The sequence below is a fragment of the Roseburia sp. AF20-18LB genome, from assembly GCF_003461185.1.
GTDB lineage: Bacteria > Bacillota > Clostridia > Lachnospirales > Lachnospiraceae > Roseburia_C > Roseburia_C amylophila.
The window spans coordinates 458,424-515,267 of the sequence record NZ_QTWP01000001.1 but is presented as its reverse complement, the minus strand read 5'-3'; the positions used below and the strand labels follow the sequence as shown (position 1 = coordinate 515,267).

61 protein-coding genes, 2 tRNA genes and 1 pseudogene (2 of these 64 running past the window's edge) are annotated in these 56,844 nt (G+C 41.5%); 57 read left to right on the top strand and 7 right to left on the bottom strand.

The window, feature by feature from the left end; translation table 11 throughout:
- The 6 genes and pseudogenes from DWX65_RS02550 to DWX65_RS02530 all read left to right on the top strand — a co-directional run.
- Window positions 1-1,137: the 3' portion of an adenylosuccinate synthase gene (locus DWX65_RS02550; protein WP_118172716.1), read on the top strand. It extends 138 nt beyond the left edge of the window; 1,137 of the gene's 1,275 nt are visible here — the last part of the coding sequence; its start codon lies off the left edge, out of view; the stop codon is at window positions 1,135-1,137.
- Between the two features lie 18 nt (window positions 1,138-1,155).
- Window positions 1,156-1,767, top strand: coding sequence for an HAD family hydrolase (locus DWX65_RS02545; RefSeq protein WP_118056842.1), 612 nt, complete (start codon window positions 1,156-1,158; stop codon window positions 1,765-1,767).
- 198 nt (window positions 1,768-1,965) lie between these two features.
- Window positions 1,966-2,370, top strand: coding sequence for a hypothetical protein (locus DWX65_RS02540; protein WP_118056841.1), 405 nt, complete (start codon window positions 1,966-1,968; stop codon window positions 2,368-2,370).
- Window positions 2,371-2,467: 97 nt separating this feature from the next.
- Complete coding sequence (locus tag DWX65_RS14920) at window positions 2,468-2,605, top strand: hypothetical protein (RefSeq protein ID WP_156454686.1); 138 nt, start codon at window positions 2,468-2,470, stop codon at window positions 2,603-2,605.
- 45 nt (window positions 2,606-2,650) lie between these two features.
- Window positions 2,651-4,072, top strand: a pseudogene (gene pyk / locus DWX65_RS02535) (pyruvate kinase); the annotation flags it as partial.
- Between the two features lie 22 nt (window positions 4,073-4,094).
- On the top strand, window positions 4,095-4,871 hold the full coding sequence (locus DWX65_RS02530; RefSeq protein WP_022243191.1) for an NYN domain-containing protein: 777 nt from the start codon (window positions 4,095-4,097) through the stop codon (window positions 4,869-4,871).
- A gap of 162 nt (window positions 4,872-5,033) precedes the next feature.
- Here DWX65_RS02530 and DWX65_RS02525 read toward each other — a convergent pair.
- Window positions 5,034-5,118 (bottom strand) — tRNA-Leu (locus tag DWX65_RS02525).
- A 183-nt stretch (window positions 5,119-5,301) separates the two neighbouring features.
- On the opposite strand from DWX65_RS02525, the gene DWX65_RS02520 reads away from it, so the two are divergent.
- The 6 genes from DWX65_RS02520 (at window position 5,302) to DWX65_RS02495 (ending at window position 9,108) form a co-directional block, all read left to right on the top strand.
- Window positions 5,302-5,385, top strand: a tRNA-Leu gene (locus DWX65_RS02520).
- A gap of 239 nt (window positions 5,386-5,624) precedes the next feature.
- Window positions 5,625-5,969, top strand: a complete 345-nt coding sequence (ylxM, locus tag DWX65_RS02515; protein WP_117946616.1) for a YlxM family DNA-binding protein — start codon at window positions 5,625-5,627, stop codon at window positions 5,967-5,969.
- A 1-nt stretch (window position 5,970) separates the two neighbouring features.
- Window positions 5,971-7,332, top strand: coding sequence for a signal recognition particle protein (gene ffh / locus DWX65_RS02510; RefSeq protein WP_117946614.1), 1,362 nt, complete (start codon window positions 5,971-5,973; stop codon window positions 7,330-7,332).
- Window positions 7,333-7,381: 49 nt separating this feature from the next.
- On the top strand, window positions 7,382-7,627 hold the full coding sequence (rpsP, locus tag DWX65_RS02505; RefSeq protein ID WP_022243187.1) for a 30S ribosomal protein S16: 246 nt from the start codon (window positions 7,382-7,384) through the stop codon (window positions 7,625-7,627).
- A 12-nt stretch (window positions 7,628-7,639) separates the two neighbouring features.
- Window positions 7,640-7,867 carry a KH domain-containing protein gene (locus DWX65_RS02500; RefSeq protein ID WP_022243186.1) on the top strand — a complete coding sequence of 76 codons (228 nt, stop codon included), beginning with the start codon at window positions 7,640-7,642 and terminating at the stop codon, window positions 7,865-7,867.
- A 308-nt stretch (window positions 7,868-8,175) separates the two neighbouring features.
- The gene (locus DWX65_RS02495; protein ID WP_118172715.1) at window positions 8,176-9,108 is read left to right on the top strand and encodes a hypothetical protein; all 933 of its coding nucleotides are present in this window, start codon (window positions 8,176-8,178) and stop codon (window positions 9,106-9,108) included.
- Between the two features lie 103 nt (window positions 9,109-9,211).
- Here the strand turns inward: DWX65_RS02495 and DWX65_RS02490 are convergent, their stop codons facing one another.
- On the bottom strand, window positions 9,212-9,652 hold the full coding sequence (locus DWX65_RS02490; RefSeq protein ID WP_022243184.1) for an aspartate carbamoyltransferase regulatory subunit: 441 nt from the start codon (window positions 9,650-9,652) through the stop codon (window positions 9,212-9,214).
- 5 nt (window positions 9,653-9,657) lie between these two features.
- Entirely contained in the window at window positions 9,658-10,572 is a 915-nt protein-coding gene (pyrB, locus tag DWX65_RS02485; protein WP_022243183.1) for an aspartate carbamoyltransferase, read from the bottom strand.
- Window positions 10,573-10,751: 179 nt separating this feature from the next.
- On the opposite strand from pyrB, the gene DWX65_RS02480 reads away from it, so the two are divergent.
- A complete protein-coding gene (locus DWX65_RS02480) occupies window positions 10,752-11,168 on the top strand; it encodes a PH domain-containing protein (protein WP_022243182.1) in 417 nt (138 codons plus the stop codon).
- 86 nt (window positions 11,169-11,254) lie between these two features.
- On the opposite strand, the gene DWX65_RS02475 is transcribed toward DWX65_RS02480, so the two are convergent.
- Complete coding sequence (locus DWX65_RS02475) at window positions 11,255-11,653, bottom strand: putative ABC transporter permease (RefSeq protein ID WP_118172714.1); 399 nt, start codon at window positions 11,651-11,653, stop codon at window positions 11,255-11,257.
- A 346-nt stretch (window positions 11,654-11,999) separates the two neighbouring features.
- Between DWX65_RS02475 and DWX65_RS02470 the strand changes: the two genes are divergently transcribed.
- From DWX65_RS02470 to DWX65_RS02355, 24 genes are all read left to right on the top strand, one after another.
- Window positions 12,000-13,454, top strand: a complete 1,455-nt coding sequence (locus tag DWX65_RS02470) for a UDP-N-acetylmuramoyl-L-alanyl-D-glutamate--2,6-diaminopimelate ligase (RefSeq protein ID WP_118172713.1) — start codon at window positions 12,000-12,002, stop codon at window positions 13,452-13,454.
- A gap of 9 nt (window positions 13,455-13,463) precedes the next feature.
- Complete coding sequence (gene priA / locus DWX65_RS02465) at window positions 13,464-15,689, top strand: replication restart helicase PriA (protein WP_118172712.1); 2,226 nt, start codon at window positions 13,464-13,466, stop codon at window positions 15,687-15,689.
- A gap of 27 nt (window positions 15,690-15,716) precedes the next feature.
- Window positions 15,717-16,187: a peptide deformylase gene (def, locus tag DWX65_RS02460; protein WP_022243178.1), complete on the top strand. Its 471-nt coding sequence runs from the start codon at window positions 15,717-15,719 to the stop codon at window positions 16,185-16,187.
- Window positions 16,188-16,189: 2 nt separating this feature from the next.
- The gene (fmt, locus tag DWX65_RS02455) at window positions 16,190-17,131 is read left to right on the top strand and encodes a methionyl-tRNA formyltransferase (RefSeq protein ID WP_118172711.1); all 942 of its coding nucleotides are present in this window, start codon (window positions 16,190-16,192) and stop codon (window positions 17,129-17,131) included.
- A gap of 15 nt (window positions 17,132-17,146) precedes the next feature.
- Window positions 17,147-17,851 carry a zinc metallopeptidase gene (locus DWX65_RS02450; RefSeq protein ID WP_118172710.1) on the top strand — a complete coding sequence of 235 codons (705 nt, stop codon included), beginning with the start codon at window positions 17,147-17,149 and terminating at the stop codon, window positions 17,849-17,851.
- Window positions 17,844-19,154 (top strand): 16S rRNA (cytosine(967)-C(5))-methyltransferase RsmB, encoded by a 1,311-nt coding sequence (gene rsmB / locus DWX65_RS02445; RefSeq protein ID WP_118172709.1) that lies wholly within the window; start codon window positions 17,844-17,846, stop codon window positions 19,152-19,154. The genes DWX65_RS02450 and rsmB overlap by 8 nt, the downstream gene beginning before the upstream one ends.
- Window positions 19,151-20,188 carry a 23S rRNA (adenine(2503)-C(2))-methyltransferase RlmN gene (gene rlmN, locus DWX65_RS02440; RefSeq protein ID WP_022243174.1) on the top strand — a complete coding sequence of 346 codons (1,038 nt, stop codon included), beginning with the start codon at window positions 19,151-19,153 and terminating at the stop codon, window positions 20,186-20,188. The genes rsmB and rlmN overlap by 4 nt, the downstream gene beginning before the upstream one ends.
- A gap of 10 nt (window positions 20,189-20,198) precedes the next feature.
- On the top strand, window positions 20,199-20,942 hold the full coding sequence (locus DWX65_RS02435) for a Stp1/IreP family PP2C-type Ser/Thr phosphatase (protein ID WP_118087338.1): 744 nt from the start codon (window positions 20,199-20,201) through the stop codon (window positions 20,940-20,942).
- Complete coding sequence (gene pknB / locus DWX65_RS02430) at window positions 20,936-22,999, top strand: Stk1 family PASTA domain-containing Ser/Thr kinase (RefSeq protein WP_118172708.1); 2,064 nt, start codon at window positions 20,936-20,938, stop codon at window positions 22,997-22,999. The genes DWX65_RS02435 and pknB overlap by 7 nt, the downstream gene beginning before the upstream one ends.
- 8 nt (window positions 23,000-23,007) lie before the next feature.
- Window positions 23,008-23,886, top strand: coding sequence for a ribosome small subunit-dependent GTPase A (gene rsgA / locus DWX65_RS02425; protein ID WP_118172707.1), 879 nt, complete (start codon window positions 23,008-23,010; stop codon window positions 23,884-23,886).
- A 100-nt stretch (window positions 23,887-23,986) separates the two neighbouring features.
- Window positions 23,987-24,646 (top strand): ribulose-phosphate 3-epimerase, encoded by a 660-nt coding sequence (gene rpe, locus DWX65_RS02420; protein ID WP_022243170.1) that lies wholly within the window; start codon window positions 23,987-23,989, stop codon window positions 24,644-24,646.
- A 1-nt stretch (window position 24,647) separates the two neighbouring features.
- Window positions 24,648-25,295, top strand: a complete 648-nt coding sequence (locus DWX65_RS02415) for a thiamine diphosphokinase (protein ID WP_118172907.1) — start codon at window positions 24,648-24,650, stop codon at window positions 25,293-25,295.
- A gap of 201 nt (window positions 25,296-25,496) precedes the next feature.
- The gene (locus DWX65_RS02410) at window positions 25,497-26,516 is read left to right on the top strand and encodes an ABC transporter substrate-binding protein (protein ID WP_118172706.1); all 1,020 of its coding nucleotides are present in this window, start codon (window positions 25,497-25,499) and stop codon (window positions 26,514-26,516) included.
- Window positions 26,517-26,564: 48 nt separating this feature from the next.
- Complete coding sequence (cobA, locus tag DWX65_RS02405; RefSeq protein WP_118172705.1) at window positions 26,565-28,034, top strand: uroporphyrinogen-III C-methyltransferase; 1,470 nt, start codon at window positions 26,565-26,567, stop codon at window positions 28,032-28,034.
- Window positions 28,035-28,164: 130 nt separating this feature from the next.
- Window positions 28,165-29,097 (top strand): cysteine synthase A, encoded by a 933-nt coding sequence (cysK, locus tag DWX65_RS02400; protein WP_117698496.1) that lies wholly within the window; start codon window positions 28,165-28,167, stop codon window positions 29,095-29,097.
- Window positions 29,098-29,210: 113 nt separating this feature from the next.
- Window positions 29,211-30,176, top strand: coding sequence for a sulfate ABC transporter substrate-binding protein (locus tag DWX65_RS02395; protein ID WP_242997804.1), 966 nt, complete (start codon window positions 29,211-29,213; stop codon window positions 30,174-30,176).
- A 14-nt stretch (window positions 30,177-30,190) separates the two neighbouring features.
- Window positions 30,191-31,039, top strand: coding sequence for a sulfate ABC transporter permease subunit CysT (cysT, locus tag DWX65_RS02390; protein ID WP_118172704.1), 849 nt, complete (start codon window positions 30,191-30,193; stop codon window positions 31,037-31,039).
- Between the two features lie 12 nt (window positions 31,040-31,051).
- Window positions 31,052-31,915 (top strand): sulfate ABC transporter permease, encoded by an 864-nt coding sequence (locus tag DWX65_RS02385; protein WP_118087345.1) that lies wholly within the window; start codon window positions 31,052-31,054, stop codon window positions 31,913-31,915.
- 1 nt (window position 31,916) lies between these two features.
- Entirely contained in the window at window positions 31,917-32,978 is a 1,062-nt protein-coding gene (locus tag DWX65_RS02380) for an ABC transporter ATP-binding protein (RefSeq protein WP_118087346.1), read from the top strand.
- Between the two features lie 6 nt (window positions 32,979-32,984).
- Entirely contained in the window at window positions 32,985-34,697 is a 1,713-nt protein-coding gene (locus DWX65_RS02375) for an adenylyl-sulfate reductase subunit alpha (protein WP_118087347.1), read from the top strand.
- A complete protein-coding gene (locus DWX65_RS02370; RefSeq protein ID WP_022243159.1) occupies window positions 34,681-34,995 on the top strand; it encodes a 4Fe-4S dicluster domain-containing protein in 315 nt (104 codons plus the stop codon). Before DWX65_RS02375 ends, DWX65_RS02370 begins: the two co-directional genes overlap by 17 nt.
- A gap of 33 nt (window positions 34,996-35,028) precedes the next feature.
- Entirely contained in the window at window positions 35,029-35,928 is a 900-nt protein-coding gene (gene cysD, locus DWX65_RS02365) for a sulfate adenylyltransferase subunit CysD (protein WP_022243158.1), read from the top strand.
- Window position 35,929: 1 nt separating this feature from the next.
- Window positions 35,930-37,627 carry a sulfate adenylyltransferase subunit 1 gene (locus DWX65_RS02360; RefSeq protein ID WP_118172703.1) on the top strand — a complete coding sequence of 566 codons (1,698 nt, stop codon included), beginning with the start codon at window positions 35,930-35,932 and terminating at the stop codon, window positions 37,625-37,627.
- Window positions 37,628-37,761: 134 nt separating this feature from the next.
- The gene (locus DWX65_RS02355; protein WP_242997784.1) at window positions 37,762-38,007 is read left to right on the top strand and encodes a LacI family DNA-binding transcriptional regulator; all 246 of its coding nucleotides are present in this window, start codon (window positions 37,762-37,764) and stop codon (window positions 38,005-38,007) included.
- Between the two features lie 286 nt (window positions 38,008-38,293).
- On the opposite strand, the gene DWX65_RS02350 is transcribed toward DWX65_RS02355, so the two are convergent.
- The gene (locus DWX65_RS02350; protein ID WP_117901599.1) at window positions 38,294-38,896 is read right to left on the bottom strand and encodes a Type 1 glutamine amidotransferase-like domain-containing protein; all 603 of its coding nucleotides are present in this window, start codon (window positions 38,894-38,896) and stop codon (window positions 38,294-38,296) included.
- A 295-nt stretch (window positions 38,897-39,191) separates the two neighbouring features.
- On the opposite strand from DWX65_RS02350, the gene DWX65_RS15110 reads away from it, so the two are divergent.
- The 3 genes from DWX65_RS15110 (at window position 39,192) to larE (ending at window position 41,370) form a co-directional block, all read left to right on the top strand.
- On the top strand, window positions 39,192-39,437 hold the full coding sequence (locus DWX65_RS15110; RefSeq protein ID WP_199535020.1) for a hypothetical protein: 246 nt from the start codon (window positions 39,192-39,194) through the stop codon (window positions 39,435-39,437).
- Between the two features lie 191 nt (window positions 39,438-39,628).
- Complete coding sequence (locus DWX65_RS02340) at window positions 39,629-40,525, top strand: Rpn family recombination-promoting nuclease/putative transposase (protein WP_118172702.1); 897 nt, start codon at window positions 39,629-39,631, stop codon at window positions 40,523-40,525.
- An 11-nt stretch (window positions 40,526-40,536) separates the two neighbouring features.
- Complete coding sequence (larE, locus tag DWX65_RS02335; RefSeq protein ID WP_118172701.1) at window positions 40,537-41,370, top strand: ATP-dependent sacrificial sulfur transferase LarE; 834 nt, start codon at window positions 40,537-40,539, stop codon at window positions 41,368-41,370.
- A 5-nt stretch (window positions 41,371-41,375) separates the two neighbouring features.
- Here larE and DWX65_RS02330 read toward each other — a convergent pair whose 3' ends face one another.
- Together DWX65_RS02330 and DWX65_RS02325 are read right to left on the bottom strand one after the other, a co-directional pair.
- Entirely contained in the window at window positions 41,376-42,134 is a 759-nt protein-coding gene (locus tag DWX65_RS02330) for an ABC transporter ATP-binding protein (RefSeq protein WP_118172700.1), read from the bottom strand.
- Complete coding sequence (locus DWX65_RS02325; protein WP_199535019.1) at window positions 42,127-43,131, bottom strand: FecCD family ABC transporter permease; 1,005 nt, start codon at window positions 43,129-43,131, stop codon at window positions 42,127-42,129. Before DWX65_RS02325 ends, DWX65_RS02330 begins: the two co-directional genes overlap by 8 nt.
- A 289-nt stretch (window positions 43,132-43,420) precedes the next feature.
- Here DWX65_RS02325 and DWX65_RS02320 point away from each other — a divergent pair, with 289 nt between their 5' ends.
- From DWX65_RS02320 to trmD, 17 genes are all read left to right on the top strand, one after another.
- Entirely contained in the window at window positions 43,421-44,671 is a 1,251-nt protein-coding gene (locus tag DWX65_RS02320) for an O-acetylhomoserine aminocarboxypropyltransferase/cysteine synthase family protein (protein WP_118172699.1), read from the top strand.
- 16 nt (window positions 44,672-44,687) lie between these two features.
- The gene (locus DWX65_RS02315; RefSeq protein WP_118172698.1) at window positions 44,688-45,554 is read left to right on the top strand and encodes a 4Fe-4S binding protein; all 867 of its coding nucleotides are present in this window, start codon (window positions 44,688-44,690) and stop codon (window positions 45,552-45,554) included.
- A 74-nt stretch (window positions 45,555-45,628) separates the two neighbouring features.
- Window positions 45,629-45,880, top strand: a complete 252-nt coding sequence (locus tag DWX65_RS02310; protein WP_022243150.1) for a sulfurtransferase TusA family protein — start codon at window positions 45,629-45,631, stop codon at window positions 45,878-45,880.
- Window positions 45,881-45,901: 21 nt separating this feature from the next.
- Window positions 45,902-46,225, top strand: coding sequence for a thioredoxin (gene trxA / locus DWX65_RS02305; protein ID WP_022243149.1), 324 nt, complete (start codon window positions 45,902-45,904; stop codon window positions 46,223-46,225).
- A gap of 29 nt (window positions 46,226-46,254) precedes the next feature.
- Complete coding sequence (gene thiS / locus DWX65_RS02300) at window positions 46,255-46,476, top strand: sulfur carrier protein ThiS (protein WP_022243148.1); 222 nt, start codon at window positions 46,255-46,257, stop codon at window positions 46,474-46,476.
- Complete coding sequence (locus tag DWX65_RS02295; protein ID WP_117699072.1) at window positions 46,460-47,266, top strand: HesA/MoeB/ThiF family protein; 807 nt, start codon at window positions 46,460-46,462, stop codon at window positions 47,264-47,266. The genes thiS and DWX65_RS02295 overlap by 17 nt, the downstream gene beginning before the upstream one ends.
- A 60-nt stretch (window positions 47,267-47,326) precedes the next feature.
- Window positions 47,327-47,737, top strand: coding sequence for a M67 family metallopeptidase (locus DWX65_RS02290; protein WP_118056821.1), 411 nt, complete (start codon window positions 47,327-47,329; stop codon window positions 47,735-47,737).
- A complete protein-coding gene (locus tag DWX65_RS02285; RefSeq protein WP_118172697.1) occupies window positions 47,731-48,633 on the top strand; it encodes an NAD(P)/FAD-dependent oxidoreductase in 903 nt (300 codons plus the stop codon). Before DWX65_RS02290 ends, DWX65_RS02285 begins: the two co-directional genes overlap by 7 nt.
- Before the next feature lie 16 nt (window positions 48,634-48,649).
- The gene (gene cysK / locus DWX65_RS02280; RefSeq protein ID WP_278336293.1) at window positions 48,650-49,585 is read left to right on the top strand and encodes a cysteine synthase A; all 936 of its coding nucleotides are present in this window, start codon (window positions 48,650-48,652) and stop codon (window positions 49,583-49,585) included.
- A gap of 93 nt (window positions 49,586-49,678) precedes the next feature.
- Complete coding sequence (locus DWX65_RS02275) at window positions 49,679-52,255, top strand: ATP-binding protein (RefSeq protein WP_199535018.1); 2,577 nt, start codon at window positions 49,679-49,681, stop codon at window positions 52,253-52,255.
- A 12-nt stretch (window positions 52,256-52,267) separates the two neighbouring features.
- The gene (locus tag DWX65_RS02270; RefSeq protein WP_118172694.1) at window positions 52,268-52,726 is read left to right on the top strand and encodes a DUF6548 family protein; all 459 of its coding nucleotides are present in this window, start codon (window positions 52,268-52,270) and stop codon (window positions 52,724-52,726) included.
- Window positions 52,727-52,912: 186 nt separating this feature from the next.
- Window positions 52,913-54,013, top strand: coding sequence for a redox-regulated ATPase YchF (ychF, locus tag DWX65_RS02265; RefSeq protein WP_117840897.1), 1,101 nt, complete (start codon window positions 52,913-52,915; stop codon window positions 54,011-54,013).
- Window positions 54,014-54,074: 61 nt separating this feature from the next.
- A complete protein-coding gene (locus DWX65_RS02260; RefSeq protein WP_022243141.1) occupies window positions 54,075-54,326 on the top strand; it encodes a YlmC/YmxH family sporulation protein in 252 nt (83 codons plus the stop codon).
- A gap of 164 nt (window positions 54,327-54,490) precedes the next feature.
- Complete coding sequence (nrdR, locus tag DWX65_RS02255) at window positions 54,491-54,943, top strand: transcriptional regulator NrdR (protein WP_022243140.1); 453 nt, start codon at window positions 54,491-54,493, stop codon at window positions 54,941-54,943.
- Window positions 54,944-55,036: 93 nt separating this feature from the next.
- Window positions 55,037-55,444, top strand: coding sequence for a hypothetical protein (locus DWX65_RS02250; protein ID WP_117840898.1), 408 nt, complete (start codon window positions 55,037-55,039; stop codon window positions 55,442-55,444).
- A 158-nt stretch (window positions 55,445-55,602) separates the two neighbouring features.
- Window positions 55,603-56,148 (top strand): ribosome maturation factor RimM, encoded by a 546-nt coding sequence (gene rimM / locus DWX65_RS02245; protein ID WP_118172693.1) that lies wholly within the window; start codon window positions 55,603-55,605, stop codon window positions 56,146-56,148.
- Window positions 56,149-56,156: 8 nt separating this feature from the next.
- A protein-coding gene (gene trmD, locus DWX65_RS02240) for a tRNA (guanosine(37)-N1)-methyltransferase TrmD (RefSeq protein WP_118056818.1) crosses the window boundary here: on the top strand, window positions 56,157-56,844 show its 5' portion. The gene runs 59 nt beyond the window's last position; the window shows 688 of its 747 coding nt (coding positions 1-688); the start codon lies at window positions 56,157-56,159; the stop codon falls past the right edge of the window.

Sequence of the window (56,844 nt, the reverse complement as noted above, 5' to 3'; positions counted from 1 at the left end):
GGAAAATTTGCATTACATACCCTTCCATCAGGAGTGTTCTACGGACATACCACAAGTATTATCGGAAATGGTGTTGCACTTGATATCCCGAAGCTTTTCAATGAGATGAAGTCTATTACAGACCGTAATGTACCGGCACCTAAGCTTTTGGTTTCTGACCGTGCACAGATTGTTATGCCGTATCATGTGCTTTTTGATCAGTACGAAGAGGAGCGTCTTGGCAAGAAATCATTCGGTTCTACCAAGTCAGGTATTGCACCATTTTATTCAGATAAATATGCAAAAATCGGTTTTCAGGTAAGTGAACTTTTCGATGAAGATACTTTAACAGAAAAGGTAGACCGTATCTGTGAAATGAAAAATATTATGTTAGAGTATATGTACCACAAACCATTACTGGACAAGGCAGAGCTGTTAAATACATTACATGAGTACCGTGATATGGTAGCTCCGTATATCTGTGATGTTTCTTTATATCTTGATAAGGCAATCAAAGAAGGAAAGAACATTCTCTTAGAGGGACAGCTTGGAACCTTAAAAGACCCGGATCACGGAATTTATCCAATGGTAACATCTTCTTCTACATTGGCTGCATATGGTGCAATCGGAGCAGGAATCCCACCATATGAGATTAAGAAAATTGTTACTGTATGTAAAGCATATTCTTCTGCTGTTGGTGCAGGCGCATTCGTCAGCGAAATCTTTGGCGAAGAAGCAGATGAATTAAGAAAACGCGGTGGAGACGGCGGAGAATTCGGCGCAACCACAGGACGTCCAAGACGTATGGGATGGTTTGACTGTGTGGCAAGTAAATATGGCTGCCGCATGCAGGGAACTACCGATGTAGCATTTACCGTGTTAGATGTTTTAGGATATTTAGATGAGATTCCGGTTTGCGTAGGATATGAAATCGACGGAGAAGTAACCACAGACTTCCCTGTAACTACAAAGCTTGAAAAAGCAAAACCTGTATTAAAGAACCTTCCGGGCTGGAAGACAGATATCCGTGGAATTAAGAAATACGAAGACCTTCCGGAAAACTGCCGTAAATATGTAGAATTCATTGAAGAACAGATTGGATATCCGATTACCATGGTTTCTAACGGACCGGGAAGAAATGATATCATTTATCGTTAAGAATAAAGGCAGATCGTGATGATAAAAAATGTAATCTTTGACGTAGGAAAAGTGCTGGTAGACTTTTGCTGGGAAGAAGTATTTCATAAGCTCGGTTTTGAGGGGGAAACTTTTGAATGTGTGGCGGATGCTACCGTCCGTTCCGTAACCTGGAATGAATTCGACCGGGGAGCAAAGCCGGATGAAGAGATTATTGCTGCATGCATCAAGGAAACACCGGATTATGAAAGAGAAATAAGACTCTTTTATGACCATGTAGGAGAGACGATTCGTACTTATCCATATACGGTGCGGTGGATACGAAGCCTTGAGAAAAATGGATATCATACCTATATATTATCTAATTTTCCAAAGAGCACTTATGAAAAAGCAACAGAAGAACTTTCTTTTGAAAAGGAGACTACCGGAGCAATCTTTTCCTATCAGGTGAAGTGCATCAAGCCGGAAGTGGAAATTTATAAGCTATTGCTGGACAGATACCATTTAGTGCCACAGGAATGTGTATTCATAGACGACCGTCCGGAAAACATAGAGACGGCAGAAAAGCTTGGCATTACAGGCATACAGTTTCAGAATCAGCAGCAGGCAAAGAGAAGGCTTTTGGAACTTGGTGTCGTATCCGGTAGTTAATAAGTAAAGATTATGTAAAAAAAGAATAATTGTCTATTCGTTTCTTGCATTTCAATAGCGAAATGCTTATAATGAGCGTAAGCAGACGGGTAGCAACGCAACTGGCAGGAGTTACTCCTGCCAGTTTTTTTACTTTACAGGAAATTGCTTTCCTGTAAAGCGTGTTTTCGCAGTTGCACAGTAAGCAGGGAGAATACAATGAGGATAACAGGTTTAAAGAAAAAGCTGATAAGTCTCATAGTGGCTGTTATTATGACGGTTTCAGGAATGTATGTTGAAAATATCAACATAGATTCTTCCTTTGTATGTGAAGATACTGCGAACCAGAATTTCATACAGGCAGCACATTTATCCAGACCATCAGAGAGCTGTACCGAAGAACTTTTGGGAAATCGTGAGACCGGCAGGATTACAGCAGGATACCGCAGATTGTCGGAGAAAAACAACGATTTGGAAGGAGCAGCATTATCCCTGGCAGCAGTATTGCCTGAAAATCAGGCAAAAGACGGCTGGAACTTTGAATTACGGAAATCAAAGGATGTTTTGGACAGCAGGAGTGTCATTATAGGCTATATCCATCATCAGGATGGAGCGAAGGGCTGACTATCACAAGTTAGAAGCAATTTACCTGTGCGCAGAGGAGCATAGGTTTCTTTGCGTACAATATCAGGTCATAACTGTGATAGGAGGATAATAAAATATGGCACAGGATATTGTAGTAGCGCTTATGGGCATTATGGCAGCGGCAGCAGTTGCTGCATGCTGGTGGTATGAGCATCATGGCAGAGAGGATGCGACTTCTTCTAAAGAGGAACAGGAAAAGACGAAAGAAGTATAAATGAATAAAAGAAGATAGAGGGCTTGTAGCAGGAAAGGACAGAATATGAGAAAGACAAAAATTATATGTACATTAGGACCGGCAACAAAGGATGATGAAGTATTAAAACAGTTAATGGAAAATGGAATGGACGTGGCAAGAATTAACTTTTCCCACGGCTCACAGGCAGAACATAAAGTAACCATGGATCGTGTAAAAAAGATGCGTAAGGAACTGGGCAGACCGGTTGGAATTCTTCTTGATACCAGTGGACCGGAAATCAGGATTGGACAGCTGGAGGGTGGCAGAGCAGAACTGCTTCCGGGAGATACCTTTAAACTCACCACCAATGATATTATGGGAAATAAAGAGCGGGTCTCTATTACTTACAAGAATCTGGTACATGATGTCAAAGCCGGAACCAGAATTCTGATCGATGATGGACTGATTGAAATGCTGGTAACCAATGTGACAGAAACTGAGATTACCTGTAAAGTAGAAAATGGCGGTGTGATTTCAGACCGCAAAGGAATTAATGTACCGAATGTAAATCTGTCCATGCCTTATATCAGCCCGAAAGACCGCTCCGATATTCTATTTGGAATTGAGCAGGGTGTAGATTTTATTGCAGCATCTTTTGTACGCTGTGCAGATGATGTGCTGCAGTTACGGAAAATTATGGCAGAGCAGGGCTGCAATGACATTAAGATTATCTCTAAAATTGAAAACCGTCAGGGTGTAGATAATATTGATGAGATTCTGGCAGTGTCAGATGGCATTATGGTTGCCAGAGGAGACATGGGAGTGGAGATTCCGATTCGTGAAGTTCCGGCAATTCAGAAGAAAATTATAAAAAAGGTTTACCATGCAGAAAAGGTTGTTATTACGGCAACACAGATGCTGGATTCCATGATGAAGAATCCGCGTCCGACCAGAGCAGAAGCAACCGATGTAGCCAATGCTATTTATGATGGAACCAGTGCAATTATGCTGTCTGGTGAGACTGCTGCCGGAAAATATCCGGTGGAGGCATTAAAAACCATGACAGAGATTGCAGAATATACAGAAAATGATATTGACTATGAGAAACGTTTCCGCCAGCTGGAGAAGATTGATAATCCGGATGTAACCGATGCCATTTCCCATGCAACCTGTATGACTGCCATTGACATCAATGCGGCAGCAATTGTTACGGTAACCAAATCCGGCAAGACTGCCCGCATGATTTCAAGATATCGTCCGAAATGTGCAATTATCGGCTGTACCCCATCGGAAAAGAGTTATTATCAGATGAATCTTTCCTGGGGCGTAACACCACTTATGATACAGGAAGAGACGGATACAGAAGCATTGTTTAATAATGCAATGGAATCCGCAGAACAGCATGGATATGTACAGCATGGAGATTTGGCGGTTATTACAGCTGGAATTCCATTGGGTATTTCCGGTACCACCAATCTGATTCGTGTAGTAGTGACGGGACACTTAAAGAAATAGGAGCGCAGATAGTATGAATGAACAACCGAAATTAGCAGTGCTGATTGATGCAGAAAATGTATCCAATAAATATGTGAAACTAATTATGGATGAGGTCAGCAATTACGGGGTGGCTACTTATAAGCGGGTTTATGGAGATTATTCGAATCCGAGCGTATCTGCATGGATGAAAAATATGCAGGAGTATGCTCTGACACCGGAATTGCAGTGTAATTATACTGCAGGAAAAAGTGCTTCTGATTCAGCATTGATTATAGATGCCATGGATATTCTTTATTCCGGCAAAGTCAGCGGTTTCTGTCTGGTGTCGTCAGACAGTGATTTTACCAAACTTGCCATGCGCTTAAAGGAAGCTGGTATGATGGTAATCGGAATGGGAGAGGAGAAGACACCGAAGTCCTTTGTAAATGCCTGTGAGAATTTCAAGTATCTTGATTTACTTTATAATAAGGAAGAAGCAGAGGAAAAACAGCGCACAGCCACCACAAGAAGAAATACGAATGCATCTTCGGAAAAGGATGCCGGGGACAATGACAACCTTCCGAAGCTTTCGGATATTGAAAAGGAGGTAATCTCCATTATCCGGAGCAATGCAGAGGAAAATGGCTGGATTAATATTTCTGAGCTTGGAATCAATCTGAGCAAACGTATTCCGGGCTTTGACCCACGAAATTACCAGTGCAGTAAACTTTCTACTTTCTTAAAGAAGTTTAGGAGCATTGAATTAAACCCGATTGAGAATCCACACAATAAGCTGTTGAAGGTTGTGTATGCAAAAATAAAAGAGTAGAAAAGAAAGTAAAAGCTTCTTTTTCCAGAGTTGTATTTGGCTGGCGAAAGAAGCTTTTTACATAATATTTTTAAAGCGTAGATACATGCTGTAACTAAAATCTGGTTATAAGCAAAAAAACAGGAAGCCTTGATTTATCAGGCTTCCCGCTCCATTAAATAATGCGGAAGATGGGACTTGAACCCACACAAGCGCAATGCTTACAAGATCCTTAGTCTTGCTCGTCTGCCAGTTCCGACACTTCCGCATACCGTATGAACTTACGTCTCATGACGACTTGTAAATAGTAACAAATTCCGGGACAATTGTCAATGCCTATTTTTAACTTTTTTCGATTTTTGTCAATTTTATATATTTTTTCAAAAAAAGGGAAAAAATTAAAAATAGGGGTTGACTTATTACCGTTGAAACGGTAAAATATCATTTGTTCGCAGGAGTGGCGGAATTGGCAGACGCGCAGGCTTCAGGTGCCTGTGGTAGCAATATCGTGTGGGTTCAAGTCCCATCTCCTGCATGAAAAAAGCCTTGATGATATCAGGGCTTTTTTGCTGTTACAAAGTATTCGTAAGAAGCTGCCGGCAGCAGGCTTTGCAACTCTGAAATTACTTGATGAATCGTAAAAAGGAGCGTATAACAAATATTCGGAAAAATGAAAAGCGAGTGTAATAGAAGAAAAAGCAGGGTGTCAAGAAAAAATACTTGACACCCTGCTTGCTTTATAGTATGATAGCTAAGGTCGCAAGGAGTGAGAACATGGAAGAAAAAGTAGAACAGGCTTATTTATATGATTTTTATGGAGAGCTGCTCAATGAACATCAGAGAAGAATCTACGAAGATTTCGTGTTCAATGATTTATCTTTAGGCGAGATAGCTTCCTGCGAGGGCATCAGCCGCCAGGGTGTACATGACCTGATTAAGCGGTGCAATAAGATGCTGGAAGGCTATGAAGAGAAGCTTCATCTGGTAAAGAAGTTCTTAGAGACGAAGCAGAAGGTAGAAGAGATTAACAAATTAGCGGAAAGCTTCCGGGCAGGACGCAAGGATACAGTAATTGATGAAATAGAGAGAATTTCGGGAGAAATATTGGAGGAGCTGTAATATGGCATTTGACAGTCTTTCACAGAAACTTCAAAATGTATTTAAGAATCTTCGCAGTAAGGGAAGGCTTACGGAAGATGATGTGAAGGCAGCACTGAAAGAAGTAAAGATGGCTCTGCTTGAAGCAGATGTTAACTTTAAGGTAGTAAAACAGTTTACCAAAGCGGTGCAGGAGCGTGCAATTGGTTCCGATGTAATGAACGGATTGAATCCTGGACAGATGGTAATTAAAATTGTAAATGAAGAGATGGTCAGGCTCATGGGTTCCGAGACAACGGAGATAGCACTTCGTCCGGGACAGCAGATTACCGTTATTATGATGGTAGGTCTTCAGGGAGCTGGTAAAACCACCACAACCGCTAAGATTGCAGGTAAGTTAAAGCAGAAGGGCAAGAAACCACTGCTGGTAGCCTGTGATGTGTATCGCCCGGCTGCTATTGAGCAGTTGAAAATCAATGGAGAGAAGCAGGAAGTTGAAGTATTCTCCATGGGCGATAAGAATAAGCCGGTAAATATTGCGAAAGCGGCAGTTGAGCATGCAGCAAAGAATGGCAATCAGGTTGTCATCTTAGATACCGCCGGACGTCTTCATGTAGATGAAGATATGATGGATGAGTTGATTGAGATAAAAGAAAATGTCGATGTGGCACAGACCATTTTGGTTGTAGATGCCATGACCGGACAGGATGCCGTAAATGTGGCAGGAACGTTCGATGAGAAGATTGGAATTGACGGAGTCGTGCTGACAAAGTTAGACGGTGATACCCGGGGTGGAGCAGCGTTATCTATCCGTGCGGTAACCGGAAAGCCGATCCTTTATGTTGGTATGGGTGAGAAACTTTCCGATTTGGAACAGTTCTATCCGGATCGTATGGCAAGCAGAATTCTTGGCATGGGCGATGTGCTTACACTCATTGAAAAAGCACAGAGTGAGATTGATATAGATGAAGAAAAAGCCAAAGACATGCAGCAGCGTCTGAAGAAAGCGGACTTTACCTTTGATGATTATCTGCTTTCCATGGAACAGATGAAGAAAATGGGCGGTCTTGGTAATATTCTTGGAATGCTGCCGGGACTGGGCGGCGGAAAGATGCCGGATATTGATGAAGGTGAAGCTGAGAAAAATATGGCACGTACAACAGCCATCATCTATTCCATGACAAAGAAGGAAAGAAGTAATCCTTCACTTTTGAATCCGAGCCGTAAGCACCGGATTGCAAAAGGTGCAGGCGTAGATATCAGTGAAGTAAACCGTCTGGTAAAGCAGTTTGAACAGGCGAAGAAAATGATGAAACAGATGCCCGGACTTATGGGTGGACGTGGACGCGGTGGTAAAATGGGAAAATTCAAGTTTCCTTTTTAACATATAAGCATTTGCTTAGGATAGCATAATTCAAGGAGGTGAAACAGTAATGGCAGTAAAGATCAGATTAAGAAGATTAGGACAGAAAAAGGCTCCTTTCTATAGAATCGTAGTTGCAGATTCCCGTTCCCCAAGAGATGGAAAATGCATCGAAGAGATTGGAACTTATGACCCAACTAAGGATCCTAGTGAGTACCATGTAAATGAAGAACTGGCTAAGAAATGGTTAGCAAACGGCGCACAGCCAACAGAAACCGTAAACCGTATCTTCAAAGCAACCGGTATCGTAAAATAGTGAGGTGTACCTATGAAGGAATTAGTAGAAGTAATTGCAAAATCACTTGTAGATTACCCGGATGAGGTCAATGTCACAGAGACAGAGAACGAGAAAGCCATCGTATTGGAACTGCGCGTAGCTCAGTCCGACATGGGTAAGGTAATCGGAAAACAGGGACGCATTGCAAAGGCAATCCGTTCTGTTGTGAAAGCAGCAGCCTCAAAAGAAAACAAAAAAGTAATCGTTGATATTATGTAATAATATCGATGACATAAAAGGAAGCAGCAGAGTAGTCTGTTGCTTCCTTTTTATCTATATGCACAGGAATTCGTTCCTGTGCACTTTTCCATCTTGTCCCATTGTGCGACATATGTTAAAATACAAAAAAGCATACATTAATACAATCGAAATAGCAAATTCTATTATTCAAATCTTGTTTCATTTTGAACATGACATTTCTGTATCTATCTATGCTTTTATTCACTAATTAATCAAAAAAGCAGGAGAGGTACAGCAGTGGATTTTGTAGCAATGGTTCTCCTGCCACATACAAGGAGGACTTGCCTATGACAAGAGAAACAAATGAAAACACACCGGTAGCAAACCGTAAATTCAAGGACACTATTTTTCGCATGCTATTTTCGGAAAAGGAAGCTTTGCTGTCACTTTATAATGCGGTTAATAGCAGTAATTATACGGATGCAGATGCACTGGAAATTGTAACTTTAGAAAATGCTATTTATATGGGAATGAAGAATGACCTGGCTTTTATTCTGGATATGAATCTTTATCTATATGAACATCAATCCACAATAAATCCGAACATTCCGCTTCGGGATTTATTTTATATTGCAGCAGAATACCAGAGGCTTGTAGATAAGAAATCCCTATATTCTTCTGCATTACAGAAAATTCCCAATCCCCATTTTATTGTATTTTATAACGGAAGCATGCCGATAGAGGATTGTTGTACCAGACGGCTGTCAGATGCGTTTTATCATGCAACAGACAATCCATCTTTGGAGCTTGTTGTTACCACATTTAATGTGAATGTGGGGCACAACACGGAGTTAATGTCCCAGTGCCAGATATTGAGGGAATATTCCATTTATGTCGCAAAAGTGCGTGTTTTTACGGAACAGATGCCAGTAGATGCTGCTGTACAAAAAGCAGTTGCAGAATGCATCCATGAAAATATTCTGGCAGATTTCCTTAGGAAAAATCAGGCGGAGGTAATTGCTATGAGTATATTTGAATATGACAAAGAGGAAGAGGAAAAGAAATTAAGGAAAGCAGAATTTGAAGCAGGAGTCGAGCATGGAATAGAGCAGAGTTTAGTTTCACTTGTAATAAAGAAAATGAAAAAAGGAAAATCTGTAGAAGAAATTGCGGATATGCTAGAAGAAACTCCGGAAAAAATTCAAAATATATGTGAACTGGCGAGAAATATGGAACCAGACTATGATGTAGAGAAAATCTGTGGACAATTGTCAAGATAAAAAGATAAAACAGTAAGTTTTTTCTGGGGAAAAGAAAAGCAGTTATATAGTTTTATAAAAAGTGCACAGGAATTCGTTCCTGTGCACTTTTTAACAATTTTACTTATGCGCGAAAACCGTAGTCGGTATACATTTCTTCGCAGTATTTGCAGCGATAGGTTTCTTCTTTTTCATCTGTGAGCAGGAAAATCTGGTCTAATTCCTGTTCGATGGAAGTGATGCAGCGTGGGTTCTTGCAACGGATTACATTTTTTACCTGCTTTGGAAGATGCAGTTCCTTTTTCTCAACGATTTTATCGCCTTTGATAATATTTACGGTAATATTGTGGTCGATAAAACCTAAGATATCTAAGTCTAAGGCATCAATCGGGCATTCGACTTTGATGATGTCTTTTTTTCCCATTTTATTGCTTTTGGCATTCTTGATAATGGCAACGGTACAGTCTAACTTGTCCAGCTTTAAATTGTGATAGATAGAAAGGCTCATACCGGCTTTGATATGGTCGAGAACGAAACCTTCATGAATTCCACTGATATTTAACATATTGATTACCTCCATTTTAATAGTGTAAGAATCAGAGCCATTCGCACATAGACACCGTACTGTGCCTGACGGAAATAAGCAGCTCTTGGGTCATCATCTACTTCTACGGATATTTCATTGACACGAGGAAGTGGATGAAGAACATACATATCGTCCTTGGCAAGTTTCATTTTTTCCTTGTCTAATATGTAATAGTTTTTCAGACGGACATAATCTTCTTCATTGAAGAAACGTTCCTTCTGCACTCTGGTCATATAAAGAATATCAAGTTTTGGCATTGCATCATCCAGTCTTGTTACTTCTTCAAACGGAATATTATTTTTTACCAGAACGTCTTCGCGGATATAGTCCGGAATTTTAAGTTCTTCCGGAGAAATAAGAACGAAGCGGATTCCGGGATAACGAATCAGTGCATTAATCAGAGAGTGCACGGTCCGGCCGAATTTTAAATCACCGCATAAACCGATTGTCATATTGTCTAATTTCCCTTTTAAAGAACGAATGGTTAATAAATCAGTTAATGTCTGGGTTGGATGTTGATGACCGCCATCACCGGCGTTGATTACTGGAATAGAAGATTTCTGGGAAGCTACGAGAGGCGCACCTTCCTTTGGATGACGCATGGCACATATATCTGCGTAACAGGAAATGATTCGGATAGTATCGGAAACACTTTCACCTTTTGCTGCGGATGAACTGTCTGCACTGGCAAAACCAAGAACAGAACCACCAAGGTTTAACATGGCAGCTTCAAAACTAAGACGGGTACGGGTACTTGGTTCATAGAAACAGGTTGCAAGTTTCATGCCATCACAGGCATGTGCATATTTTTGTGGATTTTTTTCAATATCACCTGCTAAATCCAGCAGTTGATCCAGCTCCTCTACGGATAAATCGAGGGGACTCATTAAGTGTCGCATAAGATTCCTCCTGTATGATGTTTTTAGTAATGTCATCTAGGCATTTTTACTATCATATAATAATAAAATATAAAATTCAAGGTAAAATATAAAGACGCAATATTCTGAAATTTGAAAAATTTTTCAGTATATGATAAAGTAGGGTATCATAAGGTGATGCAAAGAGAAGGAGAGCAAAAATGATTGAGGAAAGAAATGACATGCAGATGGACTTTGATGAGGATGCCCAGTACACAGAACGCAAGAGAATACTCTTTTTCGGTCTGCCATGGACCTTTACCAAATATAACATCAAACCAAGTGTAATTACTGTAGATGCAGGCTTATTCAAAATTGAAGAAAATGACTGCTATATGTATAAGGTACAGGATGTAAAATTAACGGCAACTTTGCTGGAGCGGATGTTCGGACTTGGAACTGTAATCTGTTATACCGGAGATGTTACCACACCGGAGCTTCGGCTGACACATATCAAACATTCCAGGGAAGTAAAAAATTACATCTTAAAAGCATCCGAAATTGCAAGAATGAAACGCCGTACTTTAAATACGTTAGATATTGGAGCTGGCGCAGATATTGATGATTTAGACTCATAAGCGTAACAGGACATTGCAGGATTCAGGCATCGCACGGACTTAATAAAGAAGTTCCGTGCGATGCTGTTTTATGCAGAAAAGGGGATTTAAGATTTTCTCCGGGGAACAGTGGTAACACGTTCAAATAGGAGACCTGCCATCATCCAGAGAGGCGCATAGTCTAAGCGGATGACACCGTTGATATTGGTTTTGGCATTGCTGTAATCCCATGGACAGATGCCCTTTTTCTTTAAGAAGGTTCCGGTCAGATACTCACAGACAAAGATACCGGCAGAGTAAATGGAACCCCGGAAGATGGCAGGCATCTTATGAATGTGCTTATAAACCGGCGGAATAACCGCCGCCATGCCATAAATCGGGAACATCCAGATAGAAGTATGTCCCGTCAGTTTAAAATTGTTATTGCGGATAGAATCAAGGGAGGTGAAGATAATTTCCATGCACCAGCCCGTGAGTCCGCATATCATAAAATTATTCTTCATCATAAGAAAAGTATCTCCTTTGAATTTAGAAAAATACTATGAAATTATGAAACAGGGATGGAATGCGGCTGGTAATTTTTGTGTGTGAGAAATAACTGGTTGCCGGAACAAATCATAACAATATCAGAATTCTTAGTGCTTCTTGCAGGTCATTATGTTACATTCAGATTTCGTGAACATCCGGTTATTTCGGTTACACAATAAATACATTTGCAGCATCACCCTGTTTCGTAATTTCATAAAATATCTGTAAGAAATTATGAAATCTTTCATAAATAAAAAGTGGAAAACTTGTAAAAACCCACCTGGTAGCATATAATGATAAAAGTGTATTTTTAAGGATACGTCTATGGCATATCTTAAGGATTTACTAAAGCAGGTTACATATATTTGTACACGGGGAACGATGGATTGTAAGGTGACACATATCTGCCATGATTCCAGACAGGTGGTCAGAGGAAGCATGTTTATCTGCCTTGCGGGAAGCAGGGAAGACGGGCATGATTATCTTGCTCAGGCAATTCGTAAGGGAGCAGCAGTGTGTGTAGTATCAAAGCATGTCTGGGTGGAAGGTGATGTGACAGTCATCCGGGTACGCAATACCAGTGAAGCCATGGCATGGATAGCCAGAAATTATTATGGTGCACCGGCAGAAGCCATGCAGATGATAGGAATTACCGGAACAAAAGGAAAGACCACGACTGCCTGTATGTTGTATCAGATGTTAAAGGAAGCCGGGGTAAAATGCGGACTGATCGGAACTCTTGGCGTACGAAGAAGCGATGGATTAAAAAAGCCAGGCAGCAATACGACACCGGATGCTCTGGTATTACAGAAGGAACTGCGGGAAATGGCGGATGCCGGATGCAGTTGTTGTGTGATGGAAGTATCCTCCCAGGGACTGAAGCATTACCGGGTGGAAGGAATCACCTTTGCCATTGGAATTTATACTAATCTGTCCATGGACCATATCGGACCGGGGGAGCATCGGAGTTTTCGGGAGTATGCCTGCTGTAAAAAACGGCTTTTTGAGCGTAGCCGGATGATTTGTATCAATGCAGATGATAAATATCATGGTTTTATGACAGCGGATCTTTCGGCGCCGGTTTATACTTATGGAATCGAACAACCCTGCGATGTAAAAGCGGAGCATATCGTATATGAAAGAAGCAGTCGTGGATTAAATGTCACATATCAGACAACCGGGTGGATAAAGGATGAAATCGTATTAAAAATGCCCGGAACTGCCAATGTATATAATTCCCTTGCTGCCATGGAAGCAGCACATCTCCTTGGAATTTCCCCGGAGACGATAAGGAAAACCTTAAGAAATGTTTCAGTAAAAGGAAGAATTGAAGAAGTAAGAATTTCAGATAAATTTGATGTAGTCATTGATTATGCCCATAATGCGGCAAGTCTGGAATCCCTGATAAAGACATTGCGGCAGTATCAGCCCAAGCGTCTGGTATTATTGTTTGGCTGCGGTGGAAACCGTTCTCCGCTGCGGAGGTTTCAGATGGGGGAGACAGCCGGAAGACTTTCGGATATTACGATATTGACATCGGATAATCCAAGATATGAAAAGCCGGAAGCAATCCTTTCTGACATCGAACAGGGGATGAAGAGAACGAAAGGAAAATATAAAATTATCCCGGATAGAAGAGAAGCCATTTCCTATGCTGTTTCCAGGGCGCAGGAGGGCGATTTGATTGTAGTGGCAGGAAAAGGTCATGAAGAGTATCAGGAGATAGAAGGTCATTTTTATCCGATGAACGAACGGGAAATGATAGAGAACAGTATATGAGGTGAATCTATGGCAAAATATGCCAATATCATAATTGATATTTCTCATGAAAAATTAGATAAAACTTTTCAGTATCGGATTCCACCGGAAATGAAGGATGAGATAACGGAAGGAATGCAGGTCATTGTTCCCTTTGGAAACCGGACGATAAAGGGCTACGTGATAGAACTGACAGATAAAGCAGAATTTGACACGGCAAAATTAAAGGACATTAAAGCTGTTGATAGCAATGCCATGCAAATCGAATCACAGTTCATTGCCCTGGCAGCGTGGATGCGTAAAAATTATGGCGGAACCATGAACCAGGCATTAAAGACAGTGATTCCGATTAAAGAGAAAGCAAAGGAAAAAAAGAGCCGTCTGGTGCGTCTTGTACTTTCTTTTAACGAGGCGGCAAGCCTTTTGGAAGAATTGAAAAGAAAGCACAGAACTGCCCGGGCAAGACTGTTAGAAGCACTATTAGAAGAAACTGTCTTAAGTTATGATGTAATAACCAAAAAGCTTCATATTACGGCAGATGTCATCAAAGCAATGATGCAGCAGGGCGTTATAACGGTAGAAGAAGTGCGGACTTACCGTAACCCTGTCCGTACACAGGAGATGGGAGCCTATACCCTGACCTTAAATGCAATGCAGCAAAAAGTGGTGGATGCAGTGATAGAAAATGCCAGAACAGAAAAGAAGCCGTGCCTCATTCACGGAGTGACCGGAAGCGGTAAGACAGAAGTCTACATGGAACTGATTGCAGAAGCTGCCGGCAGGGGAAAGCAGTCCATCGTATTAATTCCGGAGATTGCACTGACTTATCAGACGGTGATGCGGTTTTACCATAGGTTTGGCGACCGGGTTTCCATTATGAATTCGAAACTGTCACCGGGAGAGCGTTCCGACCAGTTTGAGCGGGCAAAAAAAGGTGAAATTGATGTTATGATTGGCCCTCGTTCTGCTTTGTTCACACCTTTTTCAAATCTTGGGTATATTATAATAGACGAAGAGCATGAGGGTACTTATAAAAGTGAGACGATACCAAGGTATCATGCAAGGGAAACCGCAATAGAGCGGGCGGGAATGTCCGGTGCCACCGTGATTTTAGGCTCGGCGACCCCTTCCATAGAAAGCTTTTATCATGCAAAAAAGGGTGACTATTTACTCCTTTCCATGGATAAGCGGGTGAAGGAAAAGCCACTGCCGGAATGTGAAATTGTGGACTTAAGAGAAGAATTAAAGGCAAGAAACTTTTCGATTTTAAGCAGAAGCCTTCATGAAAAAATAGAGCAGCGGTTATTGCGGAAAGAACAGGTTATGCTATTTATTAACCGCAGGGGAATGGCAGGCTTTGTATCCTGCCGTGCCTGTGGTCATGTAATGAAATGTCCCCACTGTGATGTGTCATTGCATGCACATAATAATGGAAAACTGATATGTCACTATTGTGGTTATGAGCAAAATCATGTTAAGATATGTCCGAGCTGTGGTTCAAAATATATCAGTGGTTTTAAAGCCGGAACCCAGAAAATTGAGGAACTGGTAAAAAAAGAATTTCCTGAGGCAAGGATTCTTCGGATGGATTTTGATACCACAAGAAGCAAAGACAGCTATGAGAAAATCCTCTCCGCATTTGCCAATCAGGAAGCAGATATCCTGATTGGAACCCAGATGATTGTAAAAGGACATGATTTTCCAAATGTAACATTAGTAGGAGTGCTGGCGGCAGACTTATCTCTTTATGTATCCGATTATCATGCCGCTGAGAGAACCTTTCAGCTTCTGACCCAGGCAGCCGGAAGGGCAGGACGAGGTGAGAAACCGGGAGAGGTCATTATCCAGACTTATAATCCGGAGCACTACAGTGTCATCTGTGCAAAGAATCAGGATTATAACCAGTTCTATGAAGAGGAAATTTTCTACCGGCAGGCAATGCGTTATCCGCCGGTATGGCATATGCTGGTTGTGCTTTGTGCATCAAAAGAAGAAGCAGAAGCCTATGCATGTGCAAAAGAGCTTGCAGATACCATGGAAAAAGTGCAGGCTGATAAAAAGCTTCAGATGATTGGACCAGCAGATGCAGCAGTAGCCAGGGTAAATGACATTTATAAAAAAGTACTTTATTTCAAACACCCGGATTATGGTGTGTTGATTCAGATAAAAGATAAAGTAGAACAGCTTATGGAAGAAAAACAGGGAGTAAGAAACGTATCGGTGCAATTTGATTTTGACCCGGTAAATGGCTTTTAGAGAAAGGAATTTAAGGAGGAAGTAAAAATGGCATTAAGACAGATCCGGACAGTAGGAGATCCGGTATTGACAAAGACCTGTAAAGAAATTAAAGAGATAACACCAAAGATTTTGGAACTGGCAGATGATATGTTAGAAACCATGTATGAAGCCAATGGTGTGGGACTTGCTGCACCGCAGGTTGGAATCTTAAAGAGAATGGTAGTTATTGATATCGGAGATGGTCCGATTCTTATGATTAATCCTGAGATTATCGAGACTTCCGGAACCCAGACAGGGGATGAAGGCTGCTTAAGTCTTCCGGGCAAGGCAGGAACAGTTACAAGACCAAATTATGTAAAAGCCCGTGCATTTAATGAAGATGGTGATGAATATGAGATTGAGGGAACAGAGCTTTTAGCAAGAGCAATCTGTCATGAATTAGACCATCTGGATGGACATATGTATACGGAAAAAGTAGAGGGTGAGCTTCATGACGTAGTCTATGAGGAGGGTTAGAAATGAAAGTAATATTTATGGGAACACCGGATTTTGCAGTGGGTACATTAGAGGCAATTGTGGCAGCAGGACATGAAGTAGTGCTTGTAGTAACACAGCCGGATAAACCAAAGGGAAGAGGAAAGAGCATGCAGTATCCTCCGGTAAAGGAAGCTGCAATCGCCCATGAAATTGAAGTGTATCAGCCGGAGCGTGTGCGTCGCCCAGAATGCACAGAATATCTGGCAAAGTATCAGCCGGACATCATTGTGGTAGCAGCCTTTGGACAGATACTTCCAAAAGAAATTTTAGAGATGCCAAAATATGGCTGCATCAATGTCCATGCATCCCTGCTTCCAAAATACCGTGGGGCTGCACCAATCCAGTGGGCAGTAATCAATGGAGAGAAGGCTTCCGGCGTAACGATTATGCGTATGGATGAAGGCCTGGATACCGGAGATATGATAGCATCTGTGACCGTGGAACTGGATGCACAGGAGACCGGTGGCAGCCTTTTTGATAAATTGCAGGATGCCGGGGCACAATTATGTGTAGAAACCATGAAATCCATTGAAGATGGTACAGCAGTGTATACACCACAGGATAATGAGATTGCAACGCATACCAAAATGATTCAGAAGTCATTGGGAAAGATTAACTGGTCTTTATCTGCAGTGCAGATTGAGAGGCTGATTCGTGGACTGAATCCATGGCCGAGTGCCTATACTTACCTTTCCGGTAAGACATTGAAAATCTGGAAGGCAACGGTACATCCGGGCAATACGGATGCTGCACCGGGAACAGTGGTAAAGGCAGATAAACAGAGCCTTGTCATACAGACAGGCGTTGACCGTCTTTCGCTGGAAGAAGTGCAGTTAGAAGGAAAAAAGCGTATGCCGGTTGCTGATTTCTTACGTGGATTTACAATCAAAAACGGAACGGTGCTTGGAACAAAACAGCAATAAAAAGGAGGAATTCATATGCCATATTATTATTGGTGGGACCCGACTTATTTCTTGGTAATTATTGGTGCAGTAATCTGCCTTCTGGCATCTGCCCATGTAAACAACACGTTTAAAAAATATTCAAAATACCGCAGTATGTCCGGAATGACAGGTGCACAGGCGGCACAGAGAATCTTAAATGCAGCAGGCATTTATGATGTGGAAATCCGCCATATTTCCGGAAACCTTACCGACCATTATGACCCGAGAAATAAGACTTTAAGTCTTTCAGACAGTGTCTATGGTTCGACATCTGTTGCGGCAGTTGGTGTAGCAGCCCATGAGTGTGGACATGCTATCCAGCATCAGAAGAATTATGCACCGCTTACCATTCGTGGTGCCATTGTTCCGGTAGCCAATATCGGTTCTACACTGGCATGGCCGCTGATCCTGATTGGATTATTTATCAGCAGCCGCAGTGGTCAGGCATTGATTACAGCAGGAATCATCTGCTTTTCACTGGCAGTATTATTTCAGATTGTAACACTTCCGGTAGAATTTAATGCATCGAGAAGAGCAGTAAGAATCCTTGGAGAGACAGGAATCTTAGGAGAACAGGAACTGGGCTATACGAGAAAAGTTTTAGGAGCTGCAGCGTTAACCTATGTAGCGGGAGCAGCTTCAGCGATTCTTCAGTTACTGCGTCTGATTTTATTATTTGGAGGACGACGGGATGACTGATTCGGTGAACAGCCGGGAACTGGTGCTTGCAATTTTGCTGGCGATAACAAAGGATGGCATATACAGCCATGTGGCGATTTCTGATGTACTGACCAAATATCAGTATCTTGAGAAACAGGAGCGCAGCTTTATTACCAGAGTCAGCGAGGGTACTCTGGAGCGTATGCTGGAACTGGATTATATCATTAATCAGTTTTCCAGTGTGAAGGTGAATAAAATGAAGCCGGTAATCCGTTGTATTATCCGGAGTGCCGTCTACGAAATGAAATATATGGACAGTGTTCCGGTATCGGCTTCCTGCAACGAAGCAGTAAAGCTTGCAAAGAAAAAAGGCTTTGGAAAGCTTTCCGGATTTGTCAATGGAGTGATTCGGAATATCGGAAGAAATCTTGATAAGATTATATACCCGGATAAGGAAAAATCTTATAAACAGTATTTATCCGTAACCTGTTCCATCCCGGAATGGATGATTACGCTCTGGGAGAAAAATTATTCTCTGGAACGGATTGAAAAGATAGCAGAAGCATTTTTGAAAGAAGAACCACTGACCATAAGATGTAATCTTACGAAGATTACACCAGAAAGCTTGATGGAGCGTTTAAAAAATCGTGGTATGGAAGTGAACATAGATGAAAAACTTCCTTATGCATTGCATGTAAGAGGTGTGGATTATCTTGGCAGCATTCCGGAATTTGCGGAAGGACTTTTTTATGTGCAGGATTTAAGCTCCATGAAGGTGGCTGAGGCAGCAGAAGTAAAAGAAAATGATACTGTCATTGATGTGTGCGGAGCACCCGGTGGAAAGAGTATACATATTGCACAGCTGCTTTCCGGCAGTGGAAGGGTCATCACCAGGGATGTCAGTGAGTATAAAGTCTCTTTGATAGAAGAGAATATCAGACGTCATCAGGTGACCAATATGACAGCCGAGCAGTGGGATGCCCGTGTATCAGATAAAGGCAGTATCGGCAAAGCAGATGTAGTTATTGCCGATTTACCATGTTCCGGACTGGGTGTGCTCCGGAAAAAACCGGACATCAAATACCGGATGCAGCCGGAAGATATCAAGTCACTGATCGCATTACAACGGGAGATTTTATCCACGGTTCATCAGTATGTGAAGCCGGGTGGCAGAATGATTTACAGTACCTGCACCATTGATGCGGGAGAGAATGAAGAAAATGTTGCGTGGTTTATGGCAAATCATAAAGAATTTGAAGTAGAAAGCATGGAACAGATTCTGCCGGATGAATTAGGCAGTGACGGATTTTTCATTGCCAGATTAAGGAAACAGAATGTATGATAGAAAAAGTTGATGTAAAATCCTTGAATTTAAAAGAATTAGAAGAATTTCTTTTGTCTCTGGGAGAGAAGAAATTCCGGGCAAAGCAGATATATGAATGGATGCACATCCATCATGTCACCTCCTTTGATGAAATGACAAATCTTTCGAAGAATTTAAGGGAGACATTAAAAGAGAAAGCAGACCTTATAGTATTAGAAGAAGAACTGGTACAGATTTCGAAGATTGACGGAACGAGAAAGTACTTATTTGCATTGGCAGATGGGAATATGATAGAAAGTGTGCTGATGAAATATAAGCATGGCAATTCCGTATGTGTTTCTTCCCAGGTGGGCTGCCGTATGGGCTGCCGGTTCTGTGCATCAACACTGGACGGACTGGTGCGTAATCTGACACCATCGGAAATCTTAGAGCAGATATACCGGATTCAGGAGAGCATCGGAGAACGTATTTCCAATGTGGTAGTCATGGGAAGCGGAGAACCTATGGATAATTATGATAATATTGTAAAATTCATTGAACTGCTGACAGACGAGCATGGACTTCATATCAGCCAGAGAAATCTTACGGTATCTACCTGTGGACTGGTGCCACGGATGAAGCAGCTCGCTGATTTGAAGCTTCAGATTACACTGGCACTTTCCCTGCATGCATCCTCACAGGAAAAGAGGAAAGAGCTGATGCCGGTTGCCAACAGTTATGAGCTTTCCGAGGTCTTAGATGCCTGCAGATATTATTTTGACAAGACAGGACGAAGAATCACCTTTGAGTACAGTCTGGTGGGCGGCGTCAATGATACGGATGAGGATGCAGAGCGGCTGGTTAAGCTGGTTTCCGGCATGAACTGCCACATTAATCTGATTCCGGTAAATCCCATTAAAGAGCGGGATTATGTGCAGTCAGACCATGAGGAAATCCTCAAATTTAAAAATAAACTTGAAAAAAACGGAATTAATGTTACTATTAGAAGGGAAATGGGCAGAGATATTGATGGTGCCTGTGGACAGTTAAGAAAGAAATTTTTAGAAAGGTAGGTGGACTATCATGAAGACTTTTTCAATTACAGATATCGGACAAAAGCGCAGCTCCAATCAGGACTATGTCTTTTCCTCTGAGCAGCCGATTGGTAATCTGCCAAATCTTTTCATTGTTGCAGATGGAATGGGAGGACATAAAGCGGGAGATTATGCTTCCAGATATACGGTAGAGACATTAGAGAAGCTGATTCGTGAGTCGACATTGTCAGAGCCGGCTGCAATTATTGAGTCTGCAGTAAAGCAGGCAAATACCATGCTGTTAGAGGAAGCGAATCACCATGAGGAAATGAAGGGAATGGGAACTACTCTGGTAATTTGTACCATTCATGACAACGTGCTTACGGTTGCCAATGTGGGAGACAGCAGACTATATGTAGTAAATCAGGAAATCAGGCAGATTACGAAAGACCATTCGCTGGTAGAAGAAATGGTGCGGATGGGTGAGATGGACAAAGAAACAGCCCGGAATCACCGTGATAAAAACATTATTACAAGGGCAATCGGAGCAGTCCCGGAAGTGGATGTGGATTTCTTTGAGATTAATCTGGATCCGGAAGATGAAATACTTATGTGTACCGATGGATTAACCAACATGGTAGAGGATGCAGATATCAGAAATATTATGCTCAGTCAGCGTGATATTGCAGAACAAGCAGAAAGACTGGTAAAGACTGCCAATGAAAATGGCGGTAAAGACAACATTACAGTAATTGTAATAAAACCATTTTCGGATGAGGTGAAGATATGTTAACAGAGGGAATGTTTATCGCAGAACGTTATGAAATTATTGGGAAAATAGGCGCAGGCGGAATGTCTGATGTTTATAAGGCAAAGGATCATGTCTTAGGACGTTTTGTGGCAATTAAAGTTTTAAAGCAGGAATTCAGTGAAGATGTTAATTTTGTGACAAAGTTCCGTACAGAGGCACAGTCAGCAGCAGGCTTAGAGCATCCAAACATCGTAAATATCTATGATGTCGGAAGCGAAAACGGCATGCATTATATTGTTATGGAGTATGTGGATGGAATCACATTAAAGACATATATTGAGAAGAAAGGCAAACTGACTTACAAAGAAGCAGTCAGCATTGCCATTCAGGTAGGCAGAGGTATTGAGGCTGCACACAATAAAAATATTGTGCACCGTGATATCAAGCCACAGAATATTATTATTTCCACAGAAGGAAAAGTAAAGGTAACCGATTTTGGAATTGCCCGTGCAGCAACTTCCAACACCATTAATTCTGATGTTATGGGTTCCGTACATTATTCTTCTCCGGAGCAGGCAAGAAACGGTTTCGTAGATGGCAAGAGTGATATTTATTCTCTTGGAATTGTCATGTATGAAATGGTAACCGGAAGAGTTCCTTTTGATGGAGATACTACCGTTGCAGTAGCAATCCAGCATTTACAGGAAGAAATGGTTCCACCAACCGCGTATACACCGGACCTTCCAATCAGCTTGGAGAAGATTATTTTAAAATGTACACAGAAGAACCCGGACCGCCGTTATGAGAATATGGGCGAACTGTTGATTGATTTAAAGAAATGTCTGATTAGTCCGAATGAAGATTTTGTTACCATGGTTCCACTTGGCAGCAATGATAAGACAAGAGTCATCGGACAGGATGAATTAGAGCAGATCCGAGAAGGCTCCGGAAAAGTTTCCTATGATGAAGAGGAAGAAGCAGGAGAGGAAGAAGAACCGGATGAGGATGAATTAACAGAGGATGAGGAGAAGGAGAATGGAATTCTCAATCCGAAGATGGAAAAAGCAGTTACTATTATGGGAATTGTCGCTGCAGTTATCATCGTAGGAATCGTCATTTGCCTGGTTGGTAATATCCTTGGAATTTTCCGATTTGGCGGCAGCAAGAAAAATGATACCGAGACAGAGATTGCAACAGAAACCGAAACAGACACCGAAGATAAAATCGAAATGATTGATTTGCGTGGTCTTACTTTTGAAGAAGCACAGAATGAAATCAAAGATAAGAAGCTTGATATCAAGTTAGAAGAAGGCGAGGAGATTTCCTCTGATGATTATGAGGAAGGACAGATTGCCGAGCAGAGTGTGAAGAAGGGTGAATCTGTAAAGGCTGGCGATACCGTTACTGTCCGTATCAGCAGCGGAGCAGGAGATGTTCCGATTCCTGACGTAGCCGGTTATAAGTCTTCGGAAGCACAGAAAAAATTAGAGGATATGGGCTTTAAGGTAAGCACGGATTATGATTACAGCGATACCGTACAGCAGGATTATGTTATCAAGACTACACCGGATATCGGAACCAATGCGAAGAAGGGTGATACCATTACCCTGATTTTGAGCCGTGGTATTGAAAGCGTACAGGTACCGGATGTCAGAGGACACTCAGAAACTGATGCGAAAAATGAATTAACCGGTGTAGGCTTAAATGTTACAACCAAGACCGATTACAGTGATGATGTGGCAGAAGGCCTTGTTATCAGTCAGGATCCGGTAAATGGCAAATTTGTTGACCGTGGAACAACCGTTACCCTGACCATCAGTTTAGGCAAGAAGACCACATACTATTCTTATAAGAGTGATACATTAGCAGTACCGCAGGATGGCAAGAATTATACCGGCGGAACCGTTACACTGAAAGGTTCTGATGGAAGTACCCTCTGGACAACAACCTTCGAGGGAACAACACCTGGTTCTGTGAATGTAGATAATATTAAAAATATGAGCAGCGGTACCCTTGAGGTTGACTGGACATATACCAACGAAGATGGTACAACAGGAACCAATGTGGTATCGACCTCTGTAAACTTTACTGAAAAATAAGGATGCACATGCAGGGAAAAATAGTCAAAGGAATTTCCGGATTCTACTACGTTCATGTAGTGGAATCCGGAATTTATGAATGTAAGGCAAAAGGAATATTCCGCCAGCAGAAGATGAAACCGTTGGTGGGAGATGATGTAGAGATTGATATTATTTCAGAAGAAAAGAAGACCGGAAATGTCGCAGCAATTCTTCCTAGAAAAAATGCACTGATTCGTCCGGCAGTTGCCAATGTGGAGCAGGCTCTTTTGATTTTTGCGGCGGCAAGTCCCAATCCGAATTTTAATCTTTTAGACCGCTTTCTGGTAATGATGGGACGGCAGGATGTTCCGGTAATCCTTTGTTTTAATAAGTGTGATTTGATTACTGAAGAACAGCAGCAGGAGATTGCTTCTATTTATGAAGCAAGCGGCTGCAAGATACTCTTTGTCAGTGCAAAAAAGGAACTGGGACTAAAAAAACTTCAGGAAATATTAGAAGGAAAGACTACAACGGTAGCAGGACCTTCCGGAGTGGGAAAATCTTCACTTATTAATCTTTTAGCACCGGAAGCCTGTATGGAAACCGGTGAAATCAGTAAGAAGATAGAGCGCGGCCGGCATACCACAAGACATGCAGAACTGATTCAGCTTAAGGGCGATGGTTATATCATGGATACACCGGGATTTAGTTCTCTTTATCTTCCGGAAATGGAGAAGGAAGAATTGCAGGATTGTTATCCGGAGTTTGCAGCCTTTGAACCGTATTGCAGATTTCAGGGCTGTTCCCATATCAGTGAGCCGGACTGCGGAGTCAAAGAAGCTTTATCAGAAGGAAAGATTCATCCGGTGCGTTATGAAAATTACTGCCAGCTTTATGGAGAATTAAAGGACAGAAAGAAGTATTAAATAATTAGAGTATCGAAAGAGATAGAAAATAGGATATCGAAAATAAGGTACAGCCAAATAAGATACGAAAGAAATATCAGATACAGAAAGGAATCAGACGATGAATTGTTTATCCCCATCTATTTTATCAGCAGATTTTAGTAAATTAGGAGAAGAGATTAAGACGGTAGATGAAGCCGGGGCGCAGTACATTCATATCGATGTAATGGATGGAAGCTTTGTGCCAAGCATTTCTTTTGGAATGCCGGTAATCCGCTCCATTCGAAAATGCACCGATAAAATATTTGATGTTCATCTGATGATTGATGAGCCAATCCGTTATATTGATGAGCTGGTAGACTGTGGAGCCGATTTGATTACGGTGCATGCAGAAAGCTGTAAGCATTTAGACCGGACCATTGAAGCTATTAAGGAACGTGGCATCATTGCAGGAGTAGCATTAAATCCTGCTACACCATTAACTGCCATTGAACATATTTTAGAAAAAGTGGATATGGTATTAATTATGACAGTAAATCCGGGCTTTGGCGGACAGAAGCTGATTCCTTATACTATCGATAAAGTGCGTCAGTTAAAGAAAATGGTGCAGGAGCGGAAGCTGAAGCTTGATATTGAAGTGGATGGCGGCGTAAACCTTTCCAATGTTGAAACATTGATGGATGCAGGAGCAAATATTATTGTTGCCGGAAGCGCAGTTTTTGGCGGAGATGCGGAAGAGAACACCAGATGTTTCTTAAATCTCATTAATGGTGGTAAATAAGATGAAAACATTGATTATCAATGGCGGAACCATAGAGGATGCATTTGCATTAAGTTATATAGAGCGGGTAAAACCGGATTGTATCTTAGCAGCAGACCGTGGCATGGAATTCTGTTACCGCAATCAGATAAAACCGGATGTCATATTAGGAGATTATGATTCGGCAGATAAAACCATATTGGAAGCATTTCGACGGCAAAGCGGCATTGAGTGGCACCAGTATCAGCCGGAGAAGGATTATACCGATTCTGAAATTGCCATCGGAAAAGCCATGGAACGGAATAGCAGCGAAATCCATATATTAGGTGGCACCGGTACAAGGCTTGACCATGTGTTAGGTAATATACAGCTTCTGATGCAGCCGCTGGCAAAAGACATTCCATGTTTTCTCATAGATTCCCATAACCGGATTCGCCTGTTGAAAGAGCGCGCGGTTCTTCGAAAGAGTCAGCAGTTCGGAAAGTATGTATCCTTACTTCCTCTTACAACAGAAGTAACCGGAGTAACATTGACCGGAATGAAATATCCTCTGCAGGATGCCGCATTTACCAGTGATAATACATTGGGCGTCAGCAATGAAATTGTAGAGGATGAAGCGGTGATAGATTTAAAAAACGGAATATTGATTATGATTGAATCGAGAGACTGATTCTTAAGAGACTGAATTCTGTAAGACGGAAGGAGGTCTCTTTTTTGTTATTAAGCTTCTTCAGGCTTTATGCTTGTATTGGAGCGGATAGACTGTGCCATTATTCTTTTAACGGAAAGACCGTTTCTATCTTGACAAATCAAAAAAATATAGTACAATACAATTCATAGTAAATAAATAGGAAAAGGATGAAAAGAAAAAATGAACAGAAGCGTAAGAACAAAATTAACAACACTCGGTCTTGGTGTAACATTAATGTTTACAGCACTGACAGGATGTGGAAATAAGGATGCAAAAGATACTTTAAGCACAGAACAGCAGTCTGCGACTGAGGTAATAGAGAGCACAGAAAATGTGACAGAGGGAGCCAGTGAAGAGAATCCGATTACTTTTACGGATGCACTGGGAAGAGATGTAACCGTAACTTCCCATGACCGTGTGGCAGCCATGATTGGAAGCTTTGCAGATGTCTGGTTATTATCCGGTGGTGAACTGGTGGCAACAGCCAATGACTCCTGGGAGTCATTAGACCTTGACTTAGGAGATGATGTGGTAAATCTTGGAAGTATTCAGGAGCCAAATACAGAAGCATTGCTTGCCGCACAGCCGGATCTTGTAATTGCAAGCACCAATACTACTTCTAATGTGGAGATGGAAAATATGCTGACAGAAGCAGGTGTTACAGTAGCATATTTTGATGTATCTGATTTTGACGCATATCTTCAGATGTTAGACATTTGTACAGATATTACCGGAAGAAAAGATTTATATGAGAAAAACGGACTTGAGGTTCAGAAACAGATTGAAGAAATCAAGGCAAGGGTAGATGATTCCCATCCAAGCGTATTATTTTTACGTGCAGCAGCAAGTGGTGTAAAAGCCAAAGGAAGTGAAGGCAGCGTAGGTGGTGAGCTGTTAAAGGATTTGGGATGTGTGAATATTGCAGACAGCGACAGCGGATTATTGGATAATCTGAGCCTTGAAGCAATCGTAACCGCAGATCCGGATTATATTTTCGTGACTACACAGGGAACCGATACAGATGCGGCACTGGAAAATGTGCAGGAAACATTAATTAACAGTCCGGTATGGAGCAGTCTTACTGCAGTGAAAGAGAATCACTATTATGTACTGGATAAACGGCTTTACAACCTGAAACCAAATGCCCGCTGGGGAGAAGCGTATAAAGAACTGGCAGACATTTTATATCAGGAAAACTAAGACGCAGAAACTTAAGTGACAGAGTATAGGCAATAAAGGAGAAGCGGGATGGGATATTTTCCATTTTTTGTGGAACTAAAAGGAAAAAGAGGACTGATTGTCGGTGGCGGTATTGTAGCAGAACGCAAGGTAAGAAAGCTGCTGCCTTATGAACCGGAACTTCTGGTTGTTGCACCAAAGATTGATGATGAAATCTGGAAACTTTCCGAAGAAATAAAAGAGAAAAGAAAAAAGAACGAAGATACGTCGGAACTTATTTTATCCGAGCGGGATTTTGAAACTACAGATCTGGAAAAAATGGATTTTGTTATTGCGGCAACCTCGGATGAAGCATTGAATGCAAGGATAGCAAAGCTTTGTGAAGAGAGGAATATTCTGGTAAATGTTGTAGATGATAAGGAAAAATGTGGATTCCTGTTCCCGTCGCTGATTCGGGAAGGAAAACTCAGTATCGGCATTTCTACCGAAGGAGCAAGTCCAAGAGTAGCAACCACGTTCCGTGCCCGGTTAAGCGCAGACATCCCGGAGCGGATGGAAGAAATCCTGGATTATCTTGAAAAGATTCGTCCTTTTGCAAAAATGGCAATCGAAGATGACAAAAAGAGAGCTGCTTTCCTGATGGATTTAGCGGATGTGTGTATGGAAAAAGGACGTCCCCTGACAGAAACTGAATGTGAAATTTTACTGGAAAATTATCAAAGCAAAACCCTAAAAGAAGCATTTGCAGATAAAGAAGCACTTTCGGGTAAGGAGGCACAATCCGGAAAAGAAGCTTGTCCGGTCAGGAAAGTATCCCCAGGAAAGGTGGTTCTGGTGGGAGCCGGTTGTCTGTCCTATGAATACATAACACTGCGCGGCATGCAGGAAATCAGAAAAGCACAGGTGCTGATTTATGATGCGTTAATTGATACAAGGCTTCTTGATTTTACCATTGAAAACTGTGAAAAAATCTGTGTAGGAAAACGCAGTGGCAGACACAGCATGAAGCAGGAAGAGATTAATATGCTGCTGATAGAGAAGGCAAAAGAAGGTGCGCATGTTGTAAGGTTAAAAGGCGGTGACCCATTTGTCTTTGGCAGAGGAAATGAAGAAGTAGACGCACTGACGGAGGCTGGCATTGAAACAGAAGTAATTCCCGGCATTTCCTCCTGCATTGCAGTGCCGGAGCTTGCCGGAATTCCGGTGACGGAGCGGAAGGTCAGCCGGAGCTTTCATGTAATGACCGGGCATTTTGCCGGAGATGAGGAATCATTAAAAGATGAGATTCACAAAATGGCTGCCATGGATGGAACCTGTGTCTTTCTGATGGGATACACAAGACTTGCGGAGATTGTAAGAGAATTACAAAACGGCGGTGCAGCGGTAGAGACACCGGTAGCAGTAATTCATGGAACTTCTGATGGAAGCAGCCGGGCAGCATATGGAACACTTCTTACCATCGAAAAAGAAGTGCAGGAGAAACAGATTCCAATGCCGGCAGTGATTGTGGTAGGAGATACCGTCCGTTTACCGGAGTAAGAAAAAGAAAAAAATTCAGGACTTTTCGGAAAAACGAGGTCCTGAAAAAAAATTTCTTACATTTCCTATTGACCATATATGAATTATAGGGTATTATGGTAAATAGTTACAGGAAAGGAGAAAAAAGGAAATGGCGAAAATAGCACAATCTCTGACAGAATTAGTTGGTAATACACCAATACTGGAACTGAAAAATTACGAAGAAGCAAAGCATCTTCCGGCACACCTTTTAGCAAAGCTTGAGTATTTTAATCCATTGGGCAGCGTAAAAGACCGTGTGGCAGAAGCAATGATAGAACAGGGAATAAAAGATGGGCTGATTAATGACAAGACCGTTATTATAGAGCCGACCAGTGGCAATACCGGAATCGGGCTGGCATTTGTATGTGCGGCAAAGAAGCTGCATCTGATTTTAACCATGCCGGATACCATGAGTGTTGAGCGAAGAAAGATTGTAACAGCACTGGGAGCAGAAGTGGTACTGACCCAGGGACGGCTTGGCATGCGGGGCGCAATTGAGAAGGCAGCCCAGTTAAAAGAAGAATATGGAAATGCATTTATTCCGCAACAGTTTGAAAATCCGGTCAATCCAAAAATCCATGAGCTTACTACCGCAGAGGAAATCTGGCGGGATACGGATGGCAGGATAGACATCTTTGTAGCTTCTGTAGGAACCGGTGGAACACTGACCGGAACAGCAAGAGGCTTAAAGGCAAAGAAAGCAGACATTAAGATTGTGGCAGTAGAACCTGCAACTTCCGCCGTTCTTTCCGGAAAAGAACCGGGACCACATAAGATACAGGGAATTGGCGCAGGATTTATTCCAAAGGTTATGGATTTGTCACTGGTTGATGAGATTATTCCGGTAGATAATGATGTGGCATTTGATACCACAAGAGAAGTGGCAAAGACGGATGGACTCCTGATTGGAATCTCGTCCGGTGCAGTCTTACATGCAGCAGAAGAACTGGCAGGCAGACCGGAGAATAAAGATAAAAATATTGTTATCTTAATGCCGGACAGCGGAGAGCGGTATTTATCCACCTCTTTATTCGAATTATAAAATCAATGAAAAGAGATAGAAAGGAAATGTTGGGTGACATGCAAAAGAGCAGAAAACAGCAGGGAAAGAAAATTACATATCGTTACCACATCACTGCACTTTTACTTGCAGTCATGATGTTGCTGCTCAGTGGATGTGGCAGACAAAAGAGTGATGTCATTACCATAACCAATGTTTCCTATGATCCGACCAGAGAGTTTTATGAAGCATATAATAAAATGTTCATACAGCATTATGAAGCAGAAACCGGAAAAAAAGTGGAAGTCATCCAGTCTCATGGAGGCTCCGGCATGCAGGCACGTTCCGTAGTGGAAGGTTGTAATGCGGATGTGGTGACACTGGCACTGGCACATGACATTTCGTTGATAGAGGATACCGGATTGATTAATGAGGGCTGGGTGGATCAATTCCCGGATGAATCCGCACCATATACTTCAACCATTGTCTTTCTGGTACGAAAGGGAAATGAGAGAAATATCAAAGACTGGGATGATTTGATTCAACCGGGTGTTGAAGTAATCACGCCGGATCCGAAGAGCAGCGGCGGTGCATGCTGGAACTTTCTGGCAGCATTAAGCTATGCAAGGGAAAAGGATTATAGTGAGGCAGAACAAAAGGAATTCTTAAAAGAACTTTATGCCAACGTTTCCGTGATGGATTCCGGAGCAAGAGGTTCCACAACCACCTTTGTGGAAAATAGAAAAGGCGATGTTCTGATTGCATGGGAAAATGAAGCCATGACAGTACTTAAGAATTATCCGGGAGAATATGAACTGATTTCTCCAACGGTCAGTATCTTAGCACAGCCCAGTGTGGCAGTGGTAGATGATAATGTAGATTTCAATGGAACAAGAGATGTGGCAGAAGCATATTTATCTTATTTATATGAAGATGATGCGCAGCGGCTCGCCGCAGAGAATGGTTACCGTCCATCCAATCAGGAAATTTTAAAGGAATATGAAGATACCTTTGATCTGACGATGACACTTTGGAGCATTGATGATTTTGGTGGCTGGGATCAGGCATACAAAGATTATTTTGATGATGATGCCTGGTTCGATGAGATATATAACTACTAGAAGAAGAGGCAAGTATGAAAAGACGATTCCGTAAAAATAAAAAAATCAGAGTCATACCGGGATTTCATTTAACGCTTGGAATTGCAGTTACAATGCTTTCACTGATTGTGCTGATTCCACTGGCATCCGTAATGGTATATGCCTTAAAGTTATCTCCGTCAGAATTTTTCGGACTTCTGACCAAGTCAAATGTATTATATGCATTTGCCACCAGCATCGGATGTTCTTTCTTAGCAGCATGCATCAATGTGGTGTTTGGTGTGATATTAGCCTGGACGCTGACCCGGTATGATTTTCCGGGAAAACGGATTTTAGATGGATTTATTGAACTTCCATTTGCACTGCCTACTGCAGTTGCAGGTATTACTTTATCAAAGATGTATTCTGACACCGGAGTCATCGGAAAGCCGTTAGCAGTCCTTGGAATAAAAGCAGCCTATACCCATGTGGGACTGGTCATTGCACTGGTATTTGTGGGAATTCCATTTGTCGTGCGTTCCGTTCAGCCAATATTGGAAAAATTGGATGGACAGTATGAAGAAGCAGCTTATATCCTTGGAGCGACACCGTCGAAAACATTTTTCAAGGTAATCTTATCAGAGATGAAACCGGCAATTTTAACCGGATTTGGTCTGGCATTTGCCAGAGGAGTAGGAGAGTATGGAAGCGTTATCTATATATCCGGCAACAGTGCCAAGGAGCATACACAGGTAATTTCCTATGTTATTATGCAGAAATTAAATTATATCGATTATGCCTCTGCAACAGCAATTGCACTGGTTATGTTAATCATATCATTCCTTATTTTATTTGCAGTAAATATCATTCAGATGAAGCAGGCGCAACGCACGAATCAGTTATAGAAGGAGAAAAGTATGAATGAGCTTGAAAAACTGGAAAAAAGAAAAAAACGTACGCGTCATATTCTGATTACAGTCAGTGTACTGTTCCTGTTCCTGATGCTGGTTCTTCCACTGCTCTGCATCATTGCAAGTTCCTTAAAAGAAGGATTTGCCTTTTACATACAGTCCATCCGGACAGATTATGTAAAGAGTGCTTTAAAGGTAACTCTGATTGCGACAGTGGCAGCGGTGGTGATTAACACATTCTTTGGATTATGTGTTTCCTGGCTTCTAACCAAGTTTTCCTTCCGAGGAAAACAGGTTCTGGCAACCTTGATTGATATTCCGTTTTCCATTTCACCGGTTATCGTGGGACTGGCATTTTTGATGACATTTGGAAGACTGGGCTGGACATATCCATTTATCCGGGCAATCAACCAGTTCTTTGGAACGAATATCAGAATCGCTTTTGCAATTCCGGGCGTTATTTTAGCAACGGTATTTGTAACATTCCCTTATGTATCAAGGGAAGTGATTCCGGTTTTAAATGCCCAGGGCAAGGACGAAGAGGAAGCAGCAGCCCTGATGGGAGCCGGCGGACTGAAAATCTTTTTTAAGATTACATTTCCACAGATGAAATGGGCATTGCTCTATGGAGTCATCCTTTGTACCTCGAGAGCGTTGGGAGAGTTCGGTGCGGTCAATGCTCTGTCAAAGACAAGAGGAGAGACCTTTACACTTCCACTGGAAATCGATGCATTATATATGTCGGGTACAGAGCAGTCCGTTACTGCAGCATTTGCAGTATCCTCGCTTTTGGTTATTCTGGCAGTTATTATATTATTCCTTCGAAATATTCTGGAATATCGGGCAAAAACAAGAAGGGAGAGCCGCTGATATGTATGTTGAAATGAAAGATATATGCAAACAATATGGCAGTTTTAAAGCTTCTGATCATGTCAGCTTTGGCATTGAAAAAGGAAAACTGGTGGCACTGCTTGGACCATCCGGCAGTGGAAAGACAACACTGCTTCGTATGATTGCAGGACTGGAAAAGCCAAATTCCGGAGATATTTACATCGATGGAAAGCGGGTCAATGATGTACCGGCTTCCAAACGAGGTATTGGATTTGTTTTTCAGAATTACGCATTGTTCCGCTATATGACCGTATATGACAATGTGGCATTTGGACTGGAGCTTCAGAAGGTGCCAAAGAAAGAGATTAAGAAGCGGGTAATGGAGCTTTTGGAGATTACCGGACTTTCCGGTATGGAGAAGAGGTATCCGAACCAGTTGTCCGGCGGACAGCGGCAGAGAGTTGCTTTTGCAAGGGCACTGGCACCAAGACCACAGGTACTGCTTTTGGATGAACCGTTTGCAGCAATTGATGCCAAGGTTCGTTCGGAATTAAGACTCTGGCTTCGCAGTGTGGTTACAAAGCTTGGAATCACCAGCATTTTCGTAACCCATGACCAGGATGAAGCCGTTGAGGTGGCAGATGAGATTATCATTACCAATCACGGAACCATCGAACAGATTGGAACACCGGCAGAGATTTATAATACACCGGATACTCCGTTTGTAGCACAGTTCATCGGACGTTCTTCCCTGGTGGAACATTACGAAGAGCTGCATGGATTTGATAAAATCGAGGGCGCAGCGAAAGCAGTCATCCGACCGGAATTTGTAAAGATACATAAATTTGGCAAAATTGACCGCTATATGAGTGCATCCCAGGATGGCATTGTAAAGGATATCGTATTCCGTGGAAACCGTCTGGATGTTACGGTAGACGTAGGCGGCATAGAGATAATCTGTGAATGGCCATTGGAAAAAGAAAGTCTTGAAATCGGAGAGAAGGTAAGCCTTTTGATTTACCGGTTATATGTGCTGGATAAAGAGCGGACGTATCTCTGTGAAAATAAAGAAATGCAGGAGGATGATGTATTCTACATCTAAGGTGCTATGAAAATTAAGAACAGGAAAATATTGGATACAGACATTTTAATTATTGGCGGTGGAACCGCAGGCTGTTATGCAGCACTGACCATTGCAGAACAGTCCGATGCGAAAGTTATCATTGCAGAGAAAGCCAACATCAAAAGAAGCGGCTGTCTTGCAGCCGGAGTAAATGCCATTAATGCATATATCGTAGAGGGCAGAAAGCCGGAAGATTATGTGGATTATGCCAAAAAGGATGCAGACGGCATCGTAAGAGAAGATTTACTTCTTACCATGTCGGAGGGCTTAAACCGTGTAACAGAGAAAATGGAGAAGCTTGGTCTTGTCATTTTAAAAGATGAAAATGGCAGATATGTGGCAAGAGGAAACCGGAATATCAAAATCAACGGTGAGAATATCAAGCCGTTACTTGCTTCTGCAGTAGAGGTACTGCCAAATGTTACGATTTTAAACCGGGTGGCAATTACCGATTATCTGGTAAAGGAGAACAGGATTTATGGTGCAGTGGGATTTTCCATTGAAAATGAGACAGCAGTAGAAATCCGGGCGAAGAAAGTGCTTTGTGCAACCGGTGGAGCATCCGGTCTTTACCGGCCGAACAATCCGGGATTCTCCAGACATAAGATGTGGTATCCACCATTTAATACCGGAGCCGGTTATGCCATGGGAATTGAGTCGGGAGCAGAGATGACCACCTTTGAAATGCGTTTTATTGCACTGCGTTGCAAAGATACCATCGCACCGACCGGAACCATTGCACAGGGTGTGGGAGCAAAGCAGATAAATGCCCTTGGCGAAGTATATGAGACAAAATACGGACTTACCACTTCACAGCGTGTGTATGGAACCGTAAAAGAGAATTTATTAGGACATGGTCCATGCTATCTTCGGACAGAAGGAATCAGTGCAGAGCAGGATGATTCCTTAAAGAAGGCTTATCTTAACATGGCACCGAGCCAGACCTTAAAATGGATTGAGCAGGGAAAGAACCCAAGTGAGCAGAATGTGGAAATCGAAGGAACCGAGCCGTATGTGGTAGGTGGACATACCGCCAGTGGTTATTGGGTTGACACCAGAAGAGAATCTACGATTCACGGACTGTATGCAGCCGGAGATGTGGCAGGAGGCTGTCCACAGAAATATGTAACAGGAGCCATGGTCGAGGGCGAGATTGCAGCAAAGGCAATGGTAGAAGACCTTGCAAAAGAAAATGCTGCAAGCTATGAAATGACCGGAGAAGAGAAAGCATTCTGTGATAGCAGATTTGAAGAAAAGATAAAAGAGTATGATAAGATTTTAACAAATCAGTCCGGTTTATATGATACGGAACAGTTAGAAGAAGCTATGCAGAAGGTAATGGATACCTATGCAGGCGGAATCAGCAATCATTATCAGTTTAATGAAAACCAGCTGAATCTGGCAGAAGAGAAAATCGAAAAGTTAAAGGAACTTTCGAAGGAGCTTGGAGCTTCCAATATGCATGAGCTGATGTTTGTCTATGAGCTTAAGAACCGGCTGACGGTCTGTGAGACACTGATTTATCATCTGAGAGCCAGAAAGGAAACCCGCTGGCACAGTTTTGCAGAAAACTTAGATTATCCGGATAAGAGTGATGAGTGGTTAAAATATGTGAATACCAGAAAAGAAAATGGTAAAATCCATGTGCTTTTCCGGGAATTAGTAAAGCGAGGTGAGACCTATGAGCATAGCTATTAATCAAAGCAAATGTGTGGGATGTGGCAGATGCAGTCAGGTCTGTCCGGGAACACTGATTGGAATGGACTCTGATGGAAAGGCATGTATGCTGTATCCGAAGGACTGCTGGGGCTGTTGCTCCTGTATTAAGGAATGTAAGGTAGATGCCATAGCACTTTACTTGGGTGCAGATATGGGCGGCATGGGAAGTAAGATGAGTGTAGCAAGCCGGGAACAATATCTGGACTGGAAGATAGAGAAACGAGATGGCAGCGTAGAAACCATCGTTATTGACAGAAAGCAATCGAATCAATATTAATAAATCGCCACGGGGTGGCAGAAAGAGGTAAGTATGGGTGAATTATCACATTTGGATGAACTGGAAGCAGAAGCAATTTACATCATAAGAGAGGTAGCCGCAGAGTGCGAGAAGCCGGTTATGCTTTACTCCATTGGAAAAGACAGCTCCGTAATGCTGCATCTTGCCATGAAAGCATTTTATCCGGAGAAGCCGCCATTTCCATTCCTGCATGTAAATACCACATGGAAATTCAAGGAAATGATTCAATTCCGTGATGAGACAGCAAAGAAGCTTGGCATTGAAATGTTAGAGTATATCAATGAAGATGGTGTAAAGAAGGGCATTAACCCATTCGACCATGGCTCTGCATATACCGACATCATGAAAACACAGGCACTGAAACAGGCACTAAATAAATATGGATTTACTGCAGCATTTGGTGGCGGCAGACGAGACGAGGAAAAATCCCGTGCAAAGGAAAGAATTTTCTCATTCCGTAATGAAAATCATGCCTGGGACCCGAAGAACCAGAGACCGGAAATGTGGAAGCTTTACAACGCTAAAATCAATAAAGGCGAAAGCATTCGGGTATTCCCGATTTCCAACTGGACAGAGACTGATATCTGGCAGTATATCAAACGTGAGAAAATTGACATTGTACCATTATATTTTGCAGCAGTACGTCCGGTAGTATATCGTGATGGAAATATTATCATGGTGGATGATGACCGTATGCGTCTGCTTCCGGGAGAAGAAATCCAGTACAAGAGTGTACGTTTCCGTACCTTAGGATGCTATCCTTTGACCGGAGGAACAGAGTCAACAGCAACTACATTGGATGAAATTATCGATGAGACTTTAAGTGCTGTATCTTCCGAGAGAACCACCCGTGTCATTGATAACGAAGCAGCAGGCAGTATGGAAAGAAGAAAGAGAGAGGGGTATTTCTAAGATGAGTGGATTATTAAAATTTATTACATGCGGTAGTGTGGATGACGGAAAGTCCACTTTGATTGGACACATTCTTTATGATGCAAAGCTTTTGTATACAGACCAGGAAAAAGCACTGGAATTAGATTCCAAAGTAGGAAGCCGCGGTGGAGCAATTGACTATTCACTTCTGTTGGATGGACTGATGGCAGAGCGTGAGCAGGGTATTACCATTGACGTAGCATACCGTTATTTTACAACAGACAACAGAAGCTTTATCGTAGCAGATACACCGGGTCATGAAGAGTACACCAGAAACATGGCGGTTGGTGCATCCTTTGCAGACCTTGCAGTTATCTTAATTGATGCAAAACAGGGGGTACTGGTACAGACCAGAAGACATGCCAGAATCTGTGCATTAATGGGAATCAAGTTCTTTGTATTTGCAGTAAACAAAATGGATCTGGTAGACTACAGCGAAGAGCGTTTCAAAGAAATCGAAGCACAGATTAAAGAATTAGCAGACGAACTGAAGTTAGAGAGCATTTACATTATTCCGGTTTCTGCAACAGAAGGTGATAATGTAACAACCAAATCCGATAAAATTAGCTGGTACAAGGGAGAGGCATTGCTTCCATACCTTGAAAAAGTAGATGTAACCGAGAAGAAGCAGGAAGAGGGCTTCTATATGCCGGTACAGAGAGTGTGCCGTCCGGACCATACTTTCCGTGGATTCCAGGGACAGATTGAATCCGGTGAAGTAAAAGTCGGAGACGAAATCGTTACTCTGCCAAGCAATGAGCGTGCGCATATCAAGAGCATTTTAGTAGGAGATAAAGACAGCCAGAGTGCCTTTATGGGACAGCCGGTTACACTGCAGCTTGATAAAGAAGTAGACGTATCCAGAGGCTGTGTCATTGCATCCGGCAATAACCTGCCAATCAGCAAATCCTTTACAGCAACCATTCTCTGGATGGATGATGAGGAGCTGACACCGGGAACCGATTATCTGGTAAAACTTGGAACCAAGCAGATTCCTGGTATCTTAAAGAACATTCAGTATAAGATTGATGTAAATACCGGTGAATTTATTCCGGCAGGACAGCTTAAGAAAAATGAGATTGCAGTCTGTGACCTTGATTTGCAGGAGCCGGTTGTCATCGATGAATTCAAAAAGCATAAGACTTTAGGAGAGCTGATTCTGATTGACCGTATTTCCAATATGACTTCTGCCTGCGGTGTAGTAGAAGATGCTACCGTAGATGAGAGCAAGGATTTAAAAGCAGCTTTCGTATATGGAAGTCTTAAGGGAAATGGAGACATTTTCGAAGAGTTCTATTATAACCTTGAGAGCATGACGATTGCCAAGGTACGTCCGGTTCAGAAGACCTATACCATTGGAGATGAAATCCCGGTAAGCGGAGAAAGCTATCAGTATCCGGATGACTTCGATATTGTCATCTTAAGAGAAAGAATCTTTGTACAGGTTCGTGGACGCAAGGTAGAAAAGATTGCACCGCTGGCAGAATACCAGTACAACAATGTTCCGGTTATCAACGGAAGAGGATTTGCTGTTGCCATTACATCTGCACAGGATGCACAGGCATTCTTAGACGATTTGGCTGCAGCAGGTGAAAAACCATCCAGCGACTTCTTCAATAAGTGGTTACATTTTGAGACTTATCGTAAGATTATTTTCAAGGATGAAATCTGGTTATAAAAGAAATCAGGTTATAAGGAATCTGATTATTAAGAAATCAGTTGCAAAAAAATCAGTTATAAAAATAAAAGAAGGGCGGGGATTACGCTTTTTGCGGTTCCCCATAAAAAATGCGGGATACAGGAGGGATTGATATGTCGATTAAGAAAATTGCGGCGATAGCAGGCGTTTCGACAGCCACGGTATCCCGCGTTTTAAATAATCCGGATTATAAATGTTCTTCCGAAGAATTGCGGGAGAAAATCTGGCAGATAGCAAGAGAGATGAACTATATGCCAAACGAGGCAGCCAGGAATCTGAAAATGGGTAAGAGTACTACAAAAGACACGATGTATTACCTTGATATTTTAATGACCCGGACGGGAAATAATCAGGAATAGTGACGGCTTAATTATACTTGGAAAATGTGAGCCCCAGGTGTTAAAGAAGCTGTCTTTCTACTATAAAGTAACTCCCTTTTTACAAAAGTGTGTCTGATGCATAATTCCTTATAATTATTCGCATTTGCTACTTTTATACATTTTATATTCATTTTCCATAATGTGGAGCTTATTTTTTGATAAGTTGTCGTGCAATTTATTAGAATGGAATTTTTGAAAGAGCCAGCATCTTGAATGGGCTGACTCTTTCAATGTCATCTGTAATTGACAAACTGGAATTTTCAAATTAGTCTTTGCAAATAACCTTTGAATCTTCACCATCAATTACAATTCCCTGACGGTTGTTAATTGGGCATAGATTCAAATCCGAAAACTCAGTCATTATTTTCTCGGTAACTTTCTTAAAAGGTGCTGTAAGATAATGCGGAAGAACATAGAAATCAATCAAATCAATCCCTGCATCATCTTCTTGTGAGTAGTCCTCCGGCTTTTCATCCATTTGCTCGATATATTGGATGTTTGGAGCGCATATAATTGCGCCTGCCGACTCGCCGATCATCAATTTTCCATTTGCCAATTCCTTTTTCAGCAGTCCATCAGTTCCCGTTTTACGGAGCTGGTCCATAAGAAAGAAAGAATTTCCGCCGGTAAAATATATTACATCTGCTTCTTCAAAAACAGACTGTATCGTTGAATAAGCCTCCGTTGAAATATCAATTTCAGTTACGATTGCTCCCAACTTTTTGAATAATTTTCGAGCCGAGCCGACATAACCGGTGTAGCCTTCACGCAGTGAAGCTGTTGGAATAAATGCGACTTTCTTATTTTCAATTTCTTCCTTTATCAGACTTCCCACACTTGAAAAGTGCGAACATAAAAATAGCTTCATCAATATTCTCCTTTATAAATTTCGATTTGTATAACAGTAGTCTAACACACGTTGTTTAAAAATACTACAGCCAAGCCAATGTCTGTAATTTGCCCTAAAATTTCATTTTATGGAATTTGGACTACTTGATTTTCTAATTGCATACGCAATTCGTGAAATGTATCATTATACTGTTGATACATCAGACACACAAATGTAAATAGGGACTAAAGTAATTGTTTCAGTAAATCGTAATTCTACCAATTATCAAGTAGATGAGGTCATCTGTGATGAAAGAAGAATTGCAGCAAAGGCATTGGAATATCTGATTTCTTTAGGACACCGTAAGATTGGCTATGCAGTCATGGAGAAGCTGATTCAGAGTGAGAATCCGCCAACAGTCATATACTGTGCCAATGACCTGATCGCCATTGGTATGTTAAAGTACATGTGCGCAAACGTTTACATGGAAAATGACAAAAATGAGAAGAAAATAGTTACAAAAACAGAAAAAATGTTTTATCTTTGTAAAGATTATATAAATTCTATTAAATTAGATTAAAATATTCCGTAGAGTACTTGCACCCTTCGGAATATTTTTGATATTATATCTTAAGTAAAATCAGTTCATAATAATATTCGTTATTCATCTATTATACAGGCGTGTTGAACTGTCTGCATTCGTGATAATCTTATATTCATATTTTCAGAATCTTTTTTATCCAAAACATTTATTTAACAGGGGGAAAATACTTGGCAGATAAGGATTTGGCAGAAAAATATCTGGAATCATTTTCGGATGTTTTTGCTGACATATATAATGTATTACTTTTTCAAAAGGAGATTCTTTTGGAAGAAGGATTGGAAGAGGGACCAACGGAAAGCATCTATAAGGTGGAAGAAAACAATCTTCGGAATCAGTTTCGGGATACTGTAAAATTATATAAGAATGGGTTATACAAAGTGGCATCTTTTGGGATTGAAAATGAAAGTCGGATAGACAAAAATATGCCCATCCGGATTATGGGGTATGATTATGCCGTGTATCGGGTGCAGATTGACCGTGGGGAAGAACGAAAATATCCGGCAATTACGATTGTTTTAAATTTCAGTGATACAGAATGGAAAAGTCCGAATGCGCTATTTGACATTTTAGATGTTTCTCCGGAATTAAGACCTTATGTAAATGATTATAAAATATTTGTTTTTAATATTGCATTTTTGCCGGAGAAAATCCGAAAAGCGTTTAAAAGTGATTTTAAAATTGTAGCAGATTTTTTTGCGGAGAAACGTCTTGGAAGATACAATCCCAAGGAACATCCGGAGGCAATCTGCCATGTGGAAGCGGTTTTGAATCTGCTTCAGGTGTTTACAAATGATGAAACCTATGTCAAAATAGAGAAAACAGTAGCAGAACGTGCGAAAGCAGGAGAGGTGATTACAATGTGTACGTTTGCGGAAGAGATGACCAACAAGGGAATAGAAATTGGCGAGGCACAGGGCATCAGGATTGGCGAAGCCCGTGGAATTGCCAGAGAAAAAATCAGTGTTGCAAGAAACCTTTTAGATCTCCTGACAGATGATGTGATCGCAGAAAAGGTCGGTCTGGAGCTTGCTACGGTGAAAGAACTTAGAGAAGAAACAAAGTAGAGGCATAAGAAATGGATAAAATAACAGCACCAACTCCGGAACAGTTAAAAAAGCAGGAGGCATTAAAACAATATTTTGAAAAATTAGGCAGCGTGGCAGTTGCATTTTCAAGTGGTGTGGATTCCACCTATCTTTTGAAAGTGGCGCATGATGTATTAGGAGAGCGGGCAATTGCAGTAACTGCGTCCTCCTGTTCATTTCCAAAGAGAGAGTTAGGAGAAGCAGAAGCATTTTGCCGGAAAGAAAATATAAGACATTTTATTACAGAATCGGAAGAACTTGAAATCGAAGGATTTGCACAGAATCCTAAGAACCGCTGTTATCTTTGCAAGCATGAATTATTTGAAAAGATATTAAAGATTGCAGAAGAACAGAATATTGCATATGTGGCGGAAGGCTCTAATCTTGATGATAATGGAGACTACCGTCCGGGATTAAAAGCAGTAGCGGAATTAGGCATAAAAAGTCCGCTCAGAGACTGTGGTTTTACCAAGCAGGATATCCGTGTTCTTTCGAAGGCATTGAATCTTCCAACCTGGGAAAAGCAGTCCTTTGCCTGTCTGTCATCCCGGTTTGTCTATGGAGAGACCATATCCGAAGAGAAACTTGCAATGGTAGATAAAGCGGAACAATTGTTGCTGGATATGGGATTTCATCAGGTGAGGGTAAGAATTCATGGTATGATGGCAAGAATTGAGATTGAGCCGGAAGAATTTTCGAAGCTGATGGAAAAGGAGAACCGGGAGAGAATTGCAAAAACTTTCCGGGAATATGGATTTACCTATGTAACCTTAGACCTTTGCGGTTACCGGATGGGAAGTATGAATGAAACATTGGAAAAGTAAGGAACTTACTCAAAGAAGTAGTAAGTTCCTTCTGCATCAGAGAACGTCTTAAGTGAAGTGTGAAATACTTTATTTAAGACGTTTTTTTGTACGCATTCATCCGGAGTGCCCTGAAAGCAGATGGCACCGGATTCCATGACGATAAGTTTGTCTGAAATAGTAAGTGCTTTGGCAAGGTCGTGCAGCACCAGAAGAATTGTTTTTCCCTGTGCCTTTAAGATTGGAAGCATCCGGTAGAAATTATTCTGGCTTTCCAAGTCTAAGAAGGTAGTCGGTTCATCCAAAATAATCGTATCGCAGTTCTGGGCTAAAGTCATGGCAAAGAAGACACGCTGTCTTATTCCACCGGAAAGAGTGTCAGTTGCAGCGTTGCGGTAATCCGTAACATGGGTAAATTCCATAGCATCCTCTACCAGTTTGCGGTCTTCTTCTGTAAGCCGTCTGGAAAAACCAAGATATGGAAAGCGTCCATGCTCCACTAAGGTATGAACCGGAAGAGCAGGAATCACTTCACGAATCTGTGGAAGAAATGCAATTTTCCTGGCACGAAGGTGTCCATTCATATGATAAATATCTTCGCCATCTAATGTGATAGAGCCGTTAAAAAGCTGGCTGGATTTATTTAATACGGAAATCAGCGTTGTTTTGCCACAGCCATTTGGTCCTACGATGGTTGTGATGCTGCCGGTAGGAATTTCAACGGACAGATTTTTAATCAGAGGCACCTTGTGGTAGCCAATGGAAACGGAATTAAATTTAAGCATGGACTCTGCGGCCTCCTTTCTTTCCTAATAAAAGATATAAGAAAAACGGTCCGCCAACAAAAGAAAGAATAATGCCGGCAGGAAGTTCATATGGTGCGGCAATAACACGACCAAGAGTATCACAGAAGAGGACGAAACTTGCACCTAAGAGAGCACAAAGGGGAACTAAAAGCCGCAGATCATTGCCAAAGAGCCGTCTTGCAATATGAGGAACAATCAGCCCGACGAAGCTTAAAAGTCCTGCATAGCTTACCACACAGCCTGCCAGTATACTGGAAAGCATCAACAGCAGAAAACGGAGCAGCGATACCGGAATGCCAAGGGAGCGGGCAACATCTTCGCCTAAGCTCAGAACATTCATGTGGCTTCCGAAAAAGCAGGAGATGATAACCGCAATGACAATGGCAATGCCGGGAGCAAAAAGCGTTTTTGTGGTGACATCAGAAAGAGAACCAATCATAAAGGTAGTGAGGTTTAAAGTGATATCATCACTTAATAATTTTACCGTATTAATTCCGGCACTTAAAAAAGAAGAAACGGTAATGCCGGCAAGAATGATGGTAGTACGTTTGCTGTCTGCCATATATGCCAGAGCAAAAATAAGAAGTGTCGTAAGGAAGGCACCTGCAAAAGCAAAAATGGCATTGTGAGTTGCACGGCCATGGAAGAGGGCAAGTCCAATCATAACGGCAAATCCGGCTCCGGAATTGACACCAATGGTATTCGGGCTGGCAAGGGAATTATTCATAACAGTCTGTAAGATAACTCCGGCGCAGGATAAACCCATGCCGGCAGCAATGGCGCCAAACATCCGTGGAATTCTGATATGAAAAAGTAAGAGACCTGTGACAGAAGTCCGGTCATTTTGAATCAGGCAGGATAAAATCTCTTTCGGATTTAATAAAACGCTGCCGAAAAAAAGACTTGCCAACATCATAAGAAGCAGCAGGAAAAACATTCCGGCAAAAGATAAAATAATTTTTTTTCTCGTGTACATAGGAAATCCTTTCCGTTATTCCAGAAATATGTATTGTGTTTCCTGAAAAGTATTGTTGGAACAAAGAATGAGCCTTGGCACATTCTCGCGCCTGCGGCGGTCGCTTGCGTGAATAAAATAACATATTCGGAGAGAAATAACAATGCTCTGATAAATTAGTATTGACAAATTAGAAAAATATAGTAAAATATAATTCATACAAAACCAATAGGAATAATCGTAAATAGAATTCCTAAGGCAGTTCAAAGTATTTAGTGCACAATAAGACGTGCAGGAATTGGAGCGTAAGATGAAGTTTAATACCGCATTATTACATGGAGATTTTCAGGGAGAACCGAATACAGGTGCAACAACAACTCCGATTTATCAATCCAGTGCATTCGCGCATGAGTCGGCAGAGAAGTTAGAAAAGATTTTTCATAATCAGGCACCGGGATATTCCTATACGAGAATCAGTAATCCTACGGTAGATGCATTTGAAAAAAGAGTAACGGCGTTAGAGGGTGGCGTAGCAAGCGTTGCTTGTGCATCAGGAATGGCAGCACTCTACAATGCATTTTGTAATATCCTTCGTTCCGGCGATGAAATCGTATCCAGTGCCAGTCTCTATGGCGGCAGCATTGATTTATTCCGTGACTTAGAGGCATTTGGTATCACAACACATTATGTGGAAAACAATGACCTGGCTGCATTTGAAGCAAAGACCAATGAACATACCCGTCTTTACTTTGCAGAGACCATTGGTAATCCAAGACTTGATGTGACAGATATTACGGCACTTGCAAATCTGGCACATGAGCATCAGGTACCGCTCATTATAGATAATACGGTTGCTACTGCATTTTTAGTGAAGCCGCTTTCCCTAGGAGCGGATATTGTAATGAATTCTTCCTCTAAATACATCAATGGTCACAGCAATTCCATCAGCGGAATTATTACGGACAGCGGCAGATTTAAGTGGGATGTGGAAAAATATCCGGGCATGGCAGACTTTAAGAAGTTTGGACCATTTGCCTATACTGCCAAGCTTCGGAATGGACTGTTCCGCAACACAGGAGCCTGTTTATCTCCGCAGAATGCATTTTATAACTGCATCGGGTTAGAGACACTGGGAATCCGGATGGAGCGTATCTGTGACAATGCAGCAGAACTGGCAAGGTTTTTTGTAAGAGAATATCCGGATGTCACAGTCAATTATCCGGGATTGGAAAGCAGTCCATGGCATGAAATTGCAAAGAAACAGTTTAAGGATCGTTTTGGTGGGATTCTAACCATACGGACCGGAAGCAAGAAACGGGCATTTGATATTATCAATGCATTAAAGCTTCCGCTGATTATTTCCAATATCGGAGATACGAAAACATTAGTGATTCATCCGGAATCTACATTAAATGTACACAGTACCCCGGAAGAAAAAAGAGACGCCGGAGTATTTGATGACTTGATCCGCATCAGTGTCGGAATTGAAGATGTCGAAGATTTAATCGAAGACTTCAGACAGGCAATGGATCAGAGCAGACCAGAGAAAAGCAAAGAGTAAATGGAGGAAGCAGACAATGGCAAAAATTGATTATGCGGCATTGAAAAAAGGCGGATTTATGCGCCAGAAACAGAAAGGATTCTTTTCTTTAAGAATTCAGGTAGTTGGAGGAAACCTGACAGCAGAAAATATTAAAGCAGTAGCAGATGTGGCAGAAAAATATGGAAAAGGTTATGTTCATATGACTTCCAGACAGGGCATTGAGATTCCATTTATTAACTTTGAAGATATAGAAGAGGTTCGTGCAAAGTTAGCAGACGGCGGTGTAAAACCTGGTGTATGTGGACCGAGAGTCCGTACCGTTACCGCATGTCAGGGCTCTGAAATCTGCCCGAGCGGATGTATCGATACCTATAGCCTGGCAAAGAAATTAGATGAGCATTACTTCGGAAGAGAGCTTCCACACAAATTTAAATTTGGTGTTACCGGATGTCAGAACAACTGTCTTAAGGCAGAAGAAAATGATATCGGTGTAAAAGGTGGTATGGAAGTAAGCTGGATAGCAGATAAATGTATCAATTGTGGTGTCTGCGAAAAGGCATGCCGTGAAGATGCTATCAAATGTACCGGAACAGAAGTTACCATTGATTATGATAAATGTACCAACTGTGGCCGTTGTGTAAAATCCTGCCCGACAGATGCATGGGAAGGAAAGAGCGGATATATCGTATCCTTTGGTGGATTATTTGGAAATCATATTTATAAAGGAGAACAGTTACTTCCGCTGATTACCGATGAAGAGACATTATTCCGTGTGACTGATGCAGCCATTGGATTCTTTGAAGAGCATGCAAATCCGGGTGAGCGTTTCCGTTTACTTTTACAGCGTGTAGGAGAAGATGAATTCCGCAAAGTAATCCGCAATGCATTTGAAGAAAAATAAAGTTGCTGGAAGCAGAAAAAGAAAAAATCGGAATGGAAATTCAAAATAAAAATTATTATACGAGGAGATATAAGATGGAAATCGAAGGAATCAGAATTGATGACACAGTAGATATTACCGATAAAGTGTGCCCGCTTACTTTTGTAAAGGCAAAGGTTGCAATTGATGAGTTAGAGGATGGCGAAGTCATTGCAATCCGTATGAATGACGGCGAGCCGGTACAGAATGTACCACGCAGTATCAAAGAAGAAGGACATCAGATTTTAAAACTGGTTAATAACGAAGATGGAACCTATAACCTTATTGTAAAGAAGGTTGAGGACTAAACATCTGGAAGGGAGAAAGAAATGGCAGAACGCGTAACAAAAGACACTTTTGAAGAAAAAGTATTGAAGAGCAGCCTTCCGGTGCTGATTGATTTTTACTCAGACAGTTGTGTTCCGTGCAAGAAAATGTCACCGGTCATTGGTGCTATCGCAGACGAACAGACAGAAAAATTAAATGTCTATAAAGTAAATACCAACTTTGATTCAGAACTGGCAGAAAAATACAGTGTAATGTCTGTACCAACCATTGTACTCTTCAAGGATGGCGAAGAAATTGCCCGTAAGAGTGGTGCAGAGAAAAAAGCGGTACTTGAGGAGTGGATTACCCAGTCCCTTGACAAATAAAAATAAAGAAAAGTGAGAGGAAGGAAATTATGCAGATTACAGTAGCAGGCGAAAAGAAAGAAGTAAAAGACGGATTAACACTTCCGGAATTAATTGAGCAGGAAAATGTAGAGACACCGGAATATGTAACCGTATCCATTAACGATGAATTTATAGAAACAGAAGCAAAGGCAACAACCGTTCTTAAGGATGGTGATAATGTAGAATTCCTTTACTTCATGGGAGGTGGAAGCTATGGCATTAACGGATGAGCAGATTGAACGTTATTCCAGACATATCATTTTAAAAGAAGTTGGCGCTAAGGGTCAGAAAAAACTTTTAAATGCAAAAGTTTTAATCATCGGAGCAGGCGGACTTGGAGCACCGGCAGCAATGTATCTTGGAGCAGCAGGTGTAGGTACCATCGGAATTGCAGATGCAGATGAAGTAGATTTAAGTAACCTTCAGAGACAGATTATTCACCAGACAGCAGATGTAGGCAAAGCAAAAGTGCAGTCTGCAAAAGAGACTATTAATGCAATGAACCCGGATGTAGAAGTCCGTACATATCGTGAATTCATTACCAGTGAAAATATCATGGACATCATTGCAGATTATGATTTTATCATTGACGGAACCGATAACTTCCCGGCAAAATTCTTAATTAACGATGCCTGTGTTATGGCAAAGAAACCATTTTCCCATGCAGGAATCATCCGTTTCAAAGGTCAGTTAATGACCTATGTTCCGGGAGAGGGACCATGTTACCGTTGTGTATTTAAGAATCCACCACCAAAGGATGCCGTACCGACCTGTAAGCAGGCTGGTGTTATCGGCGCAATGGGTGGTGTCATCGGAAGCCTTCAGGCAATGGAAGCAATCAAATACATCCTTGGAGTAGGAGATCTGCTGACCGGTCAGTTATTGACCTATGATGCAATTAAGCAGGAATTCCACAAGATTAAGCTTCCTTGGAATGGCAAGGGATGTGCCGTTTGTGGAGAACATCCGACCATAACAGAGCTGATTGATTATGAACAGGCAGAATGTACAGATAAATAAATGTATCAGTAAATAAATGTTATCAGATACATAACCCATGAAACATAGAAAGAGGATAGCATGATTTCATTAAAAAAAGCAGATTATGAAAAAATACTGGCACATGCCAAAAGCTGTGTACCAGAAGAGGCTTGCGGACTGATTGCAGGAACCAAAGATGGAGAGGATAAGGTGGTAGAAAAGGTATATCTGTTGACCAATATCGACCATTCCAATGAGCATTTTACACTGGATCCGAAAGAGCAGTTAGCAGCCGTAAAGGATATGCGTGCCAATGGTCTCATGCCTTTAGGCAACTGGCACTCCCATCCGGAATCTCCTTCAAGACCATCCGAAGAAGATAAGCGTCTTGCATATGACAGTAAAGCAAGCTATATGATTCTTTCTCTGATGGAACCGGAACAGCCGGTACTCAATTCATTTCATATTGAAGGCGACGAATCAACGAAGGAAGATCTGGTAATATGTTAGATGTAGTTATCATTGGAAGTGGACCGGCAGGTTTAAGTGCGGCAATCTATGCTAAGCGGGCAAACCTCGATGCGGTTGTACTGGAAAAGGAATATCTTGGAACCGGACAGATTGCATACAGCAGCCAGGTAGATAATTATCCGGGACTGCCGGGCAAAGACGGTTATTCTCTGGGAGAGGCATTCTTAGAGCATGCCGAAGAACTTGGAGTAACCATCGAAGAAGCAGAGGTTACAGCCATTACAAAAAAAGAGCAAAGCTTTGTCATTTCCTGTGAAGATGGAAAGAACATAGAAACGAAAACCGTAGTCTATGCAGCAGGCTGTCAGAACCGCAGATTAGGGGTGCCGGGAGAAGAAAAGCTGCTGGCAAAAGGAGTTTCTTTTTGTGCAGTCTGTGACGGTGCCTTTTATAAGGGAAAGAAAGCCGCAGTCATCGGTGGTGGAGATACCGCATTGGATGATGCATTGTATTTATCCGATATCTGCGAACAGGTATATCTCATTCACCGGAGAGCAGAATTCCGTGGAGCAGAGAAGACAAAAAAGAAATTAGAAGAGCTTTCCAATGTAACGATACTTACCAATACAAGAGTACAGGAAATCACCGGGGAAGATAAAGTAAATGGTATTATTTTAGATAACGGTGGGACAATAGCTGTAGATGGTGTTTTTGAAGCGGTTGGAATGATTCCAAATACGGAATTATTAAAGAACCTTGACGTTCTCGATGAGAAAGGCTATGTGATTGCAGGAGAAGACTGCAGCAGCAGTCTTGCGGGACTGTTCGTGGCAGGAGATGTGCGGACGAAAAGCCTGCGTCAGGTAGTCACAGCAGTTGCAGATGGTGCAGTGGCAATTCAGTCTGCAACCGGATATATCAAAGGAATGGAATAGAAAGAAGGAAACGTGTGTGAAAGGAATAGTGGACAGTGCTTCGGAACTGATTGGAAAGACGCCGATGCTCTATCTTCATAATTATATGAAAGAGGCAGGTGTAGAGGATGCGGCAATCATTGCCAAGCTGGAATATTTTAATCCGGCAGGTTCGGTAAAAGACCGAGTGGCACTTGCCATGATTGAAGATGCAGAGAGAAAGGGCAGATTAAAGCCGGGAGCTACGATTATCGAGCCAACTTCCGGTAATACGGGAATCGGACTTGCTTCTGTGGCGGCTGCAAAAGGGTATCATGCAATTTTAACATTGCCGGAAACCATGACGGTAGAGCGTCGGAATCTTCTGCAGGCGTATGGAGCGCAGATTGTGCTGACCTCCGGATATAAGGGCATGAAGGGTGCAATCGAAAAAGCAGAAGAACTTCATAAAGAGATTCCGGGTTCAATTATTTTAGGACAGTTTGAAAATCCGGCAAATCCAAAAGCCCATGAAGAAACCACAGGACCGGAGATCTGGGAACAGACAGAAGGCAGCGTTGATATTTTTGTGGCAGGAGTCGGAACTGGTGGAACCATAACCGGAGTTGGAAAATATCTGAAAAAACAGAAGAAGTCCGTACACATTGTTGCAGTAGAACCTGCAACCAGCCCGGTACTTTCCCAGGGAAAAGTCGGACCACATAAAATTCAGGGAATCGGTGCCGGATTTATTCCGGACACACTGGATACTTCTGTTTATGACGAGATTATTCCAATCAAAAATGATGATGCCTTTGAAGAAGGACGAGCATTTGCCCGCAGCGAGGGAATTCTTGTGGGAATCAGTGCAGGAGCTGCATTAAAGGCAGCTGTTGAACTGGCAAAAAGAAAAGAAAATAAAGGAAAGAACATTGTGGTGCTTCTTCCGGATTCCGGAGACCGCTATTTATCTACTCCTTTGTTTGCAAAATAAAATCAGTGGAAAAGCATCAGGCATTCCGCTATAATATGGTAAAAGGATCAAAAAGACTTTTACGAAAGGAAAAGAAGTATGTTCTATTTTCTTGTGTCGGTAAATATTATAGCGCTTATCCTGATGCTTTTTATGTTGGCAGTCTGCCTTCATAAAAAGCTTTCCAAAGCACAGCTTGCATTTATTATTTATGATATTTTTACCATGCTGTTTGTGGTGGGAGTTCATCTGGAACTGGTGCATTCGGATACCGTTGGTGAGGCACTTGCCGGGCTGTGTATCCAGTATGTGGGACAGGCAGGCTTTCTGATGGCATTTTTATGGTTTGCATCCGAATTTGGCAGATTAAAAATTCCAAAGTTCGTTTATTTTATTCAGGCAGTAATTAATACAATTGTTTTGACAGGAGTATTTACGGCAGAATATCATCCATATTTTTATAAAACAATGCGGATATTGAAAGATGGCATATATCACCGGATTGAAGTTATACCCGGAATCATCTGGAAACTACATTATATACATCTGGGAACGGTAATACTTGCGGTACTTATTTTGTGTATCATGCGTTACGGGGAGAGTTCACCAATTCATAAAAAGCGGATTATTTATATGATAGCAGGTGTGGGAACTTTTGCACTGGAATTAATCTTAAAGGGCCTGGGTGTATTTGGCAGTTATAATCCGGTAGTCATTGCCATGACAATTATGATGTTCTGCATGATGATGGCAATGATTCGTTATGGATATTTTGGTTCTCTGCAGGCTGCGGTGGATAATGCATTTAATCATGGAAAAGAAGGCTTGATTATCCTGGATGCAGAAAATAAAATTATCTCCGTCAATCAGCGTATGAAGGAACTTTTCCCGGAAATAAAGGTAGGAAGTGCTGCAAGCAGGCAAAAAGAAATCCTGCAGGCACTGACAAACCGGGAAAGGCTGTTGCATAAAAATGACCGCATCTATGAACTTCGTATGGAAGATATTGTGGAAAATGGTGAGAAAGATGGCTGCATGCTCTGGTTTATCGACCAGACAGAAAACTTGGAAATGATGCAGAGACTCCGTAGTGCGGATGAAGCGAAGACCAGATTTTTAATGAAAGTGAGCCATGAGCTGCGGACTCCGATGCATACGATACTTGGTATGAATGAAGTGATTTCCGAAGAAACATCAGAAGAGAAAATCCGCGGATATACCAGAGAAATTGCATCTGCCGGTGACAGTATGATTGCACTGATAGAAGAAGTGTTAGATGCTTCACGGTTAGAAAGTGGTACGCTTCAGATAAAGAAGGATGCATTTGCTTTAGAAGAGGTTATCAATGACGCAGCAGCCCAGATGAGACCACAGGCAGAGAAGAAATCTTTAAGCTTCCGGCTGCGGATGGAGGAACCATTATTAAAACCAGGAAAACATTTCTATGGAGACAAGGCACATATCCGTCAGATTATCATTAATCTTCTGGAAAATGCGGTGAAATACACAGATGAAGGCTTTGTGGAGCTGGGTGTAGAAAAGGCGGCAGAAAATGGAGATACCTTTTTAAAGATAACTGTGACTGACAGTGGAATCGGAATAGGAAAAGAAGAGCAGGATAAAATTTTTGAAAGCTTTGAACGGGGCAATAATGCCAGAAACAGCAGAAAAGACGGAATTGGGCTAGGACTGGATATTGCAAGACAACTGGCAGAGGCTATGGGTGGAAGCATCAGCCTGATTAGTGAAGTGACAAAGGGAAGTACCTTTACGGTTCGGATTCCGTGGGTAGAAGTATCGGAAAAACATCATTTTACAAAACAGAGTGCGAAAAGTATGAATGCGGATTACAGCAGCTTTACCATTCTTGCGGTAGATGATAATGAGCAGAATCTGATGGTATTAGAACATCTTTTACATAAGACAAAGGTTAAAATGGAAACCGTGATGGATGGAAATACTGCCGTTCAAAAATGTGAAGAGAAAACATATGATTTACTTCTTTTAGACCATATGATGCCAAAGCCGGATGGTATAGAGACGCTGCACCTCATCCGTGCAGATGAGAAAGGACGAAATCATTATACTCAGGCAGTGGCATTTACCGCTAATGCAACAGCTGGTGCAAAAGAACTGTATAAAAACGAAGGATTTGCAGAGTATATTACCAAGCCGGTAAAATCCAAAACTTTAGAAAGCATCTTACAAAAATATTTAAAAGACAGTATCCCGGAACAGAATCTTTACTTAAGCGGAGAAGAAAAGACAGCTTCTCTTCAGACGGATATTTTATTTCACCAGCTGGAAAAATGCGGCATTTCAGTAGAGGAAGGACTGTCTTATGCAGATGGAGACGAACAGTTCTATAGGACATTGTTAGGCATCTTTGCAGACGAAAAAGAAAAGAAACTGCAGCTTCTCAATGAAACAGCAGAATCCCTTCAGAAAACGGAAACTGCATCTGATCCTGGAACAGAAGATACCACAGAAACTGCGGAATTATGGAAATCCTTTGTTACCATATCCCATGGATTAAAGGGAGAGGCCTGGGGAATCGGTGCAAAACAGCTGGGGGATTATTTCTATCAGTTGGAATGTGCAGGAAAAGAAAGAGATATGCAGAAGATAGAAGTATTTTATTCAAAGACCATGGAAGAATGGCAGAAAGTGGTGCAGGCAATCAGGGAATAGGAGAGAGACGAAGTGGATAATCAATTTTTAGATGAGTATATTCATTTGGAAAAATTATGCAATGAGATTTATGCAACAAATCATGGTATATCAAGGTATATCGAGGATATGGAACAAACAAACAGGGTGATTCAGGCGAAAATTCATCTATGGACAAGTACATATAAAAAACTCAAGGAACTTAGATGGAAAAGAAATCAGTTGGTTCATGAAGGAAATGTGGAATATGATGATGCAGATATAGTGTGGCTTAGATGGTTTTACCAACAGATTATGGATGCAAAAGATCCGCTATCCGTGAAACATCAATTATTGCAACAACAGATAAATTCTAATATGCCCGTAAATAGAAGAGAAAATGTGATATTTGAAAGTACTAGAAAAACAGACAATTTTTGGACAGAGAGAAAAATCCTGATTATAGTGTCAGTTATAATTTTAATTATTGTCGGTGTAAAGATGCTGTTATGATTGCTCTAGTTATGGAAACATCCATTGAAATATGACAGGTGCTGTTTTTAATCATGCTGCCTGGTGGCAAACTGGTATAAGAAATTAGAAATGTACATTTTTTCTTTCGTGTGGTACACTATATGTTATTGTATGAAAGTTTTTAATACAGCAAAAACAATACTTTTCAAAGGAGAAATATAAATCATGAAATTAGGAATCGTAGGTTTACCAAACGTAGGAAAAAGTACATTATTTAATTCACTGACCAAAGCAGGCGCAGAATCAGCCAATTATCCGTTTTGTACCATTGACCCGAATGTGGGAATCGTAACTGTACCGGATAACCGTCTGAAGGTGTTAGGCGAGATGTATCATTCCAAGAAAGTAACACCGGCAGTCATTGAATTTGTAGATATTGCAGGACTTGTAAAAGGAGCCAGCAAAGGAGAGGGACTTGGAAACCAGTTCCTTGCCAATATTCGTGAAGTAGATGCCATCGTTCATGTTGTACGTTGTTTTGAAGATACCAACGTAGTCCATGTAGACGGAAGCATTGACCCGGTTCGTGATATTGAGACCATTAATTTAGAACTTATCTTTTCTGATATTGAAATCTTGGAAAGAAGAATTGCAAAAGTTACCAAGCAGGCAAGAATGGACAAGACACTTGCAAAAGAAGAGGCACTTTTGAAATCCTTAAAGGCACATCTGGAAGAAGGAAAGATGGCAAAGACTTATCCGTTGAGTGATGATGAGGACGAGCAGGCATGGTTTGCATCTTATAATTTATTAACTGCAAAACCGGTTATCTATGCAGCAAATGTAAGTGAGGATGACCTTGCAGATGATGGTGCAGACAATCCACATGTTGCAAGAGTAAGAGAACAGGCAGCCGCAGAAAACAGTGAAGTATTTGTTATCTGCGCACAGATTGAACAGGAAATTGCAGAATTAGATGATGATGAAAAAGCAATGTTCTTAGAGGACCTTGGATTAAAAGAATCCGGTCTTGAGAAACTGATTGCAGCAAGCTATAAATTGTTAGGACTTATCAGCTACCTTACATCAGGAGAAGATGAGACAAGAGCATGGACTATTACCAAAGGAACCAAGGCACCGCAGGCGGCAGGAAAGATTCATACCGACTTCGAGCGTGGATTTATACGTGCAGAGGTGGTATCCTATGACCATCTGATTGAGTGTGGAAGCATGACAGCAGCAAAAGAAAAGGGACTGGTAAGACTGGAAGGAAAAGATTACGTTGTTCAGGATGGCGATATTATTTTATTCCGTTTCAACGTATAAGGAACCTTTTGAAAAATCCGGCATAGTATAAATAGAAGAAAAGGCACAGTGGGGCAGGCACATGATACGCTATTGTGAATTGTGTGAAAAGCAGGTGATTAATATTGCAGACTGTTGCTGCCTGGGAAATGTGGTGGATTTGGAACTGGATGAGTGCAATGGAAGAATCTGTGCACTGGTTGTAGCTGCGCCGGGAAAATTTTTCTGTATTTTTTGTCCGGCATGCGAATATATTATTCCATGGAAACGTGTTGTGCGGATTGGACCGGATATTATTCTGGTAGATGTCTGTGTAGAAGATGTGAAAAGTTAGTTGACATAAGAATACGAGAAAGTTATACTAAAAATAGTACGACCAATATTTGTAAAAGCTGATATCAGCAGTTCTTTATGAACGTTTGGTGATGGAAAAACGGTATTATTTACGCAAAATTCACAAAGCGTGTTTTGCGTAGTTTTTAGAATAGGAGAAAAAAGATGAAGTGCCCATTTTGCAGCAGTGAAAATACCAGAGTAATTGATTCGAGACCGGCAGATGACAATAACTCCATTCGTCGGAGAAGATTATGTGACGATTGTGGAAAACGTTTCACAACTTATGAAAAAGTTGAGACAATTCCATTGATTGTAATAAAAAAGGATAACTGCAGAGAGCAGTATGACCGTTCCAAGATTGAAGCAGGTGTACTTCGTGCCTGCCATAAGAGACCGGTATCGGTGGAGCAGATAACCAGACTGGTTGATGAAGTGGAGACAGAGATTTTTAATCGGGAAGAAAAGGAAATCCCAAGTACTGTAATTGGTGAGATTCTGATGGATAAGATTAAAGATTTAGATGCAGTGGCGTATGTTCGTTTTGCATCTGTATATCGTGAATTTAAGGATGTAAATACCTTTATGAATGAGTTAAAGAAAATGCTGGATAAATAAAAGAAAATCTTTTTGGAGAAAAGGGTTAATTTTGGTTGAATTTATCCGATAAAATTAGTAGCAGATAATTATGATGTGAGGAACGTGATCGTTATGAATATTTCAGGAATTCGTCCCAATGCGGGATTTTACGATTACAACAGCATACAGAATATCCGGAATGCAGTAGAAGATACACCGGTTGTTAAGACGGCAGCAGATGCCGGTGCATCTGAACAGCAGCAGAAGGATACCTTAGAGACTCCGGTACGAAGAGAACAGGATTTTGGGGCAGCAGATTATGCAGCACAGTACCAGCCGGATCGTACCTACGAGATGAAAGGTTCTGAAAGTGATATACATAGCCTGGATGTTGAGAAGGCATTATCCGATATGCACAAAGATCAGGTATTGCAGCAGTATCAGTTCTTTGTGGGAGAGAACATTGAACAGAGCGGAATCCGGCAGATTACTGCAACGGATACTGCAAAAGTGCGAAATGTAGAAAACTTTAATTTATAAGAGCAATTTTGATTATAAAAAAGTAAGAGACCGTTAGAAGGTAAGATTCCTAAGAATTCTTAAGAATCTTACCTTTTTTACTTGCGGCAGTTATGCTTCTTTTGTATAATTAAATTCAGGCTTGCCTGAAGAACGGGAAGTATAAGAGAGGATAAAATATGAAGAAAGTGCAGGAAGACTGGAAGGAAGAAATGCTGCAGGTAGGTGTACTTACCAATACACATGGTGTGCGTGGCGAAGTGAAGGTATATCCGACAACAGATGATGTCATGCGTTTTAAAAAGCTGAAGCAGGTATTTTTGGATACTGGAAAAGAACCGATGGAGCTTCAGGTTACACAGGCGCGCTTCTTTAAAAATCTGGTAATATTAAAATTCAAAGAATTTGATAATATAAATGATGTAGAGAAGTATAAGAGCAGAGGGCTATATGTAACAAGGGAAAATGCTGTAAAGCTGGCTCCGAATGAGTATTTCGTTGCTGATTTGATTGGCTTAAAGGCAGCCGGAGATGACGGAGAAGATTTAGGTGAAGTAAAGGATGTACTTCAGACCGGTGCAAATGACATTTATGTATTACATAAAGATGGGGAAGATGATATTTTACTTCCGGCAATTAAGGATTGTGTAAAAAATGTCAATATAGAGGAAGGCACCATTACGGTACACCTTTTAAATGGGCTTCGTGATATTAATAAGAAGTAGGTAGCAAAATGAATTTTCATATATTAACATTATTTCCGGATATGGTAGAACGGGGACTGAATACCAGTATCATCGGAAGAGCAGTTGGCAAAGGACTTTTAAATATAGAAACAATTAACATCCGGGATTATACATTAGACCGTCATAAAAAAGTAGATGATTATCCGTATGGTGGCGGAGCCGGGATGGTAATGCAGGCACAGCCGATTTATGATGCGTGGCAGGCAGTGGCACAGAAGATTGGAAGAAAGCCAAGAACAGTATATCTTACACCTCAGGGCAATACGTTTCAGCAGGAAATGGCAAAGGATTATGCGAAGGAAGAAGACCTGGTACTGCTTTGTGGGCATTATGAGGGCATCGATGAACGTGTGTTAGAAGAAATTGTGACGGATTATGTGTCGATTGGAGATTATGTGCTGACAGGAGGAGAACTTCCGGCAATGGTCATGGTGGATGCGATATCCCGTATGGTGCCTGGCGTACTGGCAAATGATGAATCCGGAACCACAGAATCCTTTGAAGGAAATTTATTGGAATATCCGCAGTATAGCAGACCGGAAGACTGGATGGGAAAGAAAGTTCCAGCTATTTTGCTTTCCGGAGACCATGCAAAAGTAGAAGCATGGAGGAGAGAACAATCCATTAAAAGAACCATGGAACGAAGACCGGATTTGCTGGCAGATGCAGATTTGA

What these genes read in the sequence shown, in the direction of transcription:
- DWX65_RS02545 (WP_118056842.1), top strand. Translation starts at nt 1,156, where the DNA reads ATGATAAAAAATGTAATCTTTGACGTAGGAAAAGTGCTGGTAGACTTT.
- DWX65_RS02540 (WP_118056841.1), top strand. Translation starts at nt 1,966, where the DNA reads ATGAGGATAACAGGTTTAAAGAAAAAGCTGATAAGTCTCATAGTGGCT.
- DWX65_RS14920 (WP_156454686.1), top strand. Translation starts at nt 2,468, where the DNA reads ATGGCACAGGATATTGTAGTAGCGCTTATGGGCATTATGGCAGCGGCA.
- DWX65_RS02530 (WP_022243191.1), top strand. Translation starts at nt 4,095, where the DNA reads ATGAATGAACAACCGAAATTAGCAGTGCTGATTGATGCAGAAAATGTA.
- ylxM (WP_117946616.1), top strand. Translation starts at nt 5,625, where the DNA reads ATGGAAGAAAAAGTAGAACAGGCTTATTTATATGATTTTTATGGAGAG.
- ffh (WP_117946614.1), top strand. Translation starts at nt 5,971, where the DNA reads ATGGCATTTGACAGTCTTTCACAGAAACTTCAAAATGTATTTAAGAAT.
- rpsP (WP_022243187.1), top strand. Translation starts at nt 7,382, where the DNA reads ATGGCAGTAAAGATCAGATTAAGAAGATTAGGACAGAAAAAGGCTCCT.
- DWX65_RS02500 (WP_022243186.1), top strand. Translation starts at nt 7,640, where the DNA reads ATGAAGGAATTAGTAGAAGTAATTGCAAAATCACTTGTAGATTACCCG.
- DWX65_RS02495 (WP_118172715.1), top strand. Translation starts at nt 8,176, where the DNA reads ATGACAAGAGAAACAAATGAAAACACACCGGTAGCAAACCGTAAATTC.
- DWX65_RS02490 (WP_022243184.1), bottom strand. Translation starts at nt 9,652, where the DNA reads ATGTTAAATATCAGTGGAATTCATGAAGGTTTCGTTCTCGACCATATC.
- pyrB (WP_022243183.1), bottom strand. Translation starts at nt 10,572, where the DNA reads ATGCGACACTTAATGAGTCCCCTCGATTTATCCGTAGAGGAGCTGGAT.
- DWX65_RS02480 (WP_022243182.1), top strand. Translation starts at nt 10,752, where the DNA reads ATGATTGAGGAAAGAAATGACATGCAGATGGACTTTGATGAGGATGCC.
- DWX65_RS02475 (WP_118172714.1), bottom strand. Translation starts at nt 11,653, where the DNA reads ATGATGAAGAATAATTTTATGATATGCGGACTCACGGGCTGGTGCATG.
- DWX65_RS02470 (WP_118172713.1), top strand. Translation starts at nt 12,000, where the DNA reads ATGGCATATCTTAAGGATTTACTAAAGCAGGTTACATATATTTGTACA.
- priA (WP_118172712.1), top strand. Translation starts at nt 13,464, where the DNA reads ATGGCAAAATATGCCAATATCATAATTGATATTTCTCATGAAAAATTA.
- def (WP_022243178.1), top strand. Translation starts at nt 15,717, where the DNA reads ATGGCATTAAGACAGATCCGGACAGTAGGAGATCCGGTATTGACAAAG.
- fmt (WP_118172711.1), top strand. Translation starts at nt 16,190, where the DNA reads ATGAAAGTAATATTTATGGGAACACCGGATTTTGCAGTGGGTACATTA.
- DWX65_RS02450 (WP_118172710.1), top strand. Translation starts at nt 17,147, where the DNA reads ATGCCATATTATTATTGGTGGGACCCGACTTATTTCTTGGTAATTATT.
- rsmB (WP_118172709.1), top strand. Translation starts at nt 17,844, where the DNA reads ATGACTGATTCGGTGAACAGCCGGGAACTGGTGCTTGCAATTTTGCTG.
- rlmN (WP_022243174.1), top strand. Translation starts at nt 19,151, where the DNA reads ATGATAGAAAAAGTTGATGTAAAATCCTTGAATTTAAAAGAATTAGAA.
- DWX65_RS02435 (WP_118087338.1), top strand. Translation starts at nt 20,199, where the DNA reads ATGAAGACTTTTTCAATTACAGATATCGGACAAAAGCGCAGCTCCAAT.
- pknB (WP_118172708.1), top strand. Translation starts at nt 20,936, where the DNA reads ATGTTAACAGAGGGAATGTTTATCGCAGAACGTTATGAAATTATTGGG.
- rsgA (WP_118172707.1), top strand. Translation starts at nt 23,008, where the DNA reads ATGCAGGGAAAAATAGTCAAAGGAATTTCCGGATTCTACTACGTTCAT.
- rpe (WP_022243170.1), top strand. Translation starts at nt 23,987, where the DNA reads ATGAATTGTTTATCCCCATCTATTTTATCAGCAGATTTTAGTAAATTA.
- DWX65_RS02415 (WP_118172907.1), top strand. Translation starts at nt 24,648, where the DNA reads ATGAAAACATTGATTATCAATGGCGGAACCATAGAGGATGCATTTGCA.
- DWX65_RS02410 (WP_118172706.1), top strand. Translation starts at nt 25,497, where the DNA reads ATGAACAGAAGCGTAAGAACAAAATTAACAACACTCGGTCTTGGTGTA.
- cobA (WP_118172705.1), top strand. Translation starts at nt 26,565, where the DNA reads ATGGGATATTTTCCATTTTTTGTGGAACTAAAAGGAAAAAGAGGACTG.
- cysK (WP_117698496.1), top strand. Translation starts at nt 28,165, where the DNA reads ATGGCGAAAATAGCACAATCTCTGACAGAATTAGTTGGTAATACACCA.
- DWX65_RS02395 (WP_242997804.1), top strand. Translation starts at nt 29,211, where the DNA reads ATGATGTTGCTGCTCAGTGGATGTGGCAGACAAAAGAGTGATGTCATT.
- cysT (WP_118172704.1), top strand. Translation starts at nt 30,191, where the DNA reads ATGAAAAGACGATTCCGTAAAAATAAAAAAATCAGAGTCATACCGGGA.
- DWX65_RS02385 (WP_118087345.1), top strand. Translation starts at nt 31,052, where the DNA reads ATGAATGAGCTTGAAAAACTGGAAAAAAGAAAAAAACGTACGCGTCAT.
- DWX65_RS02380 (WP_118087346.1), top strand. Translation starts at nt 31,917, where the DNA reads ATGTATGTTGAAATGAAAGATATATGCAAACAATATGGCAGTTTTAAA.
- DWX65_RS02375 (WP_118087347.1), top strand. Translation starts at nt 32,985, where the DNA reads ATGAAAATTAAGAACAGGAAAATATTGGATACAGACATTTTAATTATT.
- DWX65_RS02370 (WP_022243159.1), top strand. Translation starts at nt 34,681, where the DNA reads ATGAGCATAGCTATTAATCAAAGCAAATGTGTGGGATGTGGCAGATGC.
- cysD (WP_022243158.1), top strand. Translation starts at nt 35,029, where the DNA reads ATGGGTGAATTATCACATTTGGATGAACTGGAAGCAGAAGCAATTTAC.
- DWX65_RS02360 (WP_118172703.1), top strand. Translation starts at nt 35,930, where the DNA reads ATGAGTGGATTATTAAAATTTATTACATGCGGTAGTGTGGATGACGGA.
- DWX65_RS02355 (WP_242997784.1), top strand. Translation starts at nt 37,762, where the DNA reads ATGTCGATTAAGAAAATTGCGGCGATAGCAGGCGTTTCGACAGCCACG.
- DWX65_RS02350 (WP_117901599.1), bottom strand. Translation starts at nt 38,896, where the DNA reads ATGAAGCTATTTTTATGTTCGCACTTTTCAAGTGTGGGAAGTCTGATA.
- larE (WP_118172701.1), top strand. Translation starts at nt 40,537, where the DNA reads ATGGATAAAATAACAGCACCAACTCCGGAACAGTTAAAAAAGCAGGAG.
- DWX65_RS02330 (WP_118172700.1), bottom strand. Translation starts at nt 42,134, where the DNA reads ATGCTTAAATTTAATTCCGTTTCCATTGGCTACCACAAGGTGCCTCTG.
- DWX65_RS02325 (WP_199535019.1), bottom strand. Translation starts at nt 43,131, where the DNA reads ATGTACACGAGAAAAAAAATTATTTTATCTTTTGCCGGAATGTTTTTC.
- DWX65_RS02320 (WP_118172699.1), top strand. Translation starts at nt 43,421, where the DNA reads ATGAAGTTTAATACCGCATTATTACATGGAGATTTTCAGGGAGAACCG.
- DWX65_RS02315 (WP_118172698.1), top strand. Translation starts at nt 44,688, where the DNA reads ATGGCAAAAATTGATTATGCGGCATTGAAAAAAGGCGGATTTATGCGC.
- DWX65_RS02310 (WP_022243150.1), top strand. Translation starts at nt 45,629, where the DNA reads ATGGAAATCGAAGGAATCAGAATTGATGACACAGTAGATATTACCGAT.
- trxA (WP_022243149.1), top strand. Translation starts at nt 45,902, where the DNA reads ATGGCAGAACGCGTAACAAAAGACACTTTTGAAGAAAAAGTATTGAAG.
- thiS (WP_022243148.1), top strand. Translation starts at nt 46,255, where the DNA reads ATGCAGATTACAGTAGCAGGCGAAAAGAAAGAAGTAAAAGACGGATTA.
- DWX65_RS02295 (WP_117699072.1), top strand. Translation starts at nt 46,460, where the DNA reads ATGGCATTAACGGATGAGCAGATTGAACGTTATTCCAGACATATCATT.
- DWX65_RS02290 (WP_118056821.1), top strand. Translation starts at nt 47,327, where the DNA reads ATGATTTCATTAAAAAAAGCAGATTATGAAAAAATACTGGCACATGCC.
- DWX65_RS02285 (WP_118172697.1), top strand. Translation starts at nt 47,731, where the DNA reads ATGTTAGATGTAGTTATCATTGGAAGTGGACCGGCAGGTTTAAGTGCG.
- ychF (WP_117840897.1), top strand. Translation starts at nt 52,913, where the DNA reads ATGAAATTAGGAATCGTAGGTTTACCAAACGTAGGAAAAAGTACATTA.
- DWX65_RS02260 (WP_022243141.1), top strand. Translation starts at nt 54,075, where the DNA reads ATGATACGCTATTGTGAATTGTGTGAAAAGCAGGTGATTAATATTGCA.
- nrdR (WP_022243140.1), top strand. Translation starts at nt 54,491, where the DNA reads ATGAAGTGCCCATTTTGCAGCAGTGAAAATACCAGAGTAATTGATTCG.
- DWX65_RS02250 (WP_117840898.1), top strand. Translation starts at nt 55,037, where the DNA reads ATGAATATTTCAGGAATTCGTCCCAATGCGGGATTTTACGATTACAAC.
- rimM (WP_118172693.1), top strand. Translation starts at nt 55,603, where the DNA reads ATGAAGAAAGTGCAGGAAGACTGGAAGGAAGAAATGCTGCAGGTAGGT.